The sequence below is a fragment of the Streptomyces sp. NPDC049879 genome, from assembly GCF_044461265.1.
GTDB lineage: Bacteria > Actinomycetota > Actinomycetes > Streptomycetales > Streptomycetaceae > Streptomyces.
On record NZ_JBITKT010000003.1, the window covers coordinates 1 to 57671 of the forward strand.

Annotated in this window: 36 protein-coding genes and 1 pseudogene (1 of these 37 running past the window's edge); 17 read left to right on the plus strand and 20 right to left on the minus strand. The window is 72.6% G+C overall.

The genetic code is table 11. The features are described 5' to 3' along the window. The first annotated feature begins 562 nt into the window (after nt 1-562). The 3 genes from ACIBPC_RS11175 (at nt 563) to ACIBPC_RS11185 (ending at nt 4524) form a co-directional block, all read left to right on the plus strand. The gene (locus ACIBPC_RS11175; protein ID WP_398844327.1) at nt 563-3010 is read left to right on the plus strand and encodes a Helicase associated domain protein; all 2448 of its coding nucleotides are present in this window, start codon (nt 563-565) and stop codon (nt 3008-3010) included. Between the two features lie 423 nt (nt 3011-3433). Then, nucleotides 3434-3964, plus strand: coding sequence for an SUKH-4 family immunity protein (locus tag ACIBPC_RS11180; protein ID WP_398843059.1), 531 nt, complete (start codon nt 3434-3436; stop codon nt 3962-3964). Between the two features lie 188 nt (nt 3965-4152). Next, nucleotides 4153-4524 (plus strand): hypothetical protein, encoded by a 372-nt coding sequence (locus tag ACIBPC_RS11185; protein ID WP_398843062.1) that lies wholly within the window; start codon nt 4153-4155, stop codon nt 4522-4524. Nucleotides 4525-4792: 268 nt separating this feature from the next. Here ACIBPC_RS11185 and tpg read toward each other — a convergent pair whose 3' ends face one another. The 3 genes from tpg to ACIBPC_RS11200 form a co-directional block, all read right to left on the minus strand. Continuing rightward, nucleotides 4793-5347, minus strand: a complete 555-nt coding sequence (gene tpg / locus ACIBPC_RS11190) for a telomere-protecting terminal protein Tpg (RefSeq protein WP_398843064.1) — start codon at nt 5345-5347, stop codon at nt 4793-4795. 4 nt (nt 5348-5351) lie between these two features. After that, nucleotides 5352-7565 carry a telomere-associated protein Tap gene (gene tap, locus ACIBPC_RS11195; RefSeq protein ID WP_398843066.1) on the minus strand — a complete coding sequence of 738 codons (2214 nt, stop codon included), beginning with the start codon at nt 7563-7565 and terminating at the stop codon, nt 5352-5354. Nucleotides 7566-8012: 447 nt separating this feature from the next. Continuing rightward, nucleotides 8013-8774 carry a hypothetical protein gene (locus ACIBPC_RS11200; protein ID WP_398843068.1) on the minus strand — a complete coding sequence of 254 codons (762 nt, stop codon included), beginning with the start codon at nt 8772-8774 and terminating at the stop codon, nt 8013-8015. Between the two features lie 606 nt (nt 8775-9380). On the opposite strand from ACIBPC_RS11200, the gene ACIBPC_RS11205 reads away from it, so the two are divergent. Beyond that, nucleotides 9381-9797 carry a MerR family transcriptional regulator gene (locus ACIBPC_RS11205; protein WP_362959400.1) on the plus strand — a complete coding sequence of 139 codons (417 nt, stop codon included), beginning with the start codon at nt 9381-9383 and terminating at the stop codon, nt 9795-9797. Then, the gene (locus ACIBPC_RS11210) at nt 9794-10213 is read left to right on the plus strand and encodes a carboxymuconolactone decarboxylase family protein (protein WP_398843071.1); all 420 of its coding nucleotides are present in this window, start codon (nt 9794-9796) and stop codon (nt 10211-10213) included. The genes ACIBPC_RS11205 and ACIBPC_RS11210 overlap by 4 nt, the downstream gene beginning before the upstream one ends. Before the next feature lie 1268 nt (nt 10214-11481). Here the strand turns inward: ACIBPC_RS11210 and ACIBPC_RS11215 are convergent. The 3 genes from ACIBPC_RS11215 to ACIBPC_RS11225 all read right to left on the minus strand — a co-directional run bounded on the left by ACIBPC_RS11215 (nt 11482) and on the right by ACIBPC_RS11225 (nt 17972). Beyond that, the gene (locus ACIBPC_RS11215; RefSeq protein ID WP_398843074.1) at nt 11482-12507 is read right to left on the minus strand and encodes a LacI family DNA-binding transcriptional regulator; all 1026 of its coding nucleotides are present in this window, start codon (nt 12505-12507) and stop codon (nt 11482-11484) included. 115 nt (nt 12508-12622) lie between these two features. Next, nucleotides 12623-15739, minus strand: coding sequence for a ThuA domain-containing protein (locus ACIBPC_RS11220; protein ID WP_398843076.1), 3117 nt, complete (start codon nt 15737-15739; stop codon nt 12623-12625). Between the two features lie 1414 nt (nt 15740-17153). Then, nucleotides 17154-17972: a sterol desaturase family protein gene (locus tag ACIBPC_RS11225; RefSeq protein ID WP_398843079.1), complete on the minus strand. Its 819-nt coding sequence runs from the start codon at nt 17970-17972 to the stop codon at nt 17154-17156. A gap of 4562 nt (nt 17973-22534) precedes the next feature. Between ACIBPC_RS11225 and ACIBPC_RS11230 the strand changes: the two genes are divergently transcribed. Then, nucleotides 22535-23260, plus strand: coding sequence for a transglycosylase SLT domain-containing protein (locus ACIBPC_RS11230; protein WP_398843081.1), 726 nt, complete (start codon nt 22535-22537; stop codon nt 23258-23260). A 135-nt stretch (nt 23261-23395) separates the two neighbouring features. On the opposite strand, the gene ACIBPC_RS11235 is transcribed toward ACIBPC_RS11230, so the two are convergent. The 5 genes from ACIBPC_RS11235 to ACIBPC_RS11255 all read right to left on the minus strand — a co-directional run bounded on the left by ACIBPC_RS11235 (nt 23396) and on the right by ACIBPC_RS11255 (nt 32030). After that, on the minus strand, nt 23396-26524 hold the full coding sequence (locus ACIBPC_RS11235) for an alpha-mannosidase (protein WP_398843084.1): 3129 nt from the start codon (nt 26522-26524) through the stop codon (nt 23396-23398). A 2-nt stretch (nt 26525-26526) separates the two neighbouring features. Then, nucleotides 26527-28488 (minus strand): DUF2264 domain-containing protein, encoded by a 1962-nt coding sequence (locus tag ACIBPC_RS11240; RefSeq protein ID WP_398843087.1) that lies wholly within the window; start codon nt 28486-28488, stop codon nt 26527-26529. Continuing rightward, complete coding sequence (locus ACIBPC_RS11245; protein ID WP_398843089.1) at nt 28485-30104, minus strand: extracellular solute-binding protein; 1620 nt, start codon at nt 30102-30104, stop codon at nt 28485-28487. Before ACIBPC_RS11245 ends, ACIBPC_RS11240 begins: the two co-directional genes overlap by 4 nt. A gap of 64 nt (nt 30105-30168) precedes the next feature. Then, on the minus strand, nt 30169-31068 hold the full coding sequence (locus ACIBPC_RS11250; RefSeq protein WP_398843091.1) for a carbohydrate ABC transporter permease: 900 nt from the start codon (nt 31066-31068) through the stop codon (nt 30169-30171). Beyond that, nucleotides 31065-32030: an ABC transporter permease gene (locus ACIBPC_RS11255; protein WP_398843094.1), complete on the minus strand. Its 966-nt coding sequence runs from the start codon at nt 32028-32030 to the stop codon at nt 31065-31067. Before ACIBPC_RS11255 ends, ACIBPC_RS11250 begins: the two co-directional genes overlap by 4 nt. Nucleotides 32031-32276: 246 nt before the next feature. On the opposite strand from ACIBPC_RS11255, the gene ACIBPC_RS11260 reads away from it, so the two are divergent. Continuing rightward, complete coding sequence (locus ACIBPC_RS11260) at nt 32277-34463, plus strand: ROK family protein (RefSeq protein ID WP_398843097.1); 2187 nt, start codon at nt 32277-32279, stop codon at nt 34461-34463. Between the two features lie 193 nt (nt 34464-34656). Then, nucleotides 34657-35850 (plus strand): RtcB family protein, encoded by a 1194-nt coding sequence (locus ACIBPC_RS11265; protein ID WP_398843100.1) that lies wholly within the window; start codon nt 34657-34659, stop codon nt 35848-35850. A gap of 73 nt (nt 35851-35923) precedes the next feature. Here the strand turns inward: ACIBPC_RS11265 and ACIBPC_RS11270 are convergent, their stop codons facing one another. Together ACIBPC_RS11270 and ACIBPC_RS11275 are read right to left on the minus strand one after the other, a co-directional pair. Beyond that, the gene (locus ACIBPC_RS11270; protein ID WP_398843102.1) at nt 35924-37867 is read right to left on the minus strand and encodes an OmpL47-type beta-barrel domain-containing protein; all 1944 of its coding nucleotides are present in this window, start codon (nt 37865-37867) and stop codon (nt 35924-35926) included. Between the two features lie 23 nt (nt 37868-37890). Then, complete coding sequence (locus tag ACIBPC_RS11275) at nt 37891-40302, minus strand: ThuA domain-containing protein (RefSeq protein WP_398843104.1); 2412 nt, start codon at nt 40300-40302, stop codon at nt 37891-37893. Between the two features lie 180 nt (nt 40303-40482). Here ACIBPC_RS11275 and ACIBPC_RS11280 point away from each other — a divergent pair, with 180 nt between their 5' ends. Then, nucleotides 40483-41487, plus strand: a complete 1005-nt coding sequence (locus tag ACIBPC_RS11280) for a multicopper oxidase domain-containing protein (protein WP_362959364.1) — start codon at nt 40483-40485, stop codon at nt 41485-41487. 103 nt (nt 41488-41590) lie between these two features. Here ACIBPC_RS11280 and ACIBPC_RS11285 read toward each other — a convergent pair whose 3' ends face one another. After that, complete coding sequence (locus ACIBPC_RS11285; protein ID WP_398843106.1) at nt 41591-42469, minus strand: alpha/beta hydrolase; 879 nt, start codon at nt 42467-42469, stop codon at nt 41591-41593. Nucleotides 42470-42585: 116 nt separating this feature from the next. On the opposite strand from ACIBPC_RS11285, the gene ACIBPC_RS11290 reads away from it, so the two are divergent. From ACIBPC_RS11290 to ACIBPC_RS11300, 3 genes are all read left to right on the plus strand, one after another. Continuing rightward, nucleotides 42586-44559 (plus strand): BTAD domain-containing putative transcriptional regulator, encoded by a 1974-nt coding sequence (locus tag ACIBPC_RS11290; protein ID WP_398844330.1) that lies wholly within the window; start codon nt 42586-42588, stop codon nt 44557-44559. A 121-nt stretch (nt 44560-44680) separates the two neighbouring features. Next, nucleotides 44681-44998, plus strand: coding sequence for a hypothetical protein (locus tag ACIBPC_RS11295; protein WP_398843109.1), 318 nt, complete (start codon nt 44681-44683; stop codon nt 44996-44998). A gap of 153 nt (nt 44999-45151) precedes the next feature. Next, nucleotides 45152-46381, plus strand: coding sequence for an MFS transporter (locus ACIBPC_RS11300; RefSeq protein WP_398843111.1), 1230 nt, complete (start codon nt 45152-45154; stop codon nt 46379-46381). On the opposite strand, the gene ACIBPC_RS11305 is transcribed toward ACIBPC_RS11300, so the two are convergent. Then, nucleotides 46339-47082, minus strand: a complete 744-nt coding sequence (locus ACIBPC_RS11305; RefSeq protein WP_398843114.1) for a class I SAM-dependent methyltransferase — start codon at nt 47080-47082, stop codon at nt 46339-46341. The genes ACIBPC_RS11300 and ACIBPC_RS11305 overlap by 43 nt on opposite strands. A gap of 189 nt (nt 47083-47271) precedes the next feature. Here ACIBPC_RS11305 and ACIBPC_RS11310 point away from each other — a divergent pair, with 189 nt between their 5' ends. Both ACIBPC_RS11310 and ACIBPC_RS11315 read left to right on the plus strand, forming a co-directional pair. After that, entirely contained in the window at nt 47272-47784 is a 513-nt protein-coding gene (locus ACIBPC_RS11310) for a hypothetical protein (protein ID WP_398843117.1), read from the plus strand. 177 nt (nt 47785-47961) lie between these two features. Then, on the plus strand, nt 47962-49491 hold the full coding sequence (locus ACIBPC_RS11315) for a flavin monoamine oxidase family protein (RefSeq protein WP_398844333.1): 1530 nt from the start codon (nt 47962-47964) through the stop codon (nt 49489-49491). 84 nt (nt 49492-49575) lie between these two features. On the opposite strand, the gene thrS is transcribed toward ACIBPC_RS11315, so the two are convergent. Together thrS and ACIBPC_RS11325 are read right to left on the minus strand one after the other, a co-directional pair. After that, nucleotides 49576-50838: a threonine--tRNA ligase gene (gene thrS / locus ACIBPC_RS11320; RefSeq protein WP_398843119.1), complete on the minus strand. Its 1263-nt coding sequence runs from the start codon at nt 50836-50838 to the stop codon at nt 49576-49578. Between the two features lie 159 nt (nt 50839-50997). Further along, on the minus strand, nt 50998-51504 hold the full coding sequence (locus ACIBPC_RS11325) for a hypothetical protein (protein WP_398843122.1): 507 nt from the start codon (nt 51502-51504) through the stop codon (nt 50998-51000). Nucleotides 51505-51687: 183 nt separating this feature from the next. Between ACIBPC_RS11325 and ACIBPC_RS11330 the strand changes: the two genes are divergently transcribed. Continuing rightward, complete coding sequence (locus ACIBPC_RS11330; protein ID WP_398843125.1) at nt 51688-52380, plus strand: VOC family protein; 693 nt, start codon at nt 51688-51690, stop codon at nt 52378-52380. Between the two features lie 52 nt (nt 52381-52432). On the opposite strand, the pseudogene ACIBPC_RS11335 reads toward ACIBPC_RS11330, so the two are convergent. Further along, nucleotides 52433-53615 (minus strand): annotated as a pseudogene (locus ACIBPC_RS11335) (MFS transporter). Nucleotides 53616-53915: 300 nt separating this feature from the next. On the opposite strand from ACIBPC_RS11335, the gene ACIBPC_RS11340 reads away from it, so the two are divergent. Beyond that, on the plus strand, nt 53916-54140 hold the full coding sequence (locus ACIBPC_RS11340; protein ID WP_398843128.1) for a hypothetical protein: 225 nt from the start codon (nt 53916-53918) through the stop codon (nt 54138-54140). A 137-nt stretch (nt 54141-54277) separates the two neighbouring features. Next, the gene (locus tag ACIBPC_RS11345) at nt 54278-55549 is read left to right on the plus strand and encodes a glycoside hydrolase family 18 protein (RefSeq protein WP_398843130.1); all 1272 of its coding nucleotides are present in this window, start codon (nt 54278-54280) and stop codon (nt 55547-55549) included. Between the two features lie 58 nt (nt 55550-55607). Here ACIBPC_RS11345 and ACIBPC_RS11350 read toward each other — a convergent pair whose 3' ends face one another. Continuing rightward, a complete protein-coding gene (locus ACIBPC_RS11350; protein WP_398843132.1) occupies nt 55608-56435 on the minus strand; it encodes an NAD(P)H-binding protein in 828 nt (275 codons plus the stop codon). 178 nt (nt 56436-56613) lie between these two features. Next, nucleotides 56614-57671, minus strand: partial view of a PQQ-dependent sugar dehydrogenase gene (locus ACIBPC_RS11355; RefSeq protein ID WP_398843135.1) — the 3' portion only. It continues 454 nt past the right edge of the window; the window shows 1058 of its 1512 coding nt (coding positions 455-1512); its start codon lies beyond the right edge, outside the window; its stop codon occupies nt 56614-56616.

Below are 57671 nucleotides of genomic sequence, written 5' to 3' on the forward strand. Positions count from 1 at the left end.
CCCGCGGAGCGGGGTACCTGGCGCTGGCGCGCCAGGTAGTGAAAACGCCCCGCAAGCGGGGCGTCGTTCCCACGCAAGCGCGGGAACGATAATTCCGCAAGCGGAATTCTAAAAGCGAATACTATTCGCGCAAGCGCGAATAGTGGGAATCCCGCAAGCGGGATTCCCACGGCTGGCTACGAGCGGCGGTGCTTCGGGAACGGACCTGTGTAGCCGCCGGGCCACCAGGTCGCTACCCCGTAAGCGAGGTGACGGACAGTCACTCAATCGGTGCCGGGGGAAGTGAAGGGCTCCGCTGCGCTCCGCCCCAACCTCGTCCCCGCCCTCGAACTCGGCTATCCGCGCTCACACAAGCCCGCGATAGCACATGGACAGCGCGCACGAGGGCGGGGATTCGGTCATGTAAATCCTGGAGGACGAACCTGCCGCACAAGTGATGCATCACGGGTATCTCCTGTGTAGAGTCTGGTGTTGGACACTACTACCCCGGCTCCTCGCTCGCTGAGCCGGACTCCATTTCCGACTGTGCGTCATTTGTGGAGAAGGAGCTTTCCCTATGGTCATGAAGAAAAGAGACCTGCGCGCCCACCAGATTGAGACCGTGGCCGCCATTGTGCGCGGCCTCGACGTGCCGCCCGGAGGTATTCCGGCCGATGGCCTGCGTGGACAGGTAATTTCCGCCTGCGGTACGGGAAAGACCATCACCGCTGCTTTCGCCGTCCGGGAGATGCTCCCGAGGGGCCGGATTCTGGTGCTGGTGCCGACACTGGAGCTGCTGGCGCAGACGGTGAAGGAATGGCACCGGGTCGGGCATGCGGGGCCGGCCGTCGCGGTGTGCTCGCTCACCGACGACCCGGCGCTGTGGCACCTCGGGGTGCGCTCCACGACGAACCCCGTGCAGCTGGCACTGTGGCACGGCGAAGGGCCGGTGACCATCTACGCCACCTATGCCAGCCTCGGTGTGCTCACGGAGGCGTTCGAGGGCGTCTACGGGCAGCAGCTCGCGCCGGTGGACCTGGCGGTGGTGGATGAGGCGCACCGGACGTCGGGGAGCATGGGGAAGGCGTGGGCGGACATCCACGACCAGGCGAAGATCCCGGCGGCGCGCCGGTTGTACATGACAGCCACACCTCGGATCTGGCAGGAGCGGCCTCCGCACTGGGAAGTCGCCGAAGGGGTGCGGGATGCGCTGCCGCGCGAGATGGCGGCCTCCATGGACGACGAGGCCGTGTTCGGGCCCGTCCTGTACAGGCTGTCGCTGGCGTCGGCGGTGTCGCGGGGCCTCCTTGCGCGGTACCAGATCGTCGTCCTGGAGCTGAAGGACCCGGTGGTCACGCCGGAGCGGCTGAGGGGCGAGGACCGGCACAGCGAGAAGGTCCGCGGGGAGCGTCTCGGGGCGCTGCAGGCCGCTTTGCTGCACGCGATGGCGGAGCACGGGCTCCAGACGTGCATCACTTTCCACCACCGGACGGTGGAGGCCGCCGCGTACGCCGAAGGCCTGAAGCGGGTTGCGGCGAAGCTCCATGGCAGCGAACCGGAGGCGCACCCTTCGGTGATCTGGGCGGACTGGCTGTGTGGCGAGCACGAACCCGAACACCGGCATGACATCCTCCGTGGCTTCGGGAGCACGGCGCTGCGGGCCGTGCTCTCCAACTGCCGCGTCTTGGGCGAAGGCGTCGACATCCGGGCCGTCGACTCCGTCGCGCTGCTTGACCCCAAGGGTGCGCCGCATGACATCGTCCAGGCCGTCGGCCGCGCCCTGCGGCAAAGGCCCGGGGAAGGGAAGCTCGCTACTCTGATCGTGCCGGTATTTCTTCAGCATGATGAGACTCCGGAGGATATGTTCACTTCCGGCTCGTACCGGCCTCTGGTGAAAGTTCTGGAAGGTCTGCGGGCTCACGACGAAGAGGCCGTGGAATTGCTGGCCATTCCGCAGGAGTCACAGAAGGACAGTGTGCGGTTTTCCCCGTACATCGGCGCCGCTCCCGGGAAGAACGAGGAGGAGACCCGGCTGCTGCTGCGGTTCGCGGCTCCGCGTGATCCGGTGATGGTCGCGGACTGGGTCTCTTTCAACGTGATCGACACCGAGCGGCAGGACTGGGCGCGCGGCTGGGCGAAGCTGAAGGCGTACGTCGAACGCGAGGGCAACGCGCGGGTGCCGTACGGGCACCGCGAAGGCGCGTTCCCGCTTGGGCAGTGGGTGGCGGAGCAGCGGCGCGCGTTCGCGGCCGGGCAGATGAGCAGCCGGCGCGCGGCGCGGCTGGAGAAGCTCGGCATGGTCTGGTCGGTCGCCGACGAGCGCTTCCAGGAGAACCTGGAGGCCGCGAAGGCGTACTTCGATGCGTACTGGACTCTGTGTGCTCCGAGGTCCGCCGTGGCGCTGGGCAGGCCGGTCGGGCAGTGGCTGTCCAACCTCCGGCGGCCGGGAGCGCTGGGCGGACACCCGGAGTGGGAGAACGCGCTCGAGGCGGTGGACCTGGACTGGAACCCTTCATGGCCGCCGGGGTGGCAGCGGCACTACGCCGCGCTGCGCGAGTTGGTACGCGGCGAAGAGGACCGGGCGGAGGTTCTGCCCGGCGTCACGGTCCACGGGATGGACGTGGGGAAGTGGCTCGCCCGGCAGCGCACACCGAAGGTCTGGGCGGGCTTGGCGGACGGGCAGCGCGAACGTCTGAAACAGCTTGGCGTCACCCCACTCCCCCAGGCCGCGGCATCGGTCGCGGCCGTGGTTCCGGCTCCGGCCGGGCCGGACCGGTCCGAGGAGGCGTCCACGGCGCCCGTGAGCGCCTTCGAGCGCGGCGTGGCGGCCCTCGCGCAGTACAAGGCGCGCACCGGCTCCCTGGCCGTCCCGCGGGGGCACGCGGAGGTGTTGCCGGACGGGACGGAGATCCGACTCGGGGTGTTCCTGTCCAACAGCAAGAGCAGGCGCGGGAAGCTGACCGCTGGCAAGCTCCAGCAGTTGGCTGCGCTCGGGCTGGAGTGGGCGGTCGAGGAAGGAGCGACGCGGTGACCGCGCACGGGAAGAGAGGCGTGTGCGGGAGGCTGCACGACGGCGCGCACGCGGCCGTGGCTTCGCGGGGGTTGAGAAGGTCTTGGTGCTGTGGCTGGCCGACCTTGGAGTGCGGGGAGGTCCGTGCGGGTCGAGGTGGCGGGGGCGCAGTTCGGCGCGGAGCTGCGCGGGCGTCTTGAGCCGTTCCAGGACCGGTAGAAGGCGGTCGTGTGCGAGAGCGACGCGGGGAACGCCGGGCATGCACGGGCTCGAATAGGCAGAGTGGACATGGCGGGTGCCGGGCGTCGTGGGAGTGCTGGCGCTGGGCGTGCGCTACGCGGCCGGGCGGCGATGCGGGGCCTCTCGCCGGTTCGCTATTGTCATCACGGCTGGAGGCGCTGGTTGAGCAAGGTGCGGCCGGCACGACGAGGAAGCGGCGAGCTCATGATGGTGACGTACGAATCGCTGGTGCTGGCCTTTCCTGACGATGATGTCACTGTGGCATCGCTTGTCGATCTGCCGGTGGCTGTGACCGATCCGACGGCCCGTCGTGTCCTGACCGAGGTGGGGTTGCCGGAGCATGTCGAGCAGTCTCTCTGGTTCGAGGAACTCGACACGCCGCTTGTGACTGTGGCCTCCTCCGGATCCGGTCCTTCCGCAGCGGCGGTGGCCCGGGCCGGGGACTTCTATGTGATCGGGGTGAGCACAGCCGGTCTGCTGTGTTTGGACGGCGCCTCGGGCGAGTGCTACTTCGTGGACGGCGATGGCAACGTGCTGTTGGCCGCCACCCGGCTCGACCTGCTCCTCGAATTCGTCTGGCGGTTGAAGACCGGCATCGATGCCGGTCACCTTGGTGAGGGGTGGGCACAGTCTCTGGTCGGCGAGCTTCGTGAGCTCGACCCCGTCACGTTCGCGGCGTCCGAGGGGAAGTGGCGCGAGGTCGTCGCGGCGTGCCATGCCATTGCTCTGAGCTGACGTCGCTGCCGCGTGCATCGCCGCCTCGGTGGCCGGGCGGGCCTCGCTGGCGGGACTGGGGGCGCCGCGGTCACGCTCGATGAGGTCGGTACTGCACCAGTCGGCCGCGGCGGACGGTGCAGCGGCGTCTGCGGGCGTGTGAGACCTCAACTCTTGTCCGCCGTGCCGGACATGCCAAACTCGGCGGCATGACCCGTACCCGTGCCCGCCGCGGCGCTTCCGCGTTTCCCCTCGCAGCCGCGCTCCTCGCCTCTCTCGTCGGGTGTGGCAGCGACGAGGACGACGGCGGCAATGCCGATGAGACCGGAGATCTTGCGTACAGCGTCATCAACGAGGAGCTGCCTGACGGGGCGATCGGAAGCGCCGACCTCCTCATGTCCGATCCGACCCTTGAGCAGGCGGAGGCCGCCATCCGCGACTACGCCGACTTCATCGACGGCCCCTCCGCTGTCATGGTCCGTGTTGTCCTCAGCGAATACGCGGACAGCGCCGTCTGTCGCGCGGACTGGCCGGACATCGACGAGACCATGAGCTGCTCGGAACCCGTCGTCGAGGAGTGAGCTGACCACCAGCTCGTGCAGGCGCCGGCTTCATCGGCTTCCTCGTGTGCTGGGACCTGAGGTGGGGCGCCGGATCTGGTCCGTCGTCGTCCCTCCCTGGGTCCGGCTGCCGGGGAGCTCTGGGCGGCGTGGCGTGGCCTTGGCTGTGTGCCCGTCCGGGTGCCGTTGCGCCTCTGCAAGGCGCGGCAGCGTCGCGATCCGTGGTGTGGTGGGGGAGGCTGGTGCTGGTCTTCGGGGGTGCTTTCGTCGTCGGTTTGGGGGTCGGGTTTCAGAAGGCGAGGTCGATGTAGTCGATGTCGCCCAGGGTGACGTCGGTGAGGTCGTGGGCGCGGGTGCCGCCGTTTTGGAAGTAGATGTCGCGGAGTCCTTCGGCGATGACGGTGCGCATCTGTTGTTCGTCGCCCTGGGCGCGGGCGGTGAAGAGGCGGTTGGCGTAGGGGGCGGGGAGGTGGACGGTGAGGCGGCGGAAGCGGCCGTCGTCGGTGGTGCCGATGGGGGCGGTGTAGCCGAAGCGGGCGCGGGTTTCGATGGTGATGCCGGTGGTGGTGGCGGCCTGTCGGCGGCGGCGTTGGCGGATGCGGGGTTGCCAGCGGGAGCGGATGGCGTGGTCGATCCGGTTCTGGATGTGGCGGGGCGGGTGTTTGCGGGCGCCGCGGCGGTAGCGGTTGACCGAGGCGGGGGTGACGCCGAGTTCGGCGGCGACGGCCCGCGCGCTGCCCAGCTGGCGCATGAGGTAGCCGATCTGGCCCTTCAGCGTCTTGGGCGGGTTCTTGGTGAACGCCTCGCGGTCGGCCCGCTCGATGGCGTCGTCGATCTCCCCCACGGCCCTACTCTCCTTCGTCGAGGACGGCGTCGCCGCTCTTGATGTGGCGGGCCGGGTTCAGCCCCTTCTCCATCAGGTCCACCGTCCATGCCATCTCCTGGACGCCTTCCAGCTTCGCCAGGCCCGGGGTGGGGCCGAGGCGGAAGCCGCCCGGCTGTGGCTTGCCTGATGCGGCGTAGGGGAGGAAGTCCAGCGGTGAGGGGCCGGGGCTGGGGTAGACGACGCAGTCGGAGAGCACGGCGAGGGGGTAACGGCCCGTCAGCCTGGCCATGTTGGCGAGTTTGCGGTGCATGTTGACGCGGGCTTTGGAGATGACGGCGGCGCGGATGTCCGGGCGCCAGGTCGGCCGCGTCATGGCCGGCCAGGGCTCGCCCTCGCGGTGGTTCCTGCCCTGGGGGCGTTCGCGGAGCTTCCCGATGCCGCCCTTCACGGTCGCCTTGATCGCGGCGAGGACGGCGGCCATCGCCGGGTCGGCGTGTTTGTGGCGTTCCATCGCGGCGAGGAACTCCGTGTCGGTGAGGTCCTTGGTGACGCCGAGGTCGGCGAGGGTGTCGGCGTAGGCGGTCTTGAGGCGGTCGTGCCAGGGGTCCAGGTAGGCGCCGGTCGTGTGGCGCAGGTACGCCTCGACGGGAGCGATGTTGTAGCCGAGTTCCTGGGCGTAGGCGACGGTGTGTGTGGCGTACCAGGCGGGGCCCGTCGGGTGCTCGCCGGTGGGGGTGAACGGCGAGGGGAGGCGTGGGTCGACCTGGACGTGGCTCAGGTCCACCAGCCAGGAGCCGGGGATCTTCTTGTCGAACAGCGGGCGGGTGACGTGCTCGGGGGTGGACAGGCCCACTGTCAGGCGGGCGGATGCGGCGAGGAACGCGGTGTTCAGGTCCAGGCCGACGGCGTAGGGCTGCAGCATCTCTTCGTCTGTGAGGAGGTCGACGTCGCGGACCCACTGGTAGGCCTCCTCGTCGAGGAAGCCGCCTGTCCAGCCCGAGGCGGCGACGACGGGGTGTTCCGGGATGGCCTCCGGCGGCGCGGGATCGACCGGCTCGGTGCCCAGCGATCCGGGGTTGTGCCCGGGGACCCACGCGCCGGTCGCCGGGTCCTGGACGGCGCGGGTGGGGGGGCGCAGCGCCGTCATCAGTTCCAGGCCGGTGACGGCCGTGGAGCCGCGTGGGGTGATGACGCGGCGGGCGTATGCGGTCAGGATGCGGGCGATCTGGGGCGGGTCCATGGCTGTGACGCCGGGCCAGGAGCGGGCGTCGAGGGCGTCCCACGGCAGGACGGCGAGCTGTACGCACTGCCGTTCGCGGCCCTGGGCGGGGCGGTAGATCCGCGGCCAGGGGCCGAATCCGCGGCGGGTGAGCTGCCATTTCGCCTTGAGGATCTGCTTCACTACGGGGTGGTGCTCGGCCAGGCGCAGGGAGCGGCGTTCTTCGTGGCCTTCGAGGTGTTCGGGGAGGCCGAGGCGCATCGTTGCCGGGGCGGTGAGGACGATCAGCGGGTCGGAGTCCCGTCCGTGCCGGTGGAGCTTCGGCGCGCCGAGGCCGGAGGCGGTGAGGGTCCACTCGACCAGCTCGGCCACTGTGGTGGCCGGGCAGTCCAGTACCAGCCCTCCGGCGGCGTATGCGTGGCCGTTGCCGTCCAGGACGGCGAGCGGGCCGTGGGGGAACCGCGGATCGGCACCGGCGGAGGGCACGGTGGTCTTTCCCGCCGTGGGGCGCGCTGCGGGCAGCGGTGTCGCTGGGCGGCGCGATGCGGCGGACCGGTGCGCGGTGGCCTCGGCCGGGGTTTGGGGCAGCGTGGGGGTATGTGTCCGGGCGGCGGCCGGTGCAGCAGCCGGGGCTTGAAGCGGCACGGCGGCTTCGGGGACGGCAGTGCTGGGAACCGCTCCGGGCGCCTCCGGTCGTGAGGCAGCGGCCGGTGAGAGGGTTTCCGGTTGCGGCAGGGCGGCCGGGGGCGGTGCGTCGGGGGTGTCGTCCTTGGGGTGCTCCGCCGCCCAGTTCTCCAGCAGCCGCCGGTACGGCGCCAGACGCGGCGGCTTCGGTTCGGAGCGGCCGTTCTCCCAGTTCTTCACCGTCTGCGTCGTCGTCTTCAGCGCGGTCGCGAGGCGGGCCTGGGTGATGCCGGCGGCCTCCCGTAGCCGGGCGCGCTCCGCAGGCGGCGGCAGCTGTGGCCCTTCCGCGAGCAGCGCGTCGACGGACGCGAACAGCTCTTCTTCCGTGGGCATTCTGTCACCTCCGTCCCTGACGCTAGCAGCACTTAACCTTGTGTTTAACCCTGATGTTTGACCCGTGCGGGTAATTGCGGCGGGTGGCGGGCGTCCTGCATGCGGAGGCTAGGCGGCTGGCAGAGGGTGCCGGTGTGCGGGCTCGGGCAGGAAGGTGTGCGTCGGGTCCGTCTGGGCCGCCGGATGCTGTCGCCGGCGGGCGGGGTGGTCTCGGTGTGTCGTGGTGGTCGGGCTCTTCGGCTGCGGGGACAGGGTCCCTGGGTGCGGGGCGCCGGGGGCCGCTGTGTGCCTGGGAGGGTGCTGCCGTGTACTGCCGAGAGCGCACGGCTTCCGGTTCTGGCCCGGCCTTCTGCCGGAGGGCGCGTCCGCGTGGCCGGTGAACGTTGACCGGTACCGGCCGGTGAGGCCGGCCGACGGGGCGGCGGGGCGGCGGGGCGGGGTCTCGTCCTAGAACGGCGGCTCGAACGCCTGGGGGGCGCCCGTGAGCCGTTCCAGGCGGGCGGTGATGGCTCCCTCGTTGCGGCCGAACTCTTCCATGAGCTGCGTGAGGTCCGCGCCCTGGCCGGCGCGTTCCAGCAGGCGTGTGTCCTCCTGCGGGGTCCATCTCCTGTGCGAGTTGGGGTGGTTCTTGCGCAGGTCCTCGACCGTGTACGCCCTGGGTCTGGCGGCGGCGGGTGGTGTGGACGGCTCCGGGCGGGGGCGAGCCGTATCGGCGCCGGGGCGGGGGCCGAGCCCGAGTTCCCAGAGTTTCCAGCGGATCGAGTTGCCGGTGCGCCCGAGCCGGCGTGCGATCTCGGCGGCGTCGATCCCCTCGGTGTGCAGGGTGCGGACAGTGTCGCGGTCCCGTTCCGTCCATGGCTGGCCGGTGTGCCCGGCGGGCTGGGCGCGGGGCGCGGGGAGGGCCGGGGCGGTTGCGGGGGGCGGCGCCGGTGGGGGGTCGGTGAAGCCGGAGAGCAGGCGGGCGATCAGGGGCAGGTCGTCTCGTGGTACGTCTGCCTGCAGGTCCGCGATCACCACGCCCTGCGCGTCACAGCCCATGAGCGTGAACTGAGTACGGCCGGACGCCGTGTGTTCGTACGTCAGCTCGTAGCGTCGTGAGCCGTCCGGTGCCTGGATGCCGATGGCGTGTGTCGTACGCCACTGGCCCGTTCCGGCTTCGGCGGGCGTTGTGGCGGCGGGGCGGGGTCCTGCGTCTTCGGTGTCTGACACGGCTCACTGCCCTTCCCTGTGTCTTTCCGTACTGCGGTCAGGCCTGATGTGAATCGGCAGGGGGCCCGGCGGCGGCCGCGCGGTGTAGGGCGGCACGCCGCGGTGAGCGTTTCCGGATCCCCCGGCCGGGTTCTCACCGGCCTTCCCCCACGCCGTGGGACGCTAGCAGCGCAGGCGCGGGATGTGCGAGCGGGCGGGGTCCGGGGGCGTTGTGGCTGTCAGACCCTGCCGGTAGAGAAGCGGCCTGAGGGGGCGCGGGTCTTCAACTTGCTGGTGGTGCCGGGTATTTCGGGTACCCGCGCGCACCGCTGGGGTGGCTTCGCGCCTGGTGTCCGGCGTCTGCGGCAGCGTGGGAATCGCCCGGAGGGGCGAACTGCGGATCAGGTGAGGCTTCCGAGGCTTGCGGCGGGATTCCGGGCCGGCTGCCCCGGGCTCACAGGCCGGGTGCATGTCTTCACCAGCGCCGGGAGCCGGCTGCGCGTACGGCCCGCGTGGCGAGCGCGTGTGGGGGTGGGCAGGCGAGCGGGCGGGTATGCCGGGAGAGTGCGGGGGCTGGGTGGGGTCGTGGCTTGACCTGGAGTGCGCTCCAGGTTTTACGGTCTTTCCATGACCGACGGGAACGGCTTCCGCCAGCGGGAATCAGCGCTCACGATCGCTCAGGTCGCCGAGCGGACCGGCCTCTCGCACGACACCCTGCGCTACTACGAACGTGCCGGGCTGATCGAGCCGGTGGGCCGCACCCCCGGCAACCAGCGCCGCTACGCGGCCGCTGATCTGGTGTGGCTGGAGTTTCTGCTGCGGCTGCGCGAGACCGGCATGCCGGTCAGCGACATGCGGCGCTATGCCCGGCTGAGGGCCGCCGGGGACGCCACCGTCGCCGCCCGGCTGGCCGTGCTGCGTGAGCACCGTGCCGAGCTGGCCGGGCGCATGCGCAGCCTGCGCCGCAACGCCGCCGCGCTGGACAGCAAGATCAGGCACTACGAGACGCTGCTCGAGCAGCAGCAGGGAACGGAACGATCATGAGCAGCAGCACCGCCGCCACCACTCGCCAGGATCGCTTCGAGCGCGGCATGGAGATCCTCGACCGTGTCGACGGCGAAGGCGGCCGGCGCGTCGTCGACGCCCTCGCCGGCATCAGCCCCGAACTCGGCCACCAGATCGTGGCGTGGGCGTTCGGCGAGATCTACGACCGTCCCGCGCTGGGCCCGCGCGACCGGCAGCTTGTCACCCTCGGCGCGCTCACCGCGCTGGGCGGCTGCGAGCCGCAGCTGGAAGTCCATGTCAACGCCGCCCTCAATGTCGGTCTCACCCCCGAGGAGATCGTTGAGGCGCTGCTGCACTCCGCTGTCTATTGCGGTATGCCCAGGGCGCTGAACGCCACTTTCGCCGCCAAGAAGGTGTTCGCCGAGCGCGGTCTGCTTCCCGTCCAGGCTCGGTGACCGCAGGCGGACGCGGCCGGGCCCCCTCCCCCGCGGCGGCTCGCGGCGGTCACAGGAGGCCCCGCCGCCGGCCGCATCGTCCAGGCGCACCGGCCTCACGGCAACAGCGAGCTGCGCGGCATCGTCTGCGGAGGGCGCGGAGGGCCTGGAATGAACCCGGGGTCCCGGGAACCGGCGCGCGCGGGGTCCCCGGCCTGCGGCAGGGGCGGGAGACGGCAGGCCCGGGCGGGTTGGACCGGCGGGGGTGCGTGTCATCTGACCGGCCGGAGGATGGGCATCGGGCAGAGGCGGCCAGGACGAGGAACGGCGCTGCGGAGGGGGTGGGCTGACCGGGCTGGGCTCGGACGGGCGCACCAGGATCACGTGGCGACGGGCAGCGTGGCGCCTATGCCGGGAGGGAACCCTCCCTATCGGACCGGAAGAAGCGCCGGAACTCGCCGCGAAAGGAGACCCGGGAGGCGGTGGCCATGGCAAGGGCGGCCTCACGCGCGGCGACCGCGGCCGGGGCAGGCGGGCCGGTGAGCCGGGGGCGCTGGCATAGGTGAAAGGGGAAGCGCCCGGCTGCGCGGATGATGCCGTAGCAGTCCAGGGGATCGCCGTCGGACACGCCGGTCGCGGCACGTGCCAGGCGTGGGGCAGGGCGAGGAATGCCGCGTGGCAGGCCTCGGCCGCCGGCTCGTGGCCGGACTTCTGGAATCCTTTCCCGACGCCTCAATCGCCTTTCCCGCGGTCGGTGCTGAAAAGCTCGTCCTGGATCTTCGCGGACGCCTCGATCCGCATGCCGCTTGCCGTGAAAAACGTCCGCGGAGCGGTCCGGGAGCTCGGCGGCGGCGGCGAGGTACGGCCACTCGCTGACTGGGGCGAACAGGCGGAGAGCGGTCGTGCATTCCGCACCGGTGGCGGCCTGGGTCCGACGGGCCTCACGTTCGGCGCGTGTCTGTGGCTTGGGCACCGCTGTCTCAGCTGCCGGCGGGCTCTGCCCGCGCCTGCCCGCCTTGTCGGCCGGTGCTCGCACCGTCAGTTCGGAGCGCGGGCCGGTGGCCTTGGCCGATGATCACCTGCGGCGTACGCGTCCAGCCATATCGATTCCCGTGCCGGACCGGCAGGTGACATGGACTGCTGCCGCCGAATGCCCGGGGCGGCGCTTCGCTGTGGGTGACGGGGCGTGGGCTGGTCCCGGGGGTGTCCGCGCCGGGCCGGGCCGGTGGCGGCGGGGCGCTGTTTCTTCTGCTTCGTGGTGCGGGCTGCGGGCTCGTTGCCGGTGGGTGTCAGGGGCGGGGGGCGGTGCTGTTGCGGATGATGAGGGTGGTGGCGAGTTCGATGCGGGGGCTTTCGAGTTCTTCGCCGCGTATGAGGCGGGTGAGGGTGCGCAGGGCGCTGCCGCCCATTTCTTTGAGGGGCTGGCGGACGGTGGTGAGGGCGGGGGTGACCCAGCGGGCTTCGGGGAGGTCGTCGAAGCCGACGACGCTGATGTCGCCGGGGACGCGCAGGCCGGCGCGGGCGAGGGCTTCGTAGGCGCCGATGGCCATGTGGTCGGAGCAGATGAACAGGGCGGTGGGGGGGTCGGGGAGGGTGATGAGGGCGTGGACCTGTTCGGCGCCGCTGGCGCGGTCGTGGTTGCCGTGGCGGATGAGGCGGGGGTCGGTGTCCAGGCCGGCGGCGGTCAGGGCGGAGCGGTAGCCGGCGGTTCTGGCGCGGGTGTAGAGGTGGTGGGGCGGGCCGGTGACCAGGGCGATGCGGTGGTGGCCGTGGTGGAGGAGGTGGTTGGTGGCTTCGTAGGCGCCTGACCAGTTGGTGGTGCCGATGGAGGTGACGTCGGGCGGGGGGTCGCTGAGGGGGTCGATGACGACGCAGGGGGTGTGGGCGGTGGCGAGGCGGGTGAGTTGGCGGGGGGTGGGTTCGACGAGGCCCAGGACGATGCCGGCGGTGCCGCGGTCGAGGATGCGTTCGAGCCAGTCGGGGGTGCGGTGGCCGGGGGCGGGGGTTCTGGCGCGGGAGATGACGACGTGGAGGCCGGCTTCCCAGGCGGCGGTCTCCATGCCGCTGGCGACGCTGGCGGGCCAGGAGCCGTCGAGGCCGCTGAGGACGAGGTCGACGGTGTGGGGGGGCTGGTCGGGGGCCGGGGTGCCGCGCCGCTGGTAGTGGTGTCCGCGCAGTGCCGCGTCGACTCGGGCGCGGGTGTCGGGGGAGACGTCGTCGCGGCCGTTGAGGACTTTGGAGACGGTGGAGACGGACACTCCGGTGAGCTCGGCGATGTGCGCGAGGGTGGGGCGGGGCGTGTTGCTTCCGGTCACGGGGCCCATTGTCTGCTGTCGCGGGGGTTTCCGGGACGGCCGGGGGCGGCCGGCCGCCGCACCCTCCTTGTCTGGTGGGGGTGCGGCGGCCGGACGGGGCGGGGGTGCGGGGTGGTCAGGGCTGGGTGACGCCTTGTCCGTTGAAGGTGACCCAGTTGACGTTGAGTTCGCCGGTGGTCTTGACGAAGTAGAGCGGTCCGGAGGCGGGGGTGCCGGTGGTGTCGGCGGTGACGTCGGCGTAGACCTGCCAGTCGCCGGTCGGCTGGACCTGGAGGGTCGCGACGGTGGGTCCGGTGTCGGGGTCGCCGGTGCGTACTTCGACGGTGGCGCCGAGGGTGGGTGAGGCGGCGCGCAGGGTGATGCTGTCGATGCCGGTGAGGTTGGCGGGGTCCCAGGCCCACCAGTCGCCGTTGTCGATGTGGCCGATGTTCTGGCCGCCGCCGGCGGAGTCGCCGGTGGTCTCGGTGCTGACGCCGGGGTCGCCGCCGCCGCCGGCGGAGTCGAGGCGGCCGGTGGTGTCGTAGTGCTCGGCCTCGCGGTGCTTGGGCTGCAGGACGACGATCTCCTGGGTGGTCAGGGGCGGGGCGTCGCCGTTGCCGTGGTCGGTGTAGGTGACGGAGACGGTGCCGAAGATGTTGGCGCCGATGTGGCCGGCGTCGCCGGGGAGGGGGAAGGTGCCGGAGCAGCCGTGGTACTGCTCGTAGCCGTGGGAGTGTTCGTCGTGGCCGAGGGCGGGCTGGACGATGACGTCGTCGCAGTCGACGGTGCCGTCCTCGGGGTCGGTGACGGTGACGTCGTAGGCGATGGTGTCGCCGAAGGTGAAGAATCCGCCGTCGGCGGGGGCGGTGACGTCGATGGCGGGGGCGGTGTTGCCGGCGGTGATGTCGAGGTTGGACACGGCGGTTCTGCCGTCTTCGTCGGTGACGGTCAGGCGTGCGGTGTAGCGGCCGGGCTGGGTGTAGGTGTGGGTGGCGGTGGGCTGGGTGCTGTCGGGGGTGCCGTCGCCGTCGAGGTCCCAGGAGTAGGTGACGGGGCCGCCGTCGGGGTCGTGGGAGCCGGCGGAGTCGAAGGCGACGTCCAGGGGTGCGGGGCCGGAGGTGCGGTCGGCGGTGATGTGGGCGAGGGGGGCGCGGTTGCCCTGGACGTAGTCGATGCGGTAGATGCCGGAGTCGGTGTTGTTGCCGCCGAAGCCGCTGCCCCACTCGATCATGTAGAGGGAGCCGTCGGGGCCGAACTGGAGGGCGTGGGGGCGGTTGAAGGAGAGGTCTTCGAAGGCGCGGGTGACGGAGGTGACGGCGGTGCGGTCGGCGTTGAGGCCGAGGGTGAACATGCGGCTGTCGTTCCAGTCGGCGAAGATCACGCTGCCGTCGTAGGACTCGGGCCATTTGGTGTCGGAGGCGAGGTCGGGGTCGTACTGGTAGGCGCCGCTGGTCATGGGGGCGCCGCTGCGGCCGATCTCGGGGGTGCTGGTCTGGGCGCCGAGCCAGATGGCGGCGGGCTGGGCGGGGGGCAGGTCGGTGATGCCGGTGTTGTTCGGGGAGTCGTTGACGGGGGCGGCGCAGTCGTAGGGCTGGCCGGAGGTGCCGGTGGCGAAGTCGTGCTGGTTGTAGGGGGTGTTGGCGCCGACGCAGTAGGGCCAGCCGTAGAAGCCGGGCTGGGAGATGATGTTCCACTCGACGCGGCCTTCGGGGCCGCGGGTGGGGCTGGCGGCGCCTGCGTCGGGGCCGTAGTCGGCGACGAACAGCTGGTCGGTGGTGGGGTCGAGGCCTATGCGGAAGGGGTTGCGGAAGCCCATGGCGTAGATCTCGGGGCGGGTGTCAGGGGTGCCGGGGGCGAAGAGGTTGCCGTCGGGGACGGTGTAGGTGCCGTCCGGCTGGGGGGTGATGCGCAGGATCTTGCCGTTGAGGACGTTGCTGTTGGCGGAGGTGCGCTGGGCGTCCCAGGCGGCGCGGCCCTCGCGTTCGTCCAGCGGGGAGTAGCCGTCGCTGGCGAAGGGGTTGGTGTTGTCGCCGGTGGCGATGTAGAGGTTGCCCTGGGTGTCGAACTCGAGGGCGCCGCCGGCGTGGCAGCACTCCTGGCGCTGGGTGTCGACGGTCAGGACGACCTCTTCGCTGGCGGGGTCGAGGGTGTTGCCCTGGAGGGTGAAGCGGGAGACGCGGTCGACGGGTTCGTCGCCGGGGGGTGAGTAGTAGAGGTAGAGGTGGTTGTTGTCGGCGAAGCCCGGGTCGAGGGCGAGGCCGAGGAGGCCGAATTCCTGGCCGGTGTAGACGGGGATCTGGCCGGCGGTGACGACGGAGCCGTCGGTGAGGATGGCGTTCACGGCGCCGTTGCGGTCGATGTAGAAGACACGGCCGTCGTCGGCGATGTCGAGTTCCATCGGGTTGCTGGTGTTGTCGTCCAGGGTGACTTTCTCGAAGTCGGACGCCAGGGGCTGGGTGGGGGTGTCGCCCGAGCAGTCGGCGGGGTCGGCGCCGGCGGCGGTGCGGATACCGCCGAGGAGGTGGCCGAGGAAGGCCGGTTCGGTGAACGACTCGGGGGTGTGGCCCATGCCGGTGTACCAGGCGCGGCCGGCGTCGATGTCCTGGCACCAGGCGATGGGGTGGTCGGCGCCCATGGTGCCGCCGTCGTAGGTGGTTTCGTCGAGGGTGGCCAGGACGTGGGCGCTGTCGCGGGGGCTGGGGGCGTAGTTGTACCACTCGTCGTGGCGGTCCCAGGCGGCGGGCAGGTGGGCGGTGGAGGGGTGGGCGGGGTCCTCGACGCGGACGGTCGCGTCCTGCGGCTGGGGGTGGCCGTTGAAGTAGCCGCCGACGAGTTCGCCGTACCAGGGCCAGTCGTACTCGGTGTCGGCGGCGGCGTGGACACCGGCGTAGCCGCCGCCGCTCTCGATGTAGCGCTGGAACGCGGCCTGCTGGTCGTTGTTCAGGACGTCGCCGGTGGTGGACAGCCAGATGACGACCTCGTAGCGGGCGAGGTCGGTGTCGTTGAAGACGGACGCGTCCTCGGTGGCGGTGACCTCGAAGCCGTTCTCCTCGCCGAGGGTTTCGATCGCGGCGATCCCTGCGGGGATCGAGTCGTGGCGGAAACCGGCGGTCTTGCTGAACACCAGGGCGTTGAACGTTTCCGCGCCGTGGCCGGGGTGAGCGGCCGCGATACCGCTGGAGACCAGGGCCAGGGCCAGGGCGGCCGCGCCGGTACGGGCTGTCGTCCGGAACAAATGCTGTGCTGTTCTCAACACGGCTCCTCACAGGAGAGAAGTGGGGGGACGCCCGCGGCAGTTGCCGGGCGTTCGATTCCTGTGCATGACGGGACAGCCCCCGAAAAAGGGGGGGCTGGTGTCCGGCAGGCTGCCGGACAACCCCCGGTGGAAAGCCCCGGCAACCGGGACCTCACACGGAGAGGGGGCGAAAGCAGGAAGTAGAGGTGAGGGTGGGGTTGGGGGTGGGGGTGGGGATCCCGGAACCCCGGACACGGGAGGTGGGGATGGGGTGGGGGGTGGAAGGGTTTGTGGGGGTGCGGGAAGTCCAGGCCCCGGGACACAGGTGCGTGAGCGCGATTCGCGGGACGAACCAGTGCATGGGGGGCGGTGCGGTGCCGGACCTGAAGGGTGGGGGGCGGGGGGAGTCCCAGGCCCTGGACACGGTGGGGGAATGGGTGGGGAATGCAGGGTTGTGGGGGCGGGTGGGGGGTGCGGGATGGGGGTCGTCACCCCCGCGGCTCGAAATGTTTCGAAAAACTTGCTGCGTCGCGGGAACTGTAGGAAGCCCGGTGAAGCACCGTCAAGAGTCCGGACACAGCGGGCGCATTTTCCGGTACTCCCGCCAACCGCCCCGGCCCACCGCCCGGTTACCGGAACACCCCGCCCCGGCCCGCCCGCCCCGGCCAGACGGACAGCACAGAACAGAAGACCTCTCCCCCGCCGAACGAGACAGACCAGCCAGGCAGGGCACCCCCGTCACCTGCACGGACCCTCAGCCCCCGCTCCCGGGCCAGCCTGGGACGGCACCGCCGGCTCGCGTCCCTTCGCCTCCTGGGAACCGGAGCGCCCCCGGGGAGGATGTACTGGCAGACCACGGCGAACACCACCGCCGCCCGGCAGGCCCGGCGGGGGACCACACCGGGAGCAGACACGGCCGTGAACAGCCCGGGCAGCCCGGCGGCGCGGCGGACAGGGCGACGGACGGTGCAGCAGGGCGGCAGGGCAGCCCTCCCCTACAGGCAGCACGCCCGGCCCCTGCACTCCGGAGCCCCGGGAGGAAAAACGGGGCACGCGCGACCTGGAGCGCGGGGCGGACCGCGGCGGATGCGCCGGCAAACCCGCCCAGGGAGAACGGGCCGTCCAGAAGCATCGCGGCCATGAAATACACGTCTTCCGGACTGCCCTGACCGCCTGTCAGCGGAGGTTCGCCCGCGCCGCGAGACCGGTCCGGCGGCCGGCGGCCGTGATGCGCACCGTTACCGGCGGGCGGCGGGCGGCGGACGGCGCGCGGGCCGCCACCGCGGCGCAGCCTTCCCACGGGCGCGGCCCTGCGGCGGCAAACGACGCACGGGCCCACAGCGGCAGAGCAGAACGGCAAGGGAACGCCGGGCCAGGCGAGACCAAGACGGGGTGGAGCGGGGTGGGGTGGGGTGGGGTGGGGTGGGGTGGGTCAGCGTCCGGCGCGGCGGCGCCAGGGATGCGCCAGCGTGGCCCCCACCGCGCCGGTCGGAGGGAACGACGCAGGATCGTGCAGCCCCACCGCCTCCGGCCGCCGCCCCGGCTTCCACGTGAAACTGCCGAACACGTGGTCCAGCACCGACAGATCGACCGCGTAATGCCCCGCCTCCGCCAGGTCCGTGCTGTGATGCAGCCGGTGCTGCTCAGGACCGGAGACGATGTGATTGAGCCACCCGAGCCTCACATCGATGTTCGCGTGCACGAAGTACCCCTGCGCCACCACGAACAGCCCCGCCGCGAACACACTGTCCTGGGAGAACCCCGCACACGCCAGCGCCAGCTGCGTCGCCCCCTGCGAGAACGCCACGTCCAGGACGTGATTCACCCCGTTGTTCGCGACATTCACCTTCTCCGGCACGTGATGCACCCCGTGCAGCCGCCACAGCCACGCGTTCGTATGGCCCAGACGATGCACCCCGTAACTCGCCAGCGCCCCCGCCAGCACCGCCAGCGGAATCTCCACCCCCAGCGGCCACACCGGCTCCGGCGCAGCCACCATCCCCACCACCCCCGACACCGCCCCCTGCGCCAGACTCCCCCCCACACCCGTCACCACGAAATACACCCCGTACCAGCGCCACTCACGCCCCCGCGGATGCCACGCCCGCTCATACGGGATCACTCTCTCCAGAACTCCCAGATACACCACCACTCCCAGCAGGAACAACATGCTCGGCAGCCCCGGCTCCCACCCCGCCCCGATCGTCACCACCGCTACCGACACCACCCCCGCCAGCAACACCGGATACACACCCCGCCCCACCCACACCAGCCAACCCCCACCCGCAGCAGAAACAGAACCGGAAGCGGAAGCGGAAGCGGAAGCGGGAACGGAAGCGGAAGCGGGAACGGGGACGGAGCTGTCCGCAGACACCAACCCGGAAACAGAAGCGAGACCAGGAACCGAAACGGGACCGGGTCCAGGAGCAGGAGCAGCGGCCTCCACAACCCCGGACTCGGACGCAGACGCAGACTCGGAGACGAACACAGACCCGGACCCGGAGGCGGAACCGGACGCGGAACCGGGCGAAGAGACCGACGGCAACCCAGACCCCGGCACCGGCACCGGCACCGGAACAGACGGGGAAACCCCATCCCCTGCCCCGCCCGCATCACACCCCGGCACAGACACCACACCCTCACCCCCCGTAAAAGCACCACCAGGAAGAACAGCAAGAAGAGGCAGCACAGACGCAACCTCAGACACAGACACAGAGGCCGGTGCAGACGCGGATGCAGGTGCAGGTGCTGGTACGGGAGGAGCCACCAACTCCCCGCCGCCCTCGGACGCACCATCCGAACCAGAACAACCAGAAGCGGAAGCGGAAGTGTGACCGGCCACGGAAGCAGGGCCGTTGGCGGACGCCGACGCGCCACCCGGACCGGAGACGGGAGCGGAGACGGGAGCGGAGACGGGAGCGTCGCTGTCCGCGGACACCGACGCGCCATCACCCCCGGCTGCCAGTCCCTCAGCCGCCTCCCGGCCGGCGACCCGCCCGGACGCGGAAACAGCAGCGCCGTCCACGGACGCGGCATCCGTACCAGGCCGCCGCACACCCCCGCCCCCGGAGACCACACCCTCCCCCGCACCGGGACCGCACACACCCCCGGCATCCGGCACCCCACCGGCGCCAGCGCCAGAACCGGCACCGGCACCGGCGCCCGGACCGATACCGGCGCCGGTCACAGGGTCCGCCCACGCGCCGCCCCCGCCGGACGCCGCTCCCGGCGCAGACACCACCCCCGCGCCCGTACCCCTTCTCCCACCGGGCACGGGAGCAGCCCGGCCCGACGGCCCGGACACGCCACCGGCGCCCTCCCCCGCGGGCGGCCCCTCGGCCGCCTCCCGGCCGGCACCCCGCCACAGCCACCTGCCAGACCTCGCCCCGCCAAAACGACACCCCACTCCCCAGCCCTCCTCCGCAACCCCGCCACCCAGGAACCAGGCCCCGCCACCACAAGGAAACCCAGCACCCACCCACACAAACACTATGCATCCAATCAGACACACACAGCAACACCCCCAGGTGGGACACCACCCCGCCCCCCACCACGAGAAGCTCGATGCCCGGACACCCCGGGGAACGCAGCGAAGTGGAGAGCGAGGCCGGTCACGCACCCGTGGACAGTCAGGGACGCCTGATGCTGACCGTCCCGCGCGATAGGCCCAGCAGAGGCCTCCGGCGGGGAGAACAGGCCCGGCCGGGAGGGAAAGCGAACCCTGATGCCCCCTCCCCCCACAACCGGAACGGCACCCAGCCCCCCTTCCCGACAACCGGAACGGCACCCGGCACCCCCGGGCGCCAGTCCCCGGAAAACCGCCCGGCAACCACCAGCGGCGCCCCTGGCACAGCCGGCAGGCCCGGCCACCACCGAGTTGCCGGGATCCGGCTGCGGGGTACGTGACCGCTTCGCCGTTCCGTGTCCGCCGGCGGCACCGTCCTGTGCGCGGTCGAGGCGGGCGCGGGTTCTCCGGCCCGGGGCGGGTCTCCGGCCCGGCACACCCGGACCACACGAACCAGCCAGACCAGGGGCACACAGCCCCCCGCGTAACCGGCCGCACAGACCGCGCGGCCCGACCCGGCCCGGGCCGGGCCGCGCCGGGCCGCGCCGGGCCGGGCCGGGCCGGGCCGGGCCGGACAACACCCCCACGCACCCCCAGCCCTCCACCCATACACCCACCGTTTCCGCGCCGGGCCAACCGCCTCACGGCCCGCCGCGGTTGCCCCCCCCCCCGGCCGGGAGCCATCCGCGCCCCTGCCGCTTCCCCAGCACACAACACACCGCCCCGCGGACGGACCAAGCCCCCTCCGGGAGGTCCTCGCGGTCATGGAGCGGACCATCGCGGGACCAGTTCCCTCCAGGACAACGCCCCCCGGAAGACAGCACCAAAGAACGCCGCCCCGGACCCGCGTCACACCCTCCGGAGCACCCCCGGCACACAGCGCAACCCCAGCAGGCCGTCAGGCAGTTCACCCACCGGCCGGGTGCGGGGTGGTGCTCGCCTGTGCCGCGCCGCACGCCCTACAGCGGGGCCTGTACGCGGTGCAACGCAGTTGGGTGGCCCGCGTAGTTGCCCTGGGCTGGTACCCCGCGGCCCCCTCCTCTTTGCCGCCCCTCGCGCGGGTGTGCGCCGCACCCTCGGCAGCGGCGCGGTGTCACTGGGGTGGGTCGGCTAGTTGGGTGCCCGTTGGCCGGGCGTGTGCGGGGGAGGGGTGGTGGGGGCGGGCGTCGTGCGGGTCCGCGCCACGCCCTGCAGTGGCGCCTGGCACGCGGCGCAACAGCGGTGGGCGGCCCGGTAGTTGACCCGGCCGGGTCCTGTGCGGGGGCATGGGGTGCGGGGTCGCGGTGTCCCGGGCCCGCTCCAAAGGGTGTGGGGCGCCAGGATGCTGTCCCGGGGTTGGACGGGAATGGGGCGGGGGCCCCGCACCGGCGCAGCCTGGTCCAGAAGACCCGCATAGAGCGCGGAGGTACCCCAGGGTCCCGCCAGCACCCTGCACAGCCCCGGGGCGTACCGCAGAAGAGGCAGACACAGACTCCGCCGCCGGCACCCGAGGGCACAGAAAGCGACTCCCGCCCGGCGTGACGGGCCCGAACACGGCACGGCCGGGGGCGCGGACACAGAACCTGCAGGCGTACTGGCGTGCTCACGTGCCGGCGCCCCGGGCAGGAACACGGGAGGCCTGAGGGGGAACCGGCGGACCCGGCACCCCGCCGGGGAAACCCAGGCACCCCCACACCGCGGATCCGCCCTGCGGGGGTCTCCTGCGGGTCCTCTCTCCCCGGGAAGACGAGGAACGGGATAGTGCCCGCCTGCACTACGCCGCACGCACCGCAGCGGCACCCGTGCACAGCGCAACGCCGTTGAGCGGCACGGCAGTTGACCCGGGCCGGTCCCGTACGAGGGACGGCAAGCGGGACAGGGGGCCGCAGGGTTGCGCCGCACTCCCGGCAGCAGGAGTGCGGGCGGTGCGGCATCACTGCGGTGGGCCACCAGAACGACCGCCCTGGCCCGGGCGCACGCGAAAGGCCGTGGGAACGGGGTGCCGCGCGGCTCCGCGCCACACCCTGCAGCGGCGCCCCGCACACCACGCAACGGCACCGGACAGCCAGGCGACTGCCCCGGAACCGGAGCAAGCTCCAGCAACCGGCACGCAGCCGCGACCGCAGTGTCCGGCCACTGTTCTCCCAGGCGGGCCGTCCCGCGGGGACGCGGGCACTCCGGGGTTCCCGCGATCCCCGCACCCCTGCTCACGAGCGCACCGTATGCGTCGCCGCAGGACACACGGCGGAAAACCCTGAGGGCTTCCCCCGCCCCCGTCCCCGTCCGCCCCGGGACAGCAGGCTGCGCCCACACCCTGGAGCGGCCCCGGGACACCGCAGCCCCGCGCCCCATCCCCCCGCGCAAGACCAGCCCAGGTCAAACCGCCCCGGCCGCCCACCGCTGTTGCGCCGCGTGCCAGGCGCCACTGCAGGGCGTGGCGCGGACCCGCACGACGCCCGCCCCCACCACCCCTCCCCCGCACACGCCCGGCCAACGGGCACCCAACTAGCCGACCCACCCCAGTGACACCGCGCCGCTGCCGAGGGTGCGGCGCACACCCGCGCGACGGGCGGCAAAGAGGAGGGGGCCGCAGGGCACCCGCCCGGGTCAACCACCGGGCCGCCCAGTGCAGTTACGCTGTGTACGGGCTCCGCTGCGGGGCGTGCGGCGCGGCACAGGCGAGCACCACCCCCGCACCCCGCCCCCCGGAGAGAGACAACCTGCAGGAGACCCCCGCAGGGGGATCCCCGCCACACACCCCGCAGCAGCACAGGCAACGCCCGCGCAAACCAGGCGCGGGGAGGCCAGGCGGGCCGCCCTTCGGCAACAAGAACAAGCGCTCCGGAGAACAGGTGCTGCCGTGCGGTGCTCGGTGGGTTCCCGGTTCTCAACGCAGTGTGGTGGGCGCGGATGCGGACCGTGGCCGCCGTCAACTCCCGGACCCCCCGTCGCCGTTGCGCAGCGTCGTGGACACCGATCCGCAGCGTGAGCCCGGAAGGGGCGCGGAGTGAGGCCCGGCACAGGGACCTTCGTCACCTACGAGCCGCGACCGTAGCCCCCACCGGTGCGCCGCTCCGGATGCGGCCCGGGCCCCCGGGGAGACACCGTGCGGCGGGTGGAACCTCCTACGAGGCGGGGTCGTATTGCACTGCTTTGCGGCACTCCGGCGCCAGTCTCCACACTGGGCCACGTCGCACCACGCGGCACCCCTTTCTCTTCCCCTTCGCCCGGTTCGCGGGCACCGCCCCATGAGGAACGAGGTAGACACCATGACCGCCACCAACGGCACCCTCCGCATCACCCGCAAGGGCACCCTGGCGGGCATCCTGGCCACCGGCGCAGCCCTCACCGCCACCCTCGCCCCCCACGCCAGCGCGGACGAAACCACGCAGCACGTCACCAAGACCGCCGAACAGACCGCCTCCCCCACCGCCTTCACCCCCACCGACCGCACGCAGGCGCAGACCGCGCCCACGCACAGCAGCGACACCGACAGCGACAGCGGTGCCGACACGGCCAAGCCGGACAAGCCCAAGACCGACGACAAGCCCGCCGACCAGGCGCAGCCCGAGCATGCTCCGGCCGAGGACCCGGGCCGCGGCGCCCAGTTCCGCGCCGACGGCAGCGTCATCCCGATCCCGCGTGAGGACCAGCCCAAGGCCAAGCCCGCCTCCGCCCAGGACATCGACAAGTGGATCAAGGAAGCCCTGGACGTCATGAAGGACAACGGGATTCCCGGCTCCTACGAGGGCATCCACCGCAACCTGATGCGTGAGTCCAGCGGTGACCCCCTGACGATCAACCTGTGGGACACCAACGCGCACAAGAACATTCCGTCCAAGGGCCTGCTCCAGGTCATCGAGCCGACGTTCGAGCAGTACCACGTGGACGGCACCAGCGAGAACATCTACGACCCGGTCGCCAACATAGCCGCCGCTTGTAACTACGCGGCCGACCGCTACGGCTCCATGGACAACGTCAACAGCGCGTACTGACCCAGCCGAGCCGCAGAAAACCCCAGCAGCACCACCACGGCGCCCGCACCCCCACCCGGGATGCGGGCACCACCCCTGCCCACCCCCCACACACACGCGACACCGCCCCCCGCCCCGGCACCCCCACCACCCAGGTCACCCCACCACCAGACGCAACGAACACACCCCGAAAGCCCCCACCCGCAACCCCAACCCCCCCGATTCCGACACCCGCAACGGGTCCGCGCCCGCAAGCGGGTTCTCCAGCAGATCACACACCACCGCCCCCGCCACCGGGAACGACGGCCGCAGCACCACCGACGCCGCACCCCCGCGCGACTCGTAAAGCCGCACCACCACGTCCCCCGAACCGTCATCCGCAAGCTTCACCCCCTCCACCACCACCTGATCCCCCTCCACCGACAACAGCCCCTCCCCCACCCCGCCACCCCGGCGGACACGCAGCGGCAGATTCACCTCATAGCCCCCCGCCACCGCCCCGCCCACATCCACACCCGCCTCCAGCGCATAGGAGAACCGGTGCCGCCCCCCGTCCGCCCCCGGATCAGGACTGTGCGGCGCACGCAGCAGACTCAGACGCACCGTGGTCGTCGTCCCCCCGCCCTCCCGCGTGCTCCGGGCCACGTCATGGCCGTAAAGACCGTCATTCAGCAACGCCACCCCCCAGCCGTGCTCCCCGACATGCACCCACCGGTGATTCCACACCTCGAAACGCGCCGCATCCCAGCTCGTGTTCACATGCGTAGGACGCCGCACATGACCGAACTGAACCTCCGCACTCTCGAAATCGGCGTGGACGTCCAGGGGCCAGGCCGCCTTCAGCACGGCGTCCCGCTCCTGCCAGTCGATGTCCGTGTGCACGGAAAGACGGCGGCTCCCGGCGGGGAGTTCGAGATACTGCACCACCCGTGAACCACCGAACACACGCTCCACCCGCACCCCGGCGACGGCAGGGCCGGTGTCCGCGAGGGTGACCGACACCGCGTCCGTCAGGTCGGTGACCGCGTTGCGGTAGGTGTGATCCAGGTTCCACGCACTCCACCTCACCGGCCGGTCCGCGTGGAGCTGGAGGAGGTTGCCCGCCTCGCCGGGAGCGATGGCCTCCCGGCCCGCGGCGTGGTCGAGCAGCGAGCGCACCAGGCCCTGGCTGTCGAGCTGCACGCGCACCAGACCGTTGTCCAGCACGAAACCGCCCTCGTCCAGGGCCTCGGCGCGCACCGGTCCGGCAACGTCTTCTCCCCACGCGCCCAGGGGCGCGCTTCCCCCGGCGGGGACGTCCGCCACTACCACGGCCCGCCCGTCCGGCAGGGGTTCCAGTTCCGCGGGGGCGGTTCCGTCCTGTGTGATCGCGCTGACCCCGCAGCGGCGGTATGGGCCCGCGTTGAAGACGCTCACCTCGTCTCCGTCGCCGTCGGTGGTGAAGGCGTCCAGAGCCGTGCCGATCAGCTCCTCGAGCTCGGCGTGGATCTCCTCGTACGCACGCTCCGCCTCGCGGTGCACCCACGCGATCGACGTGCCCGGCAGGATGTCGTGGAACTGGAGGAGCAGCACCCGCTTCCACAGCTCCTCCAGCCGCTCGTACGGATAGGCCGCGCCGCGCAGGACGGCGGCCGTGGCGGACCACAGCTCCGCCTCCCGCAGCAGCGACTCGCTGCGCCGGTTCCCCCGCTTCGTGCGTGCCTGGCTGGTGTACGTCCCCCGGTGCGTCTCCAGATACAGCTCGCCCCGCCACACGGGCGCGTCCGGGTACTCCTCGCGTGCCTGGGCGAAGAAGGTGTCCGGGGAGTCCACCGTCACGCGCGGCGATCCTTCGAGGTCGCGAAGACGCCGCGCACGCTCCAGCATCTCCGGGGTCGGTCCGCCACCGCCGTCGCCATGCCCGAACGGGACGAGGGAACGGGTCGCAGCGCCCTTGTCGGCGAAGTTCCGCTCGGCGTGCGCCAGCTCCGCGCCCGTCAGCTCGGCGTTGTAACTGTCAACCGGCGGAAAGTGGGTGAAGATCCGGGTGCCGTCCATGCCCTCCCACCAGAACGTGTGGTGCGGCAGGCGGTTCGTCTCGTTCCACGACAGCTTCTGCGTCAGGAACCAGCGCGCTCCCGCCTGGGCGGCCAGCTGGGGGTAGGCGGCGGTGTAGCCGAAGGAATCGGGGAGCCACACACCTCCCGGCTCGACCCCCAGCTCCCGTTCGAAGAAACGCCGCCCGTAGACCAGCTGCCGGACCAGGGACTCCCCGCCCGGCAGGTTGCCGTCGGCCTCCACCCACATGCCGCCGACGGGCACCCATGTGCCGTCCGCCACCGCCTGGCGGATGCGTGCGAAGATCTCTGGCCGGGTCTCCTTGATCCACGCGTACTGCTGGGCCGAGGAGCAGGCGAAGACCAGTTCCGGGTACTCCTGCGCCAGTGTCGTCATGTTGGTGAACGTGCGGGCGCACTTGCGTGCCGTCTCCCGCAACGGCCACAGCCAGGCGGAATCGATGTGGGCGTGTCCCACCGCGGAGATCCGGTGCGCGGACGCGTGGGCGGGGCCGGCGAGAACACCGGCGACGGCGGCGCGGCCGCGGTGCGCGGTGCCGGGGATGTCGTGGCCGTCGACCGCGTCGACGGCGTTCTCCAGGGCGCGCCGGATCTCGTGGCGGCGGGGGCTCTCCTGCGGGAGCTGGTGCATCAGCTCGTCGAGGACGGTCATGTCGTGCAGCAGGTGCCAGACGTCCTCGTGCCGTACGGCGATCTCGGCGGTCCGCAGCCGGTAGAGGGGGGTGTCGCCCGCGGTGGCGGGGTCGCCGTAGTGGGTGCCGATGCCCGCGCTGCCGATGATCGGGGGGTTCGCGGCCAGTTCGATCAGCAGGTCCACGGGGTCGCCGCCGGTGGCGGACGGGGTGAGCAGCACGGTGCGGTGGTAGGGGTGCAGGCCTTGGAGCGGCGTGCCGTCGGCGAGGTGCACGAGCCCTTCGGCCTGGCCTCCTGGGCCCTTGGTGTAGTCGAAGTCCAGGTCGAAGACCGCTTCCACGCGCCGGCCCGCCCAGCCGGCGGGGACGGTGGCGCGGGCGCGCAGCCAGGTGGTGGCCCATGGCCCGCCCCAGGTGTCGCCGAGGGTGAACGGTTCGTAGGGGGCGGCCTGTGCTTCGGCCAGGGGCACGGGTTCGCCGGGCACGCGCCAGGCGGACAGTTCGAAGGGGGCGGGTGGGCCGTGGAGGGCGGGGGTGAGGCGGGTGCGGATGAAGGTGCTGATGCGTTCTTCGGCGAGGTGGCGGTGGTCGTGCACGGTCAGCTGCTCTCCGTCGGGTGGGGTGCGGCGGGTAGGACGAGGGTGTCGCGGGTGCCGTCCGGCCAGTCGACCGTGATGTCCGTCTCGGGGCCGCCCTCGGGCGCGGGGGCGATGGTGAGGACGGGCAGCTGCGCCGCGTCGAGTGGGGGGTCGCCCAGGTGTACGGCTGCCGCGTGGATGGTTCCGTGGTGTACGGCGGCGGTTGTCGTGAGCAGGGGGACCACGGAGCGGGGGCCGAGGGGGTCGCTGTCGGGGGCGTACCGGACCTCGGCGTGGCCGAGGCCGCGCAGTGCGGCGACTGTGGAGGACAGGCCGTCCGGGCGGGTCACCGTGGCCCGGGCAGTCTGTGCCTGGCACTGCCCGTCGCCGGTCAGGGGCCAGCCGCCGATGCGCAGGGTGAGTGCGCTGTGGTGGTCGCCGGGGGTGGCGGGGTCGGTGCGCGCGAGCCGGATCTCGACGGGGCCGTGCAGTACGGACGCGACGGTCAGCCAGGGACCGAGGCGGTGGTCGGTGCCGGGGCCGCCGAACGGGTCCCAGCTCGCGTCGGCGGGCCAGTGCGCGCGGCTGCGGGAGATGCCCGCCCGGTCGGTGACGAGAAGGCGTTCAAGGGGGCGGCGGTGTGCGGCCCGGCCTTCGGCGTCGACGAGTGTCACGGTGGAGTCGAGCGGGCCACCGGCGGGGTCGGGAGGCATGCCGGGGGCGGTGTGGGTGGAGTAGGCGAGGCGGGCGTAGACGGGGTCGTCGGACACGAGCCGGCCGGGGTCGGCGTGATCGCTGCCGTGGTTGACGACGCGCACGACGCCGTCCGCCACCGTGCCCACGGCGGTCCAGCCGGGGGCGGCGAGCGGGCGGGTGAAGTCGGACTGCTCGACGGGCAGTGGCGCGTGGGGGCTGGTCCAGACAGGATGGCCGGGGGGCAGCAGCAGACCGGCGAAGCCTTTCGACGCCCAGTAGGGCGAGGCGGGTCCTGAATAGACCTGTGCGATACGGGGGAACGCGTGGTGCCAGCCGATCGTGAGCAGGCCCTCGGCATCGACGGCGCGGTGGTCCAGAAAGTGCTGGAGCATACCGTCGGCGATGCGGCGGGTGAGCCCTGGCTGGAGGGGTGTGGCGTCGAAGAGCGCACCGGCCCAGACCGGGGCGAGAGCGGCGAACCGGTAGGTCAAGGAACGGCCCTGGATCAGCGGGGAACCGTTGGCGCCGACGAGGTGAGCCTGATCGGCGAGGAAACGGCGCAGGCGCGAACGGTAGCGGTCAAGGAGGCCAGGCGGTGCGTCGGGACCGAGGATGCGGCAGAACCACAGAGGGTAGAAGTGCATGGCCCAGCCGTTGTAATGGTCATAGTTGCGATGGGCGCCCCCGGAAAGACCGTCCGAGTACCAGCCCTCACCCGCATACCACTGGTCGGTGAGCGCGACAGTGCGGTCCAGGTCGTCCTGGGACCACGAGCCACCAGCGGTGCGCGCGAAGGCTTCGGTGACAGCCTGGAACCAGATCCAGTTGTTACCGGGCATGGAGTCGCCGACCATGTGGCCGAGCCAGTCGAGGACGTGCTGCCGGGTACGGGGAGTAAGGCGGTCCCAGATCCACGGGCGCGTCTCGTGCAGGGCAATGGCGATGGACGCGGCCTCAACCTTCGCCTGATTACACTCACCGAAACGCGGCCAACGTTCCGGGCTGTCGGGGTCGGCGCCGGCGGCGAGGCCTTCGGCGTACCACTCGGCGAGGTGGCCGGGGTCGGCGCCGTCCGCGCCGGCGAGGCGGAACGCGGCGAGCAGGAAGGTACGTGCGAAGCCTTCCAGGCCATCGCTCCAGCGGCCGTTCGCGCTCGCGGGGCCGGGGAGGTGGAGGAGAGCGTGCCGTTCGGTGGCGTGGGTGCGCGGGGCGCGCAGGAGGGTGTCGGCCGTGCTGGTCCACCAGGCGTGGGAACGGGGGGCCGGGCGGCCGGCTGCGGTGCTCAATGGAAGCTCTCCCAGGATTCCTCGTACTCGGCGCGGATACGGTCGCCGGCCTCGCGGCGCCAGTCGGCGATGACGCCGGTGAAGGAGGAGACGGAGGCACGGCCCCGCATGATGGCCTTCACCTCGTCGAGGACACGGAGTTCGAGCTGGTCACCGCGGCTGACAGCAGTGTCGGAATAGAGCCCCTCAGCGGGGTTGAGGGTGAGGACGTCGACGGCGCGCTGGTGGAAACGGTGCTGCTGGTGGACGACGTCGGGCCATTCAGGCAGGTAGAGGGCGCTGGGGGCGTCGGTGACGAAGAGGGTCGGCAGGGTGGTCTCGACAGCACCGGTATCGGTCAGGATGGGATCGGTGCCGTCGAGTTCATGGTCAACGCCACGGACACCATACTTACGCAGAAGATAAGCATCCGTACCGAACGGCGCGGCGAGGGCGTCGAAGGCGCACAGCAGTTGCCGTATTCGGTCGCGTGGGGCCTTCTTGAGGACGAGGGTGGCGAAGCTGGAGAGGCCGGCCCAGTGGGTGCCGGGGCCGCCGTCGTAGCCGGGGGCGACCATGCCGCCGATCTCGAAGGGGCCGTCGGTGGTGGCGGCGTAGGCGCGGTAGTAGTCGTTCCAGGCGACGTTGCCGTCGTAGTTGATGGCGATCTGGCCGTTGCCGAACCAGTCCTTGAAGCGGCCGACGACGTTGAAGCCGTCGGGGTGGATGACGCCGGCCTCGTTGAGGCGGCGCATGGACTCCAGGGCCTGGCCGACGGTCTCGTGCTCCAGCCACCACTGGAAGCGGCCGTTCTCCTCGCGCCACTTGTTGGGGGCGCCGAGCATTTCGAGGACGAAGTAGAAGGTCGTCAGGGGGTCGCCGACGGCGTACCGGTGGTCACGGGGATCGGTGAGGCCGAGGCAGAGTTCCTCGAACTCGGCGAAGTCGGCGGGCTGCGGGTTGAGGGACAGCTCGCGGACGCGGTCGGCGCGGTAGAACATGACGGATCCGGCGGCGGCGCGTGGCATGGGGAGGCCGTAGATGCCGCCGTTGTAGACGGTGGTGGCCCAGGAGCGGGTCGGTATGTTCGCGAGGTTGGGGTAGTCGCGGACGGCGCTGCCGGAGAGGTGTTCGCTGAGGTCCTGGAAGAGGGCGTGGAACATCGCGGGGCGCTGTCCGGTCTGCGGGACGACCGCCATGGCGTCGGGCAGGTCGCCGCCGGCGACGACGACGGCTGTCTTGTTCGCGTAGTCGGCGACGGGCACGATCTCGAACGAGAGGTCGGTGCCGATGCTGTCGTTGAGCGCGCGCCAGTAGGTGTTGCGGTCGGGCGGTGGCGGTACGGGGTTGAAGATCAGCGTCATGACGGAGATGCCGTCGCCGCGGGCGGGTGGGCCGTCGGGGTGGGCGACGGCGGGTTCTGCCGGGTAGTGGAGGTATCCGTTGGGGACGCCGTCGGGGGTGCCTGGCAGGGGGGTTTCGATGCCTTCGAACGGGATGTAGTCGGGCAGTCGGACGTCGGCGTTGAGGGAGGCGGGCGGCAGTTCGGGGCCGTTGCCGCAGCCGGAGAGGGCGAGTCCCGCGGTGAGGCCGAGGCCGCTGCCGAGGAGGGACCGGCGGGTCAGGCCGTGCCGCATGACGGGTTCCTTCCGTGGGTGGCCGTGGGGGTGGGGCGGGCCGGTGGGCGGGGGCGGTTCGTCGTCATCCCTTGACCGCCCCGAGCATCACGCCCTTGTTCATGTGGCGTTGCAGGAAGGGGTAGATCAGCGCGACCGGGACGACGGAGAGGACGAGGATCGCGGCCTGCAGCGCGTAGGAGGGGGGCAGTGCGGCGCCCGCGGCGGAGGCTTCGCCGGCGCCGATCGCCGCGTTGTTGACGACGTAGGTGCGCAGGACGAGTTGCATGGGCCACTTGGCCGACTCGTTCATGTAGAGCATCGCCTGGAAGAAGGAGTTCCAGTAGGCGACGGCGTAGAAGAGGCCGACGACGGCGAGGGACGCCTTGGACAGGGGCAGGACGATGCGCCAGAGGGTCTGGAGTTCGCCCGCGCCGTCGATCCTGGCGGAGTCGAGGAGTTCCCTGGGGACGCTCATGAAGAAGGAGCGCAGGACGATGACGTTGAACGCGTTGATCACCATGGGCAGGATCAGCGCCCAGTAGCTGTTGATCAGGCCCAGTTCCTTGACGAGCAGGTAGCTGGGGATGACGCCGGGGACGAACAGCATCGACAGGATCAGCAGCATGAGGACGGGGCGGTGTCCGAACGAGCCTGGGCGGCTGAGCCCGTACGCGAGGGACGCGCTGGCGGCGAGGCTCAGGAGGGTGCCGACCAGGGTGATGCCGACGCTGACGCCCATGGCCCGGGAGACCGTTCCGCCGTTGAGGATGGCGCGGTAGGCGTCGAGGGAGGGGTCGTCGGGCCACAGGACGTAGCCGCCGGTGGCGTTGACCTGCTGGGCGTCGGCGAGGGAGGTCGCGACGACGGACACGAACGGGACGACGACGAGGAGGCAGCAGACCAGCAGGACGACGGATTTCAGCGCGCGCCAGGCGGGCGGTGCGGGCGCGAGGCCCGGCGCGGCGGCCGTGGGACGGTTCATCGCTTCTGGTAGATCCCTTCCTCGCCCATGAGGTGGGCGAGCTTGTTCGCGCCGAGGACGAGGGCGATGCCGACGACGCCCTTGACCAGGCCGACCGCGGCGCTGGCGCCCCACTGCCCGGCGACGAGGCCGTTGTTGTAGACGTAGGTGTCCAGGACGTCGCTGTCCTCGATGCCTATCGCGGTCTGCTGGAGGATGATCTGCTCGAACCCGACGCTCAGGGCGTCGCCGAGCCGGAGGATCAGCAGCAGCACGATCAGGCCGCGGAGGGCGGGGAGGGTGACGTGCCATGTCTGCCGCCAGCGGCTCGCCCCGTCGGCGGCGGCGGCCTCGTACAGCTCGCTGTCGACGCGGGACAGGGCGGCGAGGAAGAGGATCATGCCCCAGCCGGCGTCCTTCCAGATGACCTGGGAGGTCAGCAGGGCCATGAACAGGTCGGGGTTGCCGATGATGTTCCAGGTGCCCATGTCGCGGGCCTGGAGGAAGACGTTGAGCAGGCCGGAGTTGCCGAGCATCTGCTGGAAGATCGCGACGACGACGACCCAGGAGAGGAAGTGCGGCAGGTAGAGGATGTTCTGCACGACGCGCTTGACGCGCTCGCTGACGACGCTGTTGAGCAGCAGCGCGAGGGCGATGGGGACGGGGAAGACGAAGACGACCTGGATCAGGGTGAGTTGCAGGGTGTTGGCCAGGGCCCGCAGGAAGGCGTCGTCGCCGTTGAAGATGATGTCGAAGTTGTCGAGGCCGACCCAGCGGCTGTCGGCGATGCCGATGAACGGCTGGTAGTCCTGGAACGCGATGACGTTGCCGAGGAGCGGGACGTAGTGGAACAGCAGCAGGACGGCCGTGCCCGGGAGGACGAACCAGAAGAGCGCCAGGTCGCGGCGTCTGCGTGGCGGGCGCCTGGCGGCGCGTTCCGTGTCGGGGGCGCGGCGTCCGGCCGGGCGGTCGATGGTGGTCATGCCGTCCCCTTCGGTTCGCGGCGTGCGCTGCGTGACCGGTGCCACGCGCCGGTCATGTAAATCCAATGGATTGACTCTCGTCAATGGTTCGGACTCCGGATTTTTACAATCAGGGCGATGGCCGTGCGTGCAATGGGTGTTGATCGTCGGATATCGGTCACGTGATGCGCGACGGACAGTGGTGGGCGACTAGAAATGGCCAGTTAGTCCTTTCGCGCGTGGCCGGGACCGGTGTTGGATGTCCCCATGCATGACCTTCCGAACGTGGTCCTGACGCCCGCTCAGCGGGAGGCGCTGCGCCGCTGGTCGCGGGAGCGGCCGGGCCGGGACGTCCGGGCGCGGATCGTCCTCGACGCGGCGGACGGCGTCCCGGTCTCCGACAGCGCCCGGGCACTGGGGGTCTCGCGGCCGACGGTGGCGTCCTGGCGCGCCCGGTACGCGGCCCAGGGGCTGCCCGGCCTGGAGCACCGGCCGCGCGCCGGACGGCCGCCCCGTATCGACGAGGCGCGGGTCGTCGCCTCGACACTGGCCGGGCCGCCGCCGCCCCGTCCGTCGTGGTCGGCCCGCGCTCTCGCGGGACGGCTGGGGATGTCGCACACGACGCTCAGCGCCGTCTGGCGGCGCTGGGGCGTGGACGGGGACGGCACGTCGCCGGTCACCCTGCCCACCACACCGCCGCTGACCTGCCGCGAACCGCTGCTGCTCGGCGTGTGGCAGGAGGGCGACGCGGCGGTGGTCCTGCTGGCCGAGGTCCCCTCGGGCCAGGCGGGCGGCGGGACCGGCGCGTCCTTCGTGCGCGCGCCGGCGGACGAGCGCCTGGCGCTCGACGCCGCGCTCACCGACGCGTTGGGGGACGGCGACGGCCCGGCGGTGCGCGCGGGCGCGGCGGGGGGCGGCGGAGAGCTGGCGGGACTGCTGGCCGCGGTGCGCGACGAGCACCCGGGCCTGGCGGTCAGGGCGGTGACCTTCGGCGGCGCCGCGCCCGGCGCGGCGGCGCGGGGTGGCGTACGCGCGGGGCGCGCCGAGTCGTGGCACGTGGCGGGTGAGTCGATGGGGTGGGCCGCGACCCTGGGCGTCGTCTGCCAGTTGCAGCTGCGGCACGGGCAGGTGTCGGCGGGCGTGGCGCACCGTTCGCTGCTGGAGGCGCTGCGTGCGCGCGACGGCGGGCCGCTGGTGTGGCGGCGTCCGACCGGCGGGACCGTGGCCGAGCCGCTGGCGCCTGCGCCGCGCGCGTTCGACCAGCTGGCGCTCGGCTCGTTCAACGAGAAGCTGGTCATCGAGAGCATCCGGGAGGCCGGTTCGCTCAGCCGCGTGGAGATCGCGGGGCGTACCGGGCTCACGCCGCAGGCGGTCTCCCGCATCACCCGGAACCTGCTGACGTCGGCGTTCCTGGTGGAGGACTCGGTGCGGCCGGGTGTGAAGGGGAAGCCGCGGGTGCCGCTGCGGTTGCGCGCGGACGCGGCCTGTGCCATCGGCGTGCACCTGGACCCGGAGATGATCACGCAGGTGGTGGTGGACCTGTGCGGCGGGGTGCTCGACCAGCGGGTCCTGCCGCTGCGCGAGAGGGCCGACCCGGCGTCGGTCGTCGACAGCATGACGCGGCTGGCCGGGGAGGCCATGTCCTCCGGGGTGATCCCCGGGACGCTGCTCGGCATCGGTGTGGCGGTGCCGGGGCCGCTGGACGCGGCGGCGGGGGTGCTGTGCGACCCGCCGCTGTTCGACGGGTGGCACGACGTGCCGCTGCGGGCCGCGCTGACCGAGCGGCTCGGGGTGCCGGTCACGGTGGAGAAGGACGCCACCGCCGCGGCCATCGGCGAGCGGTGGGTCGGGGCGACAGGGCGCACGGGCGACTTCGTCTACCTCTACCTGGGCACGGGCGCGGGCGCCGGGGCCTTCCTGAACGGCGACGTGTACCGGGGGCGTACGGGGAACGCGGGCGAGTTCGGCGAGTTGTGCGCGCTGTCGCTCGGTCTCGCGGTGCCCGGGGGCGAGCGGGTCAGGGTGCCGGAGTGCGCCCCGATGTCGGCGGCGCTGGCGAACGCCGCGGCGGCGGGGCTCGGGCTGCCCGAGGGGCCGGGGCGGTACGAGCGGCTGTGCGCGGCGGCGGCCGGGGGTGACGCGCGGGCCGTGGCGGCGATCCGTGAGGTCGCGAAGGTGCTGGCCAGGGGGGCGACGGGGATGGTCGACCTGCTGGACACGACGCTGCTGATCGTCGGCGGGCCGGCTGTGCCGCCGCCGGTGGCCGATGTGTTCCTCACGGAGATCTCCGCCGCGGTGAACCGCTTCCCGCTGGCCAGGCGGTTGCGGCGGGTGCGGGTGGAGCATTCGGTGCTGAACGACTCGGCGGCGGCGGTCGGGGCCGCGTCGGGGGTGTTCCACGCCTCCTTCGCGCCCCGCCTGCGCACCCTCGCGCGGGGGGAGGCGGCGGTGTGACGGGCCGTCGGGAGGGTGGGCCGCTCCCCCGCCGCGCGGCCCCGCGCCTGTGGGCGTCAAAGACTTTCCGACCGGTCCGGTGGGACAGGGGGTCGGGGGCCGTCTGCCGACGGGGCGCGGGAAAACCTGTTGCCCTCCGGCGCGTCCCTGGCGACACAATAGTTACTCAACGTCACCGATGGGGGAGGGTCTCATGGGGTACACCACGCTGCCCGGCGCGCGGGTGCCGATCCGGATGTGGGCGGATCCGTCCGAGGTGGAGGACGTGGCGCTGCGCCAGCTGCACAACGTGACGACGCTGCCGTGGGTCCGCGGGCTCGCCGTGATGCCGGACGTGCACTACGGCAAGGGCGCGACGGTCGGTTCCGTGATCGCGATGGAGGGTGCCGTCTGCCCCGCGGCGGTCGGTGTGGACATCGGCTGCGGCATGTCGGCGGTCCGCACGTCCCTCACGGCGGACGACCTGCCCGACGACCTGTCGCGGCTGCGGTCGCGGATCGAGCGCGCGATACCTGTGGGCCGGGGGCAGCATGACGATCCGGTGGGGCCGGCGCGGCTGCACGGCGTGCCGACCGCTGGGTGGGACGACTTCTGGGCGCGTTTCGACGGGGTCGCCGACGCCGTGGCCTTCCGGCGGGAGCGGGCGACGCGGCAGATGGGGACGCTCGGCGGGGGGAACCACTTCATCGAGGTGTGCCTCGACACGGAGGGCGCCGTCTGGCTGATGCTGCACTCCGGTTCCCGGAACATCGGCAAGGAGCTGGCGGACTTCCACATCGGTGTGGCACAGCGGCTGCCGCACAACCAGGACCTGATCGACCGTGATCTGGCGGTCTTCGTCTCCGGCACCCCGCAGATGGCCGCCTACCGCAACGACCTGTTCTGGGCGCAGGAGTACGCGCGGCACAACCGTGCGGTGATGATGGCGCTGCTGCAGGGGGCGCTGCGGGCGGAGTTCGCGGCGGCGCGGCCGCGGTTCGGCGAGGTCATCTCGTGCCACCACAACTACGTGTCGGAGGAGCGGTACGACGGGATGGACCTGCTGATCACGCGGAAGGGGGCGATCCGCGCGGGGTCGGGCGAGTACGGGATCATCCCGGGCTCGATGGGGACCGGTTCGTACGTGGTGAAGGGGCTGGGGAGCACCGCGTCGTACCGGTCGGCGTCGCACGGGGCGGGGCGGCGGATGAGCCGGAACGCGGCCAGGAAGCGGTTCACGACCGAGGATCTGGTGGCGCAGACGGAGGGGGTCGAGTGCCGGAAGGACGCCGGGGTCGTGGACGAGATACCGGCGGCCTACAAGCCGATCGAGCAGGTCGTGGAGCGGCAGCGGGACCTGGTGGAGGTCGTCGCCCAGCTGCGGCAGGTGGTCTGTGTGAAGGGCTGAACGGGCCGGTGGGGGGCGGTCGCCCCCGGGCCCTGTGGGGAGGGCCCGGGGGCGACCGGGGTGGGGACGGGGGTCAGAGGGTGCGGATGCGGATGTCGCGGAAGGAGATGGTGTCGGTGGTGCTGTGGGTCTGGAGGCCGATGTAGCCGGAGTCGTTCTGCCGGCCGTCGGTTCCGGGGTCGTCGGAGCGCGGGGGCGAGAACAGCTGGCCCGGGGAGTTCTCGAACTCGTTGATCAGCAGGCCGTTGCGGTAGACCGAGATGTGCTGGCCGACGACGCGGATCTCGTAGTCGTTCCACACGCCTCGGGGTGTCGGCATCGCCTCGGAGCGGGTGACGAGGTCGAAGCCGTAGACCGAGCCGGTCTTGTACTGGTCGCCGGCGGCTCCGTCGAGGATCTGGATCTCGTGGCCGTACTTGATGGCGACCCACTCGGGGCGGGTCTCCTGCGGGTGGTTGTGGACGCGGGGGAAGCGGACGAAGACGCCGCTGTTGGCCGAGCCGGAACCGGTCGAGTCGTCGCGAAACTTGAGGCGGAGCGAGAAGTCCTCGTACCTGACCTCGGGGAACCACAGCATGCCCATGCCGGCGACGGTGGTGCTGCTGGTCATGGAGCCGTCGCCGTTCAGTTCGAACGCGCCGCCGCCGACGTGGGCCCAGCGGTCGCGGGACTCGGGGGTGCCGGTGAAGATGCGCTCGTAGCCCTCGCGGTTGCCGGGCTGGCCGACGTCGGAGCGTTCCGCGGCGTTGCGGATCTTGCGGCGGCCCTCCTGGTCGATCACGCCTTCCTCGAAGAGGGCGGCCGTGACGTCGCGGACGTGGGTGGTGAACAGGGCGTGGGACGACCAGGCGCGTTCGTCCTCGATGCGCTCGTTCACCGTGCAGCCGTGCGCGTCGGTGCGGTTGGGGACCTGGGTGACCCGGTCGCCGACCACGACGAGCGGGCGGTCGTCGGACTCGGGGCAGTCGGGCTGCGGTTCGCCCGGCTCGTCCTCGACGACGGTGAAGGAGACCGAGCCGACGTCGGAGGAGTTCCCGGCGTTGTCGGTGGCGCGGTAGCTGACGGTGTGGTCGCCGACCGCGTGGACCATCACGGGTTCGGTGTAGGGGGTGAACCCGGCGCCGTTCACCGCGTACTCGACGGCGGCGACGCCGGTTCCCGCGTCCGTGGCGGCGAGGGTGACGGTGGCCATGGTGACGTAGGAGCCGTCGTCGTCCTGTTCGCCGTCGACGGTGGCGGTCACCGTGGGCGGGGTCACGTCCCCGCCCGGTGCCTCCGCGACCTCGACGGTGACGGACCCGTCGTCCGAGACGTTGCCCGCGCGGTCCGTGGCCCGGTAGGCGAGGGTGTGCTCGCCCGGTTCGGTGAGCACGACGGGCGTCTCGTAGGCGGTGAACTCCCCGTCGCCGAGCGCGTATTCGACGCTTTCGACGCCGGACCCGGTGTCGGTCGCCGTCAGGGTGACGGTGGCGCTGCCGAGGTAGGCGCCGTTCTCGTCCTGCTCGCCCGCCACCGAGGCGTCGACCTCGGGCGCCGTGGTGTCCTCGCCGCTCCCGCCGTCCTCGGTGACCGTGAAGGTGCCCTGCATGGTGCCGTGGCCGGGGATGGCGCAGAAGTAGCGGTAGGTGCCCGGCGTCAGGGTGACGGTGACCTCGTGCCGTCCGCCCTGGGCGTCGTTGGGGTTCGCCATGATGTTGACGGCGGCGTCGTTGTTGTAGTCGGGGTCGGACGTGTCGAACGTCAGGGTGTGCGGCATGCCGGTGGTGTTGCCGGTGGCCGCGCTGTTCTCGAAGACGATCGTCGTCTCGCCGGCGACGGCCGTCGTGGGGGCGGAGGTGTAGGCGGTGATGCCGTCGCCCGCCGTCCAGACCAGTTCCTGTGCCGCCGCCGCGCGCGCCGGATCGGTCTCACGTGCCTGTGCGGGCAGTGCCACGAGGGCGAGCGCGGCCATGCTCAGTGCGAGCAGCAGCACCGTCGCCCGCCGCAGCGGGGCGGGGCGTGCCGTTCGGCGTCTCATCGGTCGCTCCTTCCTTCCGGTGGTCATGGGCGCGCCAGGTCGGCGGGCAGGGGTGTCGCGGGGCCGCCCTCGTAGGTGACCCGCCACAGGGCGGACCTGGCGTCCGCGTTGAAGAAGCCGCCGCCGTAGTCGAGGACGTACAGGGAGCCGTCGGGGGCGAACTTCCAGTCCATGAGGTTGCGGATGCCGCCCTCGCCGACCGGGATGATGGCGTCCAGGCTCTCGGCGTGGACCGGCAGGCCGCCGCCGGGGGCGGACCCGGGGTCCATCACGACGGCGTGGCGCGGCTGCGTGCCGTCGTAGAAGTCGCCGACGAACCACTTGCCGTCCCAGTAGCGCGGCCAGGCGACGTCGGTGGCGGTGTCCTCGTCGTACCGGTACAGCGGGCCGTTCATCGTGGCCTGGCCGCCGCCGGTGAGCCAGGGCAGCAGGAGGGTCTGGTCCTGCTCGCGGTAGGTGGGGATGCCGTCGGCGTCGCGGGGGTAGTCGGGGGCGCCGCCCTGGGGGGAGTACCAGATGTTGTTGCGGGAGACGGGCGGCAGGTCGACGAGGCCGTCGTTGTTCGGGGACTCGTTGCGCGGGTTGTCGCAGTCGTACCAGCCGAGGGGCTGGGTGGGGTCGGGCAGGTTGCGGTCGCGGTACGGCTGGGCGTTGCCCATACAGTACGGCCAGCCGCGGTTCCCGGCCTGGGTGATGACGGCGAACGTGTCGTACTTGGCCGGGCCCCAGGTGGTGCTGGGGGCGCCGGCGTCGGGGCCGACCCAGCCCGCGTACAGCCAGTCGGTCTCCGGGTCGATGGCGATGCGGGCGGGGTTGCGCACGCCCATGACGTAGATCTCCGGGCGGGTCTTGCCGCCGCCCTCCTCCTCGCCGGTGAAGAGGTTGCCCTCGGGGATGGTGTAGGTGCCGTCGTCCTCGGGGTGGATGCGGAGGATCTTGCCGTTGAGGTTGTTGGTGTTGCCGGCGGTGCGGCGGGCGTCGGCGAAGGAGATCCCGGCGAAGGAGGGCTGCGGGTTGTTGCCCGAGTAACCGTCCGAGAAGCCGGAGGAGTTGTTGTCGCCGGTGGCGATGTAGAGGTTGCCGTCCGAGTCGAAGTCCATGCCGCCGCCCGCGTGGCAGCAGCTGTGGATCTGCACCGGCCAGGACAGCAGGACCTCTTCGGAGGCCAGGTCGAGCGTTCCTGACGCCTCGTCGAACGTGAAGCGGGAGACGCGGCGTTCGGCGACGCGGTTGACGCGGTCGATCCGGTCGTGGGGCGTCCAGTGGAGGTAGACGCGCTGGTTGTCGGCGAAGTCGGGGTCCAGGGCGATGCCGAGGAGTCCTTCCTCGTTCTTGACCAGCTCGCCGCCGCCGCCCTTGTTGCCGAAGACCTCCAGGGTCGCGGCGATGGAGACCTCGCCGGTGCCGGGATCGTAGACGTGGAGGGTGCCGGGGCCGAGGCCGACGTCCGGGTCGTTCCAGTCGGTGACGACGGGGGCGTTGGGGCCCTCGCCGCCGCGGCCGATGTAGAAGACGCGGCCGTCGTCGGCGATGTCGAGGCCGTGCGGCTCGCCGATCTGGTCGAGTTCGCCCGGCGCGTTGGGCTCGGTGAGGCGCTCGGCCGCGTAGTTGCCGGTGATGGTGGCCTGGCAGTCGGCGCGGGTCAGCCGGGACGTCCACAGGAGGGCGCCGCGGAGGTGTTTGCGGAAGTTGTTCTCGGTGAACGTGCCCGCCGTGCCGCCCATGCCGGTGTAGAACGACCGGCCGCCGTCGTAGTCCCGGCACCAGGAGACGGGGTGGTCCCAGCCGTCGCCCGCGGCGTCGGGGCCGCGTTCGCGCAGGCGGGCGACGGTGTGGACGTCGCCGCTCGGGTTCTCCTGCCAGTCGAACCAGACGTCGCGGCGGGTCCACTCCAGCGGGAGTCCGGCGGTGGCCGGGTGGGCGCGGTCGCCGACCTCGACGACGCCGGTCTCCGGGGTGGTGGCGTCCGCGTTCTCGGGGCGGGCGCCGACGAGTCCGGTGAACCAGTCGGAGTCCGGCAGCGCGTTCGCGGCGTCGTGGATGCCGACGAAGCCGCCGCCGGAGCGCACGTAGTTCTCGAGCGCGGACTCCTGGCGCTCGTTCAGGGTGGTGCCGTCGGTGGACAGCAGGACGATCGCGTTGTAGTCCCGCAGGCCCAGCGGGTCGAAGACGGTGGGGTCGTCGGTGTCCTCCACCTGGAAGCGTTCGGAGCGGGGGCCTTCGGCGCCGAGCGTCCGGACGGCCTCGACACCGGCGCGGGTGCGGTCGGCGGGGGCGTCCTGTCCGTGGAAGACCAGTACCCGGGCGTTGCGTCCGCCGGGCATGGGGTCGGGGTCCCGGGCGGCGGCGGTGTCGCCCGCCGCTCCGGGTGCCCCGCCCAGCAGGGTGATCAGCAGCGTCCCTGCGACTGCCAATACCTGCGGCTTGCGTTTCATGGCTCGTCCGCCCTCTCAGGTGACAGCAGCGACGCCCAGGAAGGTAGACGGCTTTCGCCGTATCGCCAATGACTATGGACGGAACGAAAAAAACTTTGTCCTGGCAGTGGGAAAACTATTGTCGTGCACATACCATGAGGCGCCATCGATGCCGACCGATGACCGAGGAGGACGCCTCGCATGCGGCAACCCGGATTCTCCCGACGCTCGTTCACCGGTGGCGCGGCCGCCGCGCTCGCCGCCCCCGCCGCGCTGGCCGCGCCGGGACTGGCCACGACGGGGGCGCAGGCCGCGGGCGGCGCGGCGGCCGAGGTCCGGCGCATCACCCTGTACGCCGAGGAGTTGCCCGGCGGGCTGCTCGGCTACGGCCTGGAGCGCGGCGGGGCCACCGTCCCCGGGCCGCTGCTGGAGATGTACGAGGGCGACACGCTGGTGATCGACCTCGTGAACACGCTGGACGTGGCGGTCAGCCTGCACGTCCACGGCGTGGACTACGCCATCGACTCGGACGGGACCCGCATGACCGGCAGCATCGTGGAGCCGGGCGGGACCCGCACGTACACGTGGAACACGCACGCCCCCGGCCGCCGGAACGACGGCACCTGGCGGCCGGGCAGCGCCGGTTACTGGCACTACCACGACCATGTCGTCGGGACCGACCACGGCACGGGCGGCCTGCGGCAGGGGCTGTACGGGCCGCTGGTGGTCCGGCGGCGCGGGGACGTCCTGCCGGACAAGCAGTTCACCATCGTCTTCAACGACATGACGATCAACAACCGGGCCGCCGACGACGCCCCCCACTTCACGGCGCGGATCGGCGAGCGCTGCGAGATCATCATGATCACGCACGGCGAGTTCTACCACACGTTCCACATGCACGGTCACCGCTGGGCCGACAACCGCACGGGGCTGCTGGCCGGCGAGGACGACGTCAGCCGCGTCATCGACAACAAGATCACGGGACCGGCCGACTCGTTCGGCTTCCAGGTGATCGCCGGGGAGAACGTCGGGCCCGGCCACTGGATGTACCACTGCCATGTGCAGAGCCACTCGGACATGGGCATGGCGGGGATCTTCACCGTGACCGACCGGAACGGGAACGTCCCCGGCGGGCCCATGCCGCACGGGGCGGCGGCGTCCGGGACGTCCCCCTCGGCCGCGCCGCAGGGGCACGGCCACCACTGAGCCAACCCGGGCCACCGGCGCGCGTCCCGGGACCGGCACCACTCCGCACCGTGCGGGCCCAGCACGGGCGGAGCCGGTCCCGGGGCGCGCGCACCCGCCGGGGTCACCTGGCCAGCAGTGCGCGCAGCGCCGCCGCCACGCCCGCCGGGTCCTCCTCGGCCATGAAGTGGCCGCTGCTGACGGTCCGGTGGTCGAGGTCGGGCGCCCAGGCGCGCCACAGCGCGGCGGCGTCGTACCCGAGGGCGGCGCCCCAGTCCTGCTGCAGCACGGTGACGGGCATGCGGAGCACCGTGCCGTTCTCGCGGTCGGCGCGGTCGTGGTCGGCGTCGATGCCGGCCGAGGCGCGGTAGTCGGCCACGATGGACGGGATCGCCTCGCGGCAGGCGCGCAGGTACGCGGCGCGGACGTCGGCGGGGATCGCGTGCGGGTCGGCGGTCCACTGGTCGAGGAAGTGGGCGAAGAACGTGTCGGGGTCGGCGGCGATCATCCGTTCCGGCAGGCCGGGCGGCTGGGCCATCAGGTAGAGGTGGAAGCCGACGGCGGCCGTGGCGCCGTGCATCGCCTCCCACATGTCCAGGGTCGGCAGGACGTCCAGGCAGGCCAGGTGGGTGACGGCGGCCGGGTGGTCGAGGGCGGTGCGGAACGCGACGAGGGCGCCGCGGTCGTGTCCGGCCAGGGCGAAGCGCTCGTGGCCGAGGGCGCGGGCGAGGGCGACGACGTCGGCGCCCATGGTGCGCTTGGAGTAGACGGACGGGTCGGTCGCGGCGGGTTTGCCGCTGGCGCCGTAGCCGCGCAGGTCGGGGCAGATGACGGTGTACGCGGTGGCGAGGTCGGCCGCGACGTGCCGCCACATGAGGTGGGTCTGCGGGAAGCCGTGCAGCAGCACCAGGGGCGGCCCTGAGCCGCCGACGGCGGTGGCCAGCTCGACGCCGTCGGCGACGGGGACGCGCCGGTGGTCGAATCCGGCGATGGCGGGGGTCATGCGCGGGTCCTTTCGGTGGGGTGACCGGGCTGCCGAGCCTGCCGGGTGCGGATGAGCATCGGATGAGCGCGCTATAGCGTGGCCGGTGAGCGGTGGCGGGACGGAAGGGACGGATGGTGCGGGTCACGTTCGGCGTGCTGGGGCCCGTTGCCGCGTGGGACGGCACCGGGGAGGCGGTCGCGCTGCGGGGGCCGCGGCACCGGGCGGTGCTGGCGCGGCTGGTCGTGGCGCGGCGGCGCGTGGTGCCGGTCGGACGCCTGGTCGGCGATCTGTGGCCGGACGAGCCGCCGGGCGACGCGGTGGGCGCGGTGCGGACGTTCGTGGCGGCGCTGCGGCGGGCACTGGAGCCGGAGCGTGCGCCGCGCGCGGCGCCCAGGCTGCTGGTCACCGAGGGGCCCGGCTACGCGCTGCGGGCCGGGGACGACGCGGTGGACGCGTGGCGTTTCGAACGGGAGCTGACGGCCGCCGCGTCGCTGCCGCACGGGGAGGCCGCGGCGCGGCTGGCGGACGCGCTGGGCCGGTGGCGGGGGCCCGCGTACGCCGACTTCGCCGACGCGCCCTGGGCCGGGCCGGAGCGGTCGCGGCTCGCCGGGCTGCGGCTGCTCGCGGTGGAGCGGCTGGCGGAGGCGCGGCTCGCGCTGGGCGCGGCGGAGGAGGTCGTGCCCGAGCTGGACGCGCACGTCGCTGAGCATCCGTGGCGGGAGGACGCGTGGGGTCTGCTGGCCCTGGCGCTGTACCGCGCCGGGCGGCAGGGGGACGCGCTGGCGGTCCTGCGGCGGGCGCGGGCGATGCTGGCGGGGCGGCTGGGGGTGGATCCGGGGCCGGGGCTGCGGCGGCTGGAGGAGGACATCCTGCGGCAGGACGAGCGGCTGGTGGCGGGGGACGGCGGTGCGGCGGACCGGGTGTGGGCCACGGTGGCCGAGGCGTACGACCGGACAGTCGCGCCGGGTACGCGCGCCCGGCTGGAGTCGACGGTCGGGCTGCTGCGGAATCTGGCGGTGACGGGCGGCAGCGGGCTGGCGGCGGCGCGGGAGCACCGTATGGCGGCGATCGGCGCGGCGGAGGAGTCGGGTGACGCAGACCTGACGGCCCGGGTGATCGGGATGTACGACGTCCCGGCGGTGTGGACGCGGGTGGACGATCCCGGGCAGGCGGGGCGGGTGGTGGCGGCTGCCGAGCGGGCCGTGGCGCGGCTGCCGGGCGGGGAACGGGAGGCGGCGCGGGTGCGGCTGCTGGCCACCGTCGCGCTGGAGTCACGGGGCAGCGGGTCGGAGCGGGCGCGATGGGCGGCCGGGGAGGCGGAGCGTGTGGCGCGCGGCCTGGACGATCCGGCGCTGCTGACGTTCGCGCTGAACGGGGTGTTCATGCAGAGCTTCTGGCGGGCGGGGCTGGCGCCGCGCCGGGACGCGATCGGGGCGGAGCTGGTCGCGCTTGCGGCGAGGCACGACCTGGTGACGTACGAGGTGCTCGGGCGTCTCGTACGCGTGCAGGCGCTCGGCGCGCTGGGGGACTTCGCGGGGGCGGACCGGCACGCCGAGGCGGCGGACCGGCTGGCGGAGCGCAACGAGCTGCCGCTGGTCGGGGTGTTCACCCGGTGGTACCGGGCGATGCGTGCGGCTGCGACGGGGGCGGCGCCGGTCGAGGCACTGGAGGCGGGGTACCGCAGGGCGGCCGACGCGCTGGAGGGTGCGGGCATGCCGGGCCTGCGGGACGGGCTGCTGCCGCTGGCGCTGCTGTGCGTGCGGCTGACGCACGGGCGGGAGGACCTGACCGGGGATCTGGAGGGCTGGGGGCCGTACGGGCCGTGGGTGCGTCCCGTGCTGCTGCTGGGGCAGGGGCGGCGGGCCGCCGCGGGGGCGGCGCTCGACCGCGTGCCCGATCCCCCGCACGACCTGCTCCTGGAGGCGCTGTGGTGTCTTGTCGCGCGGGCGGCGGTCCCGCTCGGCCACCGGGCGGCGATGCGGCGTGCGGCCGGGGCGCTGGCGCCCGCCGCGGGGGAACTGGCGGGAGCGGGCAGCGGGATGGTGACGCTCGGGCCGGTCTCGGCGTACCTGCGGGACCTGGACGCGGCGCTGGGGACGGCGCGTTGAGGTCCGGCGGCGGTGGCGGGCGCCCGCCCGTACCGGAGGACGACCGACTTCCGGCGCACGAACGTTCCTCTCCTCGACGGTTCGCGGCGGGGGTTCCGTGCGCGGCGATACCGTGGGGCGTGTGATGGCGTTCTACCGCGACGAGCGGGCGGCGAGACGGCTCCCGGCACTGCTGCCGGTGAAGTCGCAGGACGTGGACGAGGGTTACCGGCTGGTGGGCCCCGGCGGGCGGCTGACGGCGGTGGTGGTCCACGTGCAGTGGGTCGACAACCACCCGGCGGGCCCGGACACGCACGTGGTGGTCTCGCTGGAGGACGGGAGCGACATCGAGTTCCCCTTCGGCGTGCCGCTGACCGCCGTCTGGCACGCCGAACGGCGCCCGCTCGACCCGGCGGACGTCGCGGCGGCGGCACCGGCGTCGTGGGGACGGCCGCTCTGACGGGCCGCCGCGGGCGTTGAGGCCGCCGCTCCGGCCCCGGCAAGACCCGGAAGACGGGCCCTGAGGTGGACGGGTCAGCCGCTGTCGTGGAGACGGCGGGCGGTGGGGAGTCCGGCTCCCGGGTGGGTGGGCATGCTCGAAAGGCATGTCTCCATGCGGAGTTGTCTCCGTATCCTCGGAATCCCCTGCCTGCGCGTCCCGTTCCTCGCCGTGGTGATGGGGGCGCTCCCCCTGGGCATGCTGGGTCTCGGTCTGTTGCTGTACGCGCGGGAGCGGACCGGGTCGCTTGCCGTCGGTGGTCTGGCGGCGGCCGCGTTCGGCCTGGGCAACGCGGTGGGTCTTGGTGTGCAGGGCGGGTTGATCGACCGCCACGGGCAGGGGCGGGTGCTCTCCGTCGCGGGGGTGGCGTGCGCCGCCTGGGGTGTCCTCGCCGTGGCCGTGACGCCGGTGGTGAGCTGGCCCGGGTTCGTCGTCGTCGCCGGGGCGGGGATGGGTGCCTGTGTCCCGGCGACGACCGGCTGCATGCGCGTGCTGCTGGCCGGGTCGGTCGGGGACGGCGCGGCCCGGACGGCCGGTTACGCGTTGCTGGCCGTGCTGTTCCAACTGGCCGTGCTGACCGGGCCGCTGCTGACGGCGCTGCTGGTGGCGGTGGCCGGGCCGGGTGCGGCGCTGTCGGCGGGCGGACTCCTCGCGGGCGGCGCGGCGTTGCTCTTCTCCGCGACGGGCGCCTCCCGGGCGTGGCGGCCGCGGCGGGACCGCGCCGGGCGCGGGCGCCTGGGCCGGAACGCCGGTCTCGCCGTCCTGTTGACGGTGACGGCGGGCGCGGGCGTCTCGGCGGGCGCGGTCGCCGTCGCGGTTCCGGCCGCCGCGCTGTCGCTGGGCCGCGCCGCGGACAGCGGCGTGCTCGTCGCTGCGTCGGCGGCCGGTGAGGTCGTCGGGGGGCTGGTCTTCGGGGCGGTGCGGTGGCGTCTGCCGCACGACCTGACGGTGCTCGCGACGCTGGCCGCCTCAGCGGTGGCCGTGGGGCTGGCGGCGTGGGTGTCGGGGGGCCTCGTGCCGCTGTTCGCCGCGCTGTTCCTGGTGGGCCTGTGCGCGGGCCCGGCCGCGGTCGCGGCCTCCGCGCTGCTGGATGCGCTGGTCCCGCGTCCGGCGCTCACCAGGGCGTACACCCTGATGGTCGCCGCGGGGCTGCTCGGCGGTGCGGCGGGCAACGCGGTGGGCGGGGCCGCCGCCGGGCACCTGGGGCACCGGTCGGCGCTCGCCCTGAGCGCCTGCTGGCTCGCCGTTCTCCTCGCCGGGGCGACGGTCTTCCGCCGCGTCCTCGGGGCCGGAGCGGCGGGTCAGGGCAGCGGGCGGCGCGCGGCGAACAGCGTGCGGCCCTGACCGCCGTCCTCCCGGGCGGTGGTGACCTCGAACCCGGCGGCGGTGAGCAGTCGTTGCCACTCGGCGACGGCGAACAGGCCTGTCACGTGCGTCTCGTGCACGGTGTGGACGCCGCCGTCCTTCTCCCTGATGGTGAACGTGTAGTCGGTGCGCACCGTCGTCGCGCCCGGCTCCGGCGGCAGGCTCCACTCCAGGTAGCGGACGCCGCTGCCGTCCTCCGCGTCGCTGCCGCCGCAGTCGGTGACCGGCTCGTACGTGTCGGCGACGTGGTCGGGGAAGAACACCGCGATGCCGCCGGGCCGCAGGTGCTCCCACGCGGTGCGGAAGACGGCGGACAGGTCGTCGTGCGTCGTCATGTAGTCGATCGCGTCGTGGACGAGCACCGCGTCGAAGGTACGGCCCAGGCGCACGTCCCGCATGTCGCCCGGCAGATGGGCGGCGCCGGGCAGGAGGCGACGTGACATGTCGAGCATGGCGGGTGAGAGGTCGACGAGTGTGAGGGCGTGGCGGTCGCGGAGGTGGTACGCGGTGTGGCCGCCGCCGCTGCCGAGTTCGAGTACCTCGCGCACGGGGTGCGCGGCCAGCGCGAACAGTTCGGTGGCGAGCGCGGCGTCCGGCTCGTACACGTCCACGGGCGAGATCAGCGGCCACCAGGGGGCGAGGTCGCCGTACAGCCGCTCGGGCGGGCCTGGGGTCGTCATGTCGTCCGCTCCCGCCGCCGGTCGCCTGCTGACGGGCGCGGACGCCGCCGGCGGCGGTCGCGGCGTCAGGACCCGATCATAGGCCGCGGCGCGCCCGTGCCCGTGCCGCGGTTTCCGCCCGGCTGCGGCTTGCCCAACTTTTCGCCAAGGCGCCGTGCGGGTGCCGGTCGCCGTACTACGGTCTGGCGCATGAGCGGTGGCGAGGGTGTCGTGGCGGACGCGGCGGTCCGCGCGGCGTGGGATTCCTACCGGGTGCTGGACGACAGCACGACGCCGGAGGAACGGCGCCTGGCCCGGCGGCGCATCGAGGCCGCCGTCGCCGTCCACGGGCGCGACGAGGTGTACCGGGGCGCCGCGTTCCTCGTCGGCGTGCTGGCGACCGTCCTGGCCGAGGACACGGCGGACGGCAGCGATCCGCTGGGGAGCCTCGTGCCCGCCGTCCTGCGCAGGCTCCGGGCGTTCGAGGCGCTGGACGCGGCGCATGTGCCGATGGTCGCGGGCGCGCTCACGGCGGCCGTGCTGGGGCAGGACGTGGTGGCGTGGCGCGACCGGCTCGGGAGCATCCCGCCGCAGGAGGCCGCGGCGCTGGGCTTCACGCTGTGGCTGCTCGCGGACCTGCACGACTTCGCGGTCGAACGGCCGGGCGCCACCGACGCGTTGGTGCGCCGGGCCTTCGCCGCGATGGAGTTCGACGAGGTCTGAGGGCCGCCACCGCAGCCGAAACGATTCCGCAATGCCGTGCCGGATCCGGCCGAAACAGTGCGCTGCCAGCATCCCCGCGCGTAACTGCGAAAGGGGATGCGGCACATGAGCCAGTACTCCGGTGTCAACCGGCGTGATTTCCTGCGGGCGGTCGGCGTCAGCGGCGGGGCGGGCACGATGCTCGCGACCATGGGCGCACTGGGCCTCGCGCCCACCGCGCACGCGGCGGACACCGCCGCCTACCGGGCCCCGAGCCCGGGTGACTTCGCGCTGACCGGCCGCGCGGCGGCGAGCGTGGTGATCGTCGGCGGCGGGGTCGCCGGGCTGACCGCCGCGTACGAACTGGGCAAGGCGGGCTACGACTGCACCGTCCTGGAGGCCCGCGACCGCACGGGCGGGCGCAACTTCACGGTGCGCGGCGGCGACACGACCACCGACACGCTCGGGCAGCGCCAGACCGCGCGCTTCTCCCCCGGCCAGTACCTGAACGCGGGTCCTGCACGGATCGCGCAGTGGATGCTGACGATGGACTACTGCCGCGAACTCGGTGTGCCGGTCGAGGTGTTCACCAACTCCAACGCGGACGCGTACATATTCAACGAGTCGGCGGGCATGACCGCGCCCGTGCGCCACCGCACCGCCAAGGCCGATGTGTACGGGTACGTCGCTGAGTTGCTGGCCAAGGCGACGGACCAGGGCGCGCTCGACGCGGAGCTGACGGCGGAGGACCGGGAGCGGCTGCTGTCGTTCCTGCGGAGCTACGGTTCGATTGGCGGCCGGACGGAGGGCTGGCGGTACACGGGCGGTGGGCGGCGGGGCTACGCGGAGAACCCGGGCGCGGCGGGGACACCGGGGACGGTCCTGGGGGACGTGCCGGGGGTGTCGGAGGTGTTCGCGTCGGGGGTGGGCCGGTACTTCTCCTTCGAGTTCGGCTACGACCAGGCGATGCTGATGTTCCAGCCCGTCGGCGGCATGGACCGCATACCCGAGGCCCTGACGCGCGCGGTGGGGGCCCGCAGGATACGGACGGGCGCGGAGGTCACGGATATCACGGGGCGCGCGGACGGGGTGACGGTCACCTACCGTTCCGGTGGGCGGACGCGGAGTCTGACGGCGGACTACTGCATCGCGGCGCTGCCGCCCAACATCCTGGCGCGCACCGCGCACAATCTGGGGTCCGCCGTGCAGTCCGCGCTGGAGGCGTGCGTGCCGTCGTCGGCGGGGAAGATCGGTCTGGAGTACCGCAGCCGCTGGTGGGAGAACGACCACCGTATATACGGCGGCATCACCGAGACCGATATGGATCTGGCGCACATCTGGTACCCGTCGCACGGCTTCCACGAGCGGCGCGGGGTGATCGTCGGCTACTACAACACCGGTGCGGCGGCGGACGCGTACGCGGCGCTGGCGCCCCGGGAGCGGGAGGCGCGGGCGGTGGCGCAGGGCGTGAAGATCCACGGCGAGGCGTACCGGGCGGAGCTTGCGTCGTCGTTCTCGCACCACTGGCGGCAGACGCCGCATCTGGAGGCGGCGTGGCACAGTCTGCGGGGCGGGCCCGACGCGCCGGTCTTCGCGCCGCTGAACGAGGGGGTGGGCCGGGTGTACTTCGCGGGTGACCATCTGAGCTATGCGATCGCGTGGCAGCACGGGGCGTTCGCGTCGGCGCGGAAGGTGGTGACGCGGCTGCACGCGCGCGTGATGTCCTGAGTGGTTGCGGTCCGGGCAGGGGCGGGCCCGGGGTGATGGGGAACGGGTGGCGGGGACGGGTTGTCCCCGCCACCCGTGTGCCGGTCAGGCGGCTTCCTCCCACAGCGCGGTGTCCTTGGCCGCCGCGCGGGCGGTGATGCGGGCGAGGGCCTCGGCGGCGGGGAGCGGGCCTTGGCGGCGGCCGTCGCGCAGCCGGAGGGCGACGGACTCCCCCGCCGCCTCGGCCGGTCCGAGCACCGCCTGGTAGGGCACGAGCCGTGCCTGCCGGATGCGGGCGCCGAGGCTGCCGCGTTCGGCCGGCACCACCTCGGCGCGCAGCCCGAGGGCGGCGGCCCGGCGGGCGAGGGCGTCGGCGTACGGGAGTTCCGCGTCGGTGACGGGCAGGGCGACGAGCTGGACGGGCGCGAGCCAGGCGGGGAACGCGCCGCCGTGCCGTTCGATCAGGTGGGCCACGGCCCGTTCCATGCTGCCGATGACGCTGCGGTGCACCATGACCGGCCGGTGCTTCGCCCCGTCGGGGCCGGTGTAGGCGAGGCCGAACCGCGCGGGCTGGTGGAAGTCGATCTGCACGGTGGAGAGGGTGAACTCGCGCCCGGCGGCGTCCTCGACCTGGACGTCGATCTTCGGGCCGTAGAACGCCGCCTCCCCGGGGGTCTCCTCGTAGGCGACGCCGGACGCGCGCAGGACGTCCGCGAGGAGGGCTCCGGCGCGTTCCCACGCCTCGGGCGCGGCGGCGTACTTGCCTCCCGCGCCGGGCAGGGACAGCCGGTGGCGGACGGCGACGATGCCGCATGCCTCGTAGGCGCGGTGGATCATCGCGAGCGCGGCGGCGGCCTCGTCGGCGGCCTGCTCGGGGGTGCAGAAGATGTGCCCGTCGTTGAGCTGGATGGAGCGGACGCGGGTGAGGCCGCCGAGGACGCCGGACGGCTCGGAGCGGTACATGCCGCCCAGTTCGGCGAGGCGCAGCGGCAGTTCGCGGTGGCTGCGGCCGCGCGACCGGTAGATCAGCGCGTGGTGCGGGCACATGCTGGGGCGGAGCACGAACTCCTCCGAGCCCAGGGTCATCGGCGGGAACATGTCGTCGCTGTAGTGCTCCCAGTGTCCCGAGATCTCGTACAGCTCGCGTTTACCGAGGACGGGCGAGCAGACGTGCCGGTATCCGGCGCGCCGTTCCTCGTCGCGGATGTGCTCCTCCAGCGCGAGGCGTACGGCCGCGCCGTCGGGGAGCCAGAAGGGCAGTCCGGCGCCGAGCAGGGGGTCGGTGTCGAAGAGGTCGAGTTCGCGGCCGAGCCGGTGGTGGTCGTGCATGGGGGTCTCCTCACGGGGTGGTGAGGCGAGTGACCGCACGGCGAAGCCCCGGGGCACTCGCCCCGGGGCTTCACTGGTGGGTATCGGTCAGCGCGCCGGGACGGTCTCCGGCGTCGTCGTCATCATCGCGGCACGCTGCATGGGAGCGACCGTAGCACCGCGCGGGAGGGGGTGCCACGGCGTTTTCCGGCGGGGTGGTCAGACCACGGAGATGCCGATGCTCTCGACGGTGCGGACGCCGCCGGGTGCCCCGACGCGGACCGAGGTGCCCTGGACCGGGCCCTGCCAGCCGCTGCCGCCGCTGAGGTGGACCTCGGCGGTGAGGGTGGCGGTGGTGACGGTGAACTCGATGGCGCGGATACCGCGGTTCGCGGTGGTGGAGCCGATCTGGATCTCGCCCCAGTCCGTGCCGGAGCACTGCCACGCCTGCCAGCCGATGACCTCCAGGTCGGCGCGGGCGCACAGGGTGCCGACGCCGTAGGCGCTCAGCCGCAGGGCCTGGAGTTCGTGGCCGGGGATGCCGCTGGCCAGGCCGTTGCACGTCTCCATCGTGTCCCAGCCGAGGGACGCGTTGTACGCCGAGTAGCAGATGACCGGGTCGTCCCACGCGGCGGTGCGGGGGGCGGCGGTCGCCTCGGCGGCGGACAGGCCGCCGGTCAGGGCAAGCAGGGTGGCGGACAGCAGGGCGGTCAGTCGTGTGCGCACGGGGTCCTCGTCTCTCGGTGGAGGGCGGGGTGACGGTGGGGCGCTGCGGGCGGTGCTGGTGGTGCGGGGGCCGCCCGGGTCAGTGTCGGGGCGGCGGGGGCGGCGGGACAGGGAGGCTTCTCGCCAACGTGCCGCGGTGCCGGTCGCGGGGGATTGTCAGTGGGGCCTGCCAGGATGGCGGGCATGGAGAGGACACTGGGCCGGAAGGAAGCGTCGGACGCGGTCGGCGGCGCGGGGTGGCGGTATCTGCTGGGGGCGCTGCTGGCGTCGGTGCCGGTCGCGTCCGTCGCGGAGGGCGTGCGGGTCGCGACGGCGGCGGCGGACGTGTGCGGGGGCGACGCGGACGAGCACCTGCGGGTGGACGTGCGGGCGGGGCGTACGGTCCTCACGGTGCAGACGTTCGCGCGTGAGTCGCTGACGCGGCGGGATGTCGATCTGGCGCTCGGGATCACGGCCGCGCTGCGCGAGGGCGGGCTGGTGGTGGAGCCGGGGCTGGGGCCGGACGCGCCGCGGTCGGTCCAGCAGTTGGAGATCGCGATCGACGCGCTGGACATCCAGGCGGTCCGGCCGTTCTGGCGGGCGGTGCTTGGCTACGCGGACTCGGTGGACGCGGACGGGCACGGCGCGCCGCTCGTCGATCCGCTGGGGCAGGGTCCTGCGGTGTGGTTCCAGCAGATGGACGCCCCGCGTCCGCAGCGCAACCGCGTCCACTTCGACGTGTGCGTGCCGCACGACGAGGCGGTCCGCCGGGTCGAGGCGACGCTCGCCGCCGGTGGCCGCCTCGTGTCGGAGGCCAGGGTCCCGGCCTTCTGGATCCTCGCGGACGCCGAGGGCAACGAGGCCTGTGTCACGACATGGCAGGGAAGGGGCGACTGAGGCACACCCGTGCACGCGGCGGGCGTGCGGCACGTGTCCGCCTGTTCCTGGGTCAGTGCTGAGGGCTGGGACGGTCCGCCGACCGGGAGACAGCGGATGTCGGCCACGTTCCCTCGCGGGGGGACATGGGCAGATCCCGGACCCGGCGGATCGGCGAGAACAGCAGGACCAGCCCGGCAAGCGGGATGCCAGCCGCCATGATCGCCAGGGCGGCACGGGTCCCGAGCACGGTACCGAGTGTGCCGCCGAGCACCGGTCCGAGCGGGATCGTCCCGTAGCTGACGAAGGCCGTGCTCGCGATCACACGGCCGAGGACAGCCGGTGGGCAGTAGCGTTGCTGGGAGCTTGTCTTGAGGACGTTTCCCGCCACTGCGCCCGTCGCGACGCAGAAGCCGCCGGTGACGTAGAGCAGGACCCCGGCACCATCGGTGGTCAGGGGCAAGAGCAGGGCGAATACGGCGGTTCCGAGTTCGAACAGCAAGGTGGCGCGCGCCGTCCCCATGCGGTCGGCGACGCGCCGCGTGGCCAGGGCCCCGGCCACTCCTCCGGCACTTGTGGCCGCGATGACGGCGCCGACCGCGCCCGGGTCCAGGCCGACGACGCGGACGAGGAAGACGACCTGGACCGACTGGTATTCCATCAGGGCGAGGTTGGAGACGGCTCCGAAGAGGGTGAAGGTACGGAGCCAGGGATCGCGCACGATCATCGACAGCCCGTCGCGTACCTCCCGGGCCAGTGATCCGGCACGGCGTCCGGTCCTGTCGGCACGGTGTGCACGGTGGCGGATGCCGGTCAGGCAGAGGAGGGAGACGAGAAACGTCGCGGCGTTGGCGAGCAGCCCGTTCACAGCCCCGCCGCCTGCGCGATCAGTCCCCCTGAGCCGAGCCCGGCGAGCTGGCGGCAGAGGCGCTGCCGTGCAGTGCGGCGGTCCCCGTCAACAGGGAGACCACCAGCAGCAGTCCGATGCTCAGCTGGCCCAGCCATGCGGCGACCGGGACGAACGCGAAGAGCACGAGGGAGACGGCGGCGGCGGTCAGCATGATCGGCCTGCGCCGCAGCCGGTCCGTCCAGACGCCCGCCGGGAGGCCGATCAGCAGCCATGGGACCCAGGCGGTGGCGTTGAGCAGACCGGCCTCGAAAGCGCCGGCGTCGAGCGTGGACACGGCGATCAGCGGCATCGCCACCCCGCTCACGGCCGCGCCGAACCTGCCGGCCGTCTCACCGCACCAGAGCAGTCGGAAATCGCGGTGGCGACGGAGGAGGGCTGCCGCCTTCCCGGGGGTTCACGCGGCGACGCCCGCGAGTGGGGGGGACCTTCCGCCCGGGGGGAGAACCTGCCCGCGCCACGGAGCCTCGGGACGTGCCTGTTGCCGGGCATGGCACGAGGCTGACCGGTCGTGGACAGGCCCAGTCAATTCAGCTTCCTGGGCCGTCGGGGTGGGCTCTAGGCTCGCCGTGTGGAGATTCGGAGTGTTGATCCGCGTGACACGGCCTGGGAGCGGGACCGTGCTCGGTATCGCGTCTCTTTCTGGGACGTGCCCGCGGGGGCGGCGTACGAGTACGAGGTCGTCAGTGAGGTGGACGTCGACGAACTCCTCGTGTGGGCTGCTCGGTTCGGGGCGGAGCGGGGGTGGTCGTACACGGTCTGGGCGGTCGTCTCCGAGCGGGGCCGGGCGGGGCTGGTCCGGCTCGCGGGGGTGTCGGGTGATCCGTTCGCCGGCGAGGGCGGAGGCAACGGCGTGGTGGTACAGACCTCTTGACCCCGTGGTCCAGACCATTCTAGGCTCGCGGCAGCCGCGATGAGCGCGACATGACAACACCCCACTCGTCGTCACGCGCTCAGGTGGACGGCGCGGCTTCCCCCACAGCTCGCTCCACCGAATCCGGGAGAACTCCCTTGCGATCATCCTCCTCGTCCGAGCGTCCCAGGCGGCCCGGCCGGGTCCGGCGCCTGGTCACCCTGCTCGCGGCCCTCGCCCTGCCCGTCACCGGACTGGTCGCCCTGACCACCCCGGCGCAGGCCGGGACGGAGACGGCGGACGCCCCACGCGCCGCCGCGGGCCAGGTCAACCTCGGCTACTTCGCCGAATGGGGCGTCTACGACCGGGGCTACCACGTCAAGGACATCGTGGACTCCGGCTCAGCCGAGCAGATCACCCACATCAACTACGCCTTCGGCAACGTGCAGAACGGCGCGTGCACCGTCGGCGACCCGTACGCCGCCTACGAGCGCACGTACACCGCCGCCGAGAGCGTCAGCGGTGCCGCCGACACCTGGGACCAGCCGCTGCGCGGCAACTTCAACCAGCTGCGGCAGCTCAAGGAGCGCTACCCGCACATCAAGATCCTGTGGTCCTTCGGCGGCTGGTCCTGGTCCGGCGGCTTCACCCAGGCCATGCAGGACCCGCAGGCGTTCGCGCAGTCCTGTCACGACCTCGTCAACGACCCCCGCTGGGCGGGGCTCTTCGACGGCATCGACCTCGACTGGGAGTACCCCAACGGCTGCGGCCTGACCTGCGACACGAGCGGTCCGCAGGTCTTCGGCGACATGCTGCGGGCGTTCCGCGCCGAGTTCGGCGACCAGCTGGTCACCGCGGCCATCACGGCGGACGCGTCGGACGGCGGCAAGATCTCGGCGGTGGACTACGCCTATGGCGCCGAGCACGCCGACTACCTCGCGGTGATGACGTACGACTTCTTCGGCGCGTGGGCCGCGACGGGGCCGACCGCGCCGCACTCGCCGCTCACCCCGTACGACGGCCTTCCGCAGCAGGGGTTCACCGGTGACGCGGCGATCGAGGCCCTGCTCGGCCAGGGCGTGCCGTCGTCCAAGCTGCTGCTCGGCATCGGCTTCTACGGCCGGGGCTGGAGCGGTGTGACGCAGAGCGCGCCCGGGGGCTCCGCGACCGGCGCCGCGCCCGGGACGTACGAGGCGGGCATCGAGGACTACCACGTGCTGGAGACGAGCTGCCCGGCGACCGGAACGGTGGCGGGGACGGCCTACGCGCACTGCGGCGACCAGTGGTGGAGCTACGACACCCCGCAGACGGTGCTGGGGAAGATGGACTGGGCCAGGGACCGCGGCCTCGGCGGCGCGTTCTTCTGGGAGTTCTCGGGTGACAGCGCGGACGGCGACCTGGTGAGCGCCATCCACGACGGCCTGGCCTGACCGCCCGCGCGGCGGCCGGGAGGCGGCACCGTCCGCCGCCTCCCGGCCGCCGCCGCGTTCACCGCGCGATGCCGAGGACGCGGGCGACGGCGTCGTCGAGGCCGGTCGCCGGGCGGCCGAGCACCGCCCGCAGGTCGCCGGTGGTCCGCTCCAGCACCCCGGCGCGGACGAGGCCTTCGAGCATCCCGCGCGCGCCGGGCGCCGGTTCGGCGCGCTCGGCGGTGGTGACAGGCGTGCCGAGGAGGCGGGAGAGGGTGTCGGCGAGTCGGGGCATGGTCCACGGCTCGCCGGTGAAGTCGTACGCGCGCCCCAGGTGCCCGTCCTCCGTGAGGACGCGGACGGCGGCCTCGGCGAGGTCCGCGCGCAGTGCGGTGTTGAGGCCGCGTCCGCCGGTGCCGTCGGGGAGTGTGCCGGTGGCCGCCGCTTCGCGCAGCACCGCCGCGTCGAGGAACCCCTCGCTGTAGAACGGGTGCCGCAGCAGGGTGCACGGCAGGCCGCTGTCACGCAGGGCCTCTTCGGTGGCGTGGTGGGCGTCCGGCATGCCGGGGCGCGGGGTGTCGGCGCCGAGGAAGCTGGTGTAGGCGACGGCCTTCACCCCGGCCGTGCGGGCGGCGTCGATCGCGGCGCGGTGCTGGCGGGTGCGGCGCTCCGGGTCGAGTTCGGGCGAGGAGATCAGCAGGAGCCTGTCCGCTCCGGCGAAGGCGGCGCGCAGGCTGTCGGCGTCGTCGTAGTCGCCGCGCCGTACGGTGATGCCGCGGGCGGCGAGCCCGGTGGCCCTGGACGGGTCGCGGACCGCCGCGACGATGTCACCGGCGGGGAGCCGGTCGGCGAGCAGTTCGAGGACGGTGCTTCCGAACGCGCCGGACGCTGCGGAGACGACGATCACGGGACTCCTCAGGGCCGTCACCGGCCCCCTGGGTGACAGGTACGGTGCACCCTCACCGGTGCGGCCCGTGGACGTCAATCACTTTTCGCGGGAGGCGGGGTTCCCGGGAGCGGGGGAACAGCGCCGTGCCGGGACGCGTCCCCGGCCGCGCGGCAGGCGCACGGCCGGGGACGTGCCGTCAACTCGCCGCGCAGGGCGTGCCGTTGAGCGAGAAGCGGCCGGGCGGCGCGGTGTCGCCCGTGTGCTCGGCCAGATAGCCGAGGGTCACGGACGCGCCGGGCGCGATGGTCGCGTTGTGCGGCGCGCTGCTCGCCGTGACGACGTTGGCGCCCTGGACGAGGGTGGTGTTCCAGTCGGAGATGATCGTCTGGCCGCGGGGCAGGGTGAAGTCCAGCTCCCAGCCGTTGACCGGTACGGTGCCGGTGTTGGTGACGGTGAGGTCGACGGTGAGGCCGGTGCCCCAGGTCGTCGCCGTGTGGCTGACGCGGCAGACGGGCTCGGTCTCCTCGAACGAGACGCGGTGCAGCCCGCCGGGCAGGTCGTTGACGACGTAGAACTCACCGTCCGCGGTGGCGCCGAAGGCGGTGACCTGGGTGGGGGTCTCGCCGATCTCGGCCGTCTCGTAGCCGCCCCGGCCGTCCGGGCGGATGGCCCAGACGGTGGAGGAGCAGTAGTCGGTGGCGATGTACGTGCCGCCGACCAGGTCGGCGTACTGCTCGCCCCGGTAGACGCGGCCGCCGATCACGGCGCAGCCGCCGGTGTAGAGGGAGTAGTACGAGACGGGCTCGGTGTAGTCGGCGGCGGGGTCGCACTGGGCCTCGTCGAAGACCTCCGGGCCCTCGTAGCAGGACCAGCCGAGGTTGGCGCCGCCCTCGTCGGCGGCGAGGTGGTCGAACTCCTCCCAGCGGCCCTGGCCGACGTCGCCGATCCACAGCGAGCCGTCCGCGGGGTCGAAGGAGAAGCGCCACGGGTTGCGCAGGCCGTATGCCCAGATCTCGCCACGGGCGCCGGCGGTGCCGACGAACGGGTTGTCCTGCGGAATGCAGTAGGCGAGGTCGCCGCAGCCGCGGCTGACGTCGATGCGGAGGATCTTGCCGAGGAGGGTGTCGAGGCGCTGGCCGGTGTCGAACGGGTCGCCCGCGCTGCCGCCGTCGCCGATGCCGAGGTAGAGGTAGCCGTCGGGCGCGAAGGCGATCTGGCCGCCGTTGTGGTTGTCGAACTCGGCGTGGGGCTGGC

What these genes read in the sequence shown, in the direction of transcription:
- ACIBPC_RS11310 (WP_398843117.1), top strand. Translation starts at nt 47,272, where the DNA reads ATGAGCGGTGGCGAGGGTGTCGTGGCGGACGCGGCGGTCCGCGCGGCG.
- ACIBPC_RS11285 (WP_398843106.1), bottom strand. Translation starts at nt 42,469, where the DNA reads ATGACCCCCGCCATCGCCGGATTCGACCACCGGCGCGTCCCCGTCGCC.
- ACIBPC_RS11280 (WP_362959364.1), top strand. Translation starts at nt 40,483, where the DNA reads ATGCGGCAACCCGGATTCTCCCGACGCTCGTTCACCGGTGGCGCGGCC.
- ACIBPC_RS11305 (WP_398843114.1), bottom strand. Translation starts at nt 47,082, where the DNA reads ATGACGACCCCAGGCCCGCCCGAGCGGCTGTACGGCGACCTCGCCCCC.
- ACIBPC_RS11260 (WP_398843097.1), top strand. Translation starts at nt 32,277, where the DNA reads ATGCATGACCTTCCGAACGTGGTCCTGACGCCCGCTCAGCGGGAGGCG.
- ACIBPC_RS11275 (WP_398843104.1), bottom strand. Translation starts at nt 40,302, where the DNA reads ATGAAACGCAAGCCGCAGGTATTGGCAGTCGCAGGGACGCTGCTGATC.
- ACIBPC_RS11245 (WP_398843089.1), bottom strand. Translation starts at nt 30,104, where the DNA reads ATGCGGCACGGCCTGACCCGCCGGTCCCTCCTCGGCAGCGGCCTCGGC.
- ACIBPC_RS11185 (WP_398843062.1), top strand. Translation starts at nt 4,153, where the DNA reads ATGACCCGTACCCGTGCCCGCCGCGGCGCTTCCGCGTTTCCCCTCGCA.
- ACIBPC_RS11270 (WP_398843102.1), bottom strand. Translation starts at nt 37,867, where the DNA reads ATGAGACGCCGAACGGCACGCCCCGCCCCGCTGCGGCGGGCGACGGTG.
- ACIBPC_RS11250 (WP_398843091.1), bottom strand. Translation starts at nt 31,068, where the DNA reads ATGAACCGTCCCACGGCCGCCGCGCCGGGCCTCGCGCCCGCACCGCCC.
- ACIBPC_RS11180 (WP_398843059.1), top strand. Translation starts at nt 3,434, where the DNA reads ATGATGGTGACGTACGAATCGCTGGTGCTGGCCTTTCCTGACGATGAT.
- ACIBPC_RS11255 (WP_398843094.1), bottom strand. Translation starts at nt 32,030, where the DNA reads ATGACCACCATCGACCGCCCGGCCGGACGCCGCGCCCCCGACACGGAA.
- ACIBPC_RS11175 (WP_398844327.1), top strand. Translation starts at nt 563, where the DNA reads ATGAAGAAAAGAGACCTGCGCGCCCACCAGATTGAGACCGTGGCCGCC.
- ACIBPC_RS11300 (WP_398843111.1), top strand. Translation starts at nt 45,152, where the DNA reads ATGCGGAGTTGTCTCCGTATCCTCGGAATCCCCTGCCTGCGCGTCCCG.
- ACIBPC_RS11330 (WP_398843125.1), top strand. Translation starts at nt 51,688, where the DNA reads ATGGAGAGGACACTGGGCCGGAAGGAAGCGTCGGACGCGGTCGGCGGC.
- tap (WP_398843066.1), bottom strand. Translation starts at nt 7,565, where the DNA reads ATGCCCACGGAAGAAGAGCTGTTCGCGTCCGTCGACGCGCTGCTCGCG.
- ACIBPC_RS11230 (WP_398843081.1), top strand. Translation starts at nt 22,535, where the DNA reads ATGACCGCCACCAACGGCACCCTCCGCATCACCCGCAAGGGCACCCTG.
- ACIBPC_RS11205 (WP_362959400.1), top strand. Translation starts at nt 9,381, where the DNA reads ATGACCGACGGGAACGGCTTCCGCCAGCGGGAATCAGCGCTCACGATC.
- ACIBPC_RS11265 (WP_398843100.1), top strand. Translation starts at nt 34,657, where the DNA reads ATGGGGTACACCACGCTGCCCGGCGCGCGGGTGCCGATCCGGATGTGG.
- ACIBPC_RS11315 (WP_398844333.1), top strand. Translation starts at nt 47,962, where the DNA reads ATGCTCGCGACCATGGGCGCACTGGGCCTCGCGCCCACCGCGCACGCG.
- ACIBPC_RS11210 (WP_398843071.1), top strand. Translation starts at nt 9,794, where the DNA reads ATGAGCAGCAGCACCGCCGCCACCACTCGCCAGGATCGCTTCGAGCGC.